This window comes from Halorubrum rarum, assembly GCF_048380895.1.
GTDB lineage: Archaea > Halobacteriota > Halobacteria > Halobacteriales > Haloferacaceae > Halorubrum.
In genome coordinates this window covers 55306-110933 of sequence record NZ_JBLWMN010000008.1, presented here as the reverse complement: position 1 = coordinate 110933, position 55628 = coordinate 55306, and the positions used below count along the sequence as shown (strand labels likewise).

The 55628-nt window shown below is 67.3% G+C and carries 55 protein-coding genes and 3 tRNA genes (2 of these 58 only partly in view); 34 read left to right on the top strand and 24 right to left on the bottom strand.

What is annotated here, in order from left to right; genetic code table 11:
* A protein-coding gene (locus ACNSN7_RS08520) for a DUF1931 family protein (protein ID WP_004267503.1) crosses the window boundary here: on the top strand, positions 1-141 show its 3' portion. 27 nt of this gene lie to the left of the window's left edge; the window shows 141 of its 168 coding nt (coding positions 28-168); the start codon falls outside the window, past its left edge; it ends in the stop codon at positions 139-141.
* Positions 142-200: 59 nt separating this feature from the next.
* Here the strand turns inward: ACNSN7_RS08520 and rpiA are convergent, their stop codons facing one another.
* The 3 genes from rpiA to ACNSN7_RS08505 form a co-directional block, all read right to left on the bottom strand.
* On the bottom strand, positions 201-935 hold the full coding sequence (rpiA, locus tag ACNSN7_RS08515) for a ribose-5-phosphate isomerase RpiA (RefSeq protein WP_418281853.1): 735 nt from the start codon (positions 933-935) through the stop codon (positions 201-203).
* A 94-nt stretch (positions 936-1029) separates the two neighbouring features.
* The gene (locus ACNSN7_RS08510) at positions 1030-2157 is read right to left on the bottom strand and encodes an ORC1-type DNA replication protein (RefSeq protein WP_418281852.1); all 1128 of its coding nucleotides are present in this window, start codon (positions 2155-2157) and stop codon (positions 1030-1032) included.
* 169 nt (positions 2158-2326) lie between these two features.
* Complete coding sequence (locus tag ACNSN7_RS08505) at positions 2327-3370, bottom strand: TIGR01177 family methyltransferase (protein ID WP_418281851.1); 1044 nt, start codon at positions 3368-3370, stop codon at positions 2327-2329.
* 147 nt (positions 3371-3517) lie between these two features.
* Here ACNSN7_RS08505 and ACNSN7_RS08500 point away from each other — a divergent pair, with 147 nt between their 5' ends.
* The 3 genes from ACNSN7_RS08500 to ACNSN7_RS08490 all read left to right on the top strand — a co-directional run bounded on the left by ACNSN7_RS08500 (position 3518) and on the right by ACNSN7_RS08490 (position 5604).
* Positions 3518-4078, top strand: a complete 561-nt coding sequence (locus ACNSN7_RS08500) for a TATA-box-binding protein (protein WP_418281850.1) — start codon at positions 3518-3520, stop codon at positions 4076-4078.
* A gap of 90 nt (positions 4079-4168) precedes the next feature.
* Positions 4169-4528, top strand: coding sequence for a DUF7473 family protein (locus ACNSN7_RS08495; protein WP_418281849.1), 360 nt, complete (start codon positions 4169-4171; stop codon positions 4526-4528).
* 80 nt (positions 4529-4608) lie between these two features.
* Complete coding sequence (locus ACNSN7_RS08490; protein WP_418281848.1) at positions 4609-5604, top strand: CPBP family intramembrane glutamic endopeptidase; 996 nt, start codon at positions 4609-4611, stop codon at positions 5602-5604.
* A gap of 9 nt (positions 5605-5613) precedes the next feature.
* Here the strand turns inward: ACNSN7_RS08490 and ACNSN7_RS08485 are convergent, their stop codons facing one another.
* The 3 genes from ACNSN7_RS08485 to thiD form a co-directional block, all read right to left on the bottom strand.
* Entirely contained in the window at positions 5614-7803 is a 2190-nt protein-coding gene (locus ACNSN7_RS08485) for an ATP-dependent DNA helicase (protein WP_418281847.1), read from the bottom strand.
* A gap of 110 nt (positions 7804-7913) precedes the next feature.
* Positions 7914-10628 (bottom strand): DNA mismatch repair protein MutS, encoded by a 2715-nt coding sequence (gene mutS, locus ACNSN7_RS08480; protein ID WP_418281846.1) that lies wholly within the window; start codon positions 10626-10628, stop codon positions 7914-7916.
* Positions 10629-10899: 271 nt separating this feature from the next.
* Entirely contained in the window at positions 10900-11835 is a 936-nt protein-coding gene (thiD, locus tag ACNSN7_RS08475) for a bifunctional hydroxymethylpyrimidine kinase/phosphomethylpyrimidine kinase (protein WP_418281845.1), read from the bottom strand.
* 85 nt (positions 11836-11920) lie between these two features.
* Here thiD and ACNSN7_RS08470 point away from each other — a divergent pair, with 85 nt between their 5' ends.
* Positions 11921-12553, top strand: a complete 633-nt coding sequence (locus ACNSN7_RS08470) for a DsbA family oxidoreductase (protein ID WP_418281844.1) — start codon at positions 11921-11923, stop codon at positions 12551-12553.
* 92 nt (positions 12554-12645) lie between these two features.
* Here ACNSN7_RS08470 and thpR read toward each other — a convergent pair whose 3' ends face one another.
* Both thpR and ACNSN7_RS08460 read right to left on the bottom strand, forming a co-directional pair.
* On the bottom strand, positions 12646-13215 hold the full coding sequence (gene thpR / locus ACNSN7_RS08465; protein WP_418281843.1) for an RNA 2',3'-cyclic phosphodiesterase: 570 nt from the start codon (positions 13213-13215) through the stop codon (positions 12646-12648).
* A 137-nt stretch (positions 13216-13352) separates the two neighbouring features.
* On the bottom strand, positions 13353-13628 hold the full coding sequence (locus tag ACNSN7_RS08460; RefSeq protein WP_418281842.1) for a hypothetical protein: 276 nt from the start codon (positions 13626-13628) through the stop codon (positions 13353-13355).
* Positions 13629-13729: 101 nt separating this feature from the next.
* On the opposite strand from ACNSN7_RS08460, the gene ACNSN7_RS08455 reads away from it, so the two are divergent.
* From ACNSN7_RS08455 to argF, 11 genes are all read left to right on the top strand, one after another.
* Positions 13730-14611 carry a tetratricopeptide repeat protein gene (locus ACNSN7_RS08455; RefSeq protein ID WP_418281841.1) on the top strand — a complete coding sequence of 294 codons (882 nt, stop codon included), beginning with the start codon at positions 13730-13732 and terminating at the stop codon, positions 14609-14611.
* On the top strand, positions 14612-14911 hold the full coding sequence (locus ACNSN7_RS08450) for a DUF424 domain-containing protein (protein WP_418281840.1): 300 nt from the start codon (positions 14612-14614) through the stop codon (positions 14909-14911).
* A gap of 333 nt (positions 14912-15244) precedes the next feature.
* On the top strand, positions 15245-16489 hold the full coding sequence (locus tag ACNSN7_RS08445; RefSeq protein ID WP_418281839.1) for an argininosuccinate synthase: 1245 nt from the start codon (positions 15245-15247) through the stop codon (positions 16487-16489).
* Between the two features lie 4 nt (positions 16490-16493).
* Positions 16494-18038 carry an argininosuccinate lyase gene (argH, locus tag ACNSN7_RS08440; RefSeq protein WP_418281838.1) on the top strand — a complete coding sequence of 515 codons (1545 nt, stop codon included), beginning with the start codon at positions 16494-16496 and terminating at the stop codon, positions 18036-18038.
* A gap of 245 nt (positions 18039-18283) precedes the next feature.
* Entirely contained in the window at positions 18284-18454 is a 171-nt protein-coding gene (gene lysW, locus ACNSN7_RS08435; protein WP_159483198.1) for a lysine biosynthesis protein LysW, read from the top strand.
* A 1-nt stretch (position 18455) separates the two neighbouring features.
* On the top strand, positions 18456-19367 hold the full coding sequence (gene lysX, locus ACNSN7_RS08430; protein ID WP_418281837.1) for a lysine biosynthesis protein LysX: 912 nt from the start codon (positions 18456-18458) through the stop codon (positions 19365-19367).
* On the top strand, positions 19364-20452 hold the full coding sequence (gene argC / locus ACNSN7_RS08425; RefSeq protein ID WP_418281836.1) for an N-acetyl-gamma-glutamyl-phosphate reductase: 1089 nt from the start codon (positions 19364-19366) through the stop codon (positions 20450-20452). Before lysX ends, argC begins: the two co-directional genes overlap by 4 nt.
* Positions 20449-21480 (top strand): acetylglutamate/acetylaminoadipate kinase, encoded by a 1032-nt coding sequence (locus ACNSN7_RS08420; protein ID WP_418281835.1) that lies wholly within the window; start codon positions 20449-20451, stop codon positions 21478-21480. The genes argC and ACNSN7_RS08420 overlap by 4 nt, the downstream gene beginning before the upstream one ends.
* Positions 21477-22613, top strand: coding sequence for an aspartate aminotransferase family protein (locus ACNSN7_RS08415; RefSeq protein WP_418281834.1), 1137 nt, complete (start codon positions 21477-21479; stop codon positions 22611-22613). Before ACNSN7_RS08420 ends, ACNSN7_RS08415 begins: the two co-directional genes overlap by 4 nt.
* Positions 22613-23818: a [LysW]-lysine hydrolase gene (locus ACNSN7_RS08410; protein WP_418281833.1), complete on the top strand. Its 1206-nt coding sequence runs from the start codon at positions 22613-22615 to the stop codon at positions 23816-23818. Before ACNSN7_RS08415 ends, ACNSN7_RS08410 begins: the two co-directional genes overlap by 1 nt.
* A 123-nt stretch (positions 23819-23941) precedes the next feature.
* The gene (argF, locus tag ACNSN7_RS08405) at positions 23942-24859 is read left to right on the top strand and encodes an ornithine carbamoyltransferase (RefSeq protein ID WP_418281832.1); all 918 of its coding nucleotides are present in this window, start codon (positions 23942-23944) and stop codon (positions 24857-24859) included.
* A gap of 69 nt (positions 24860-24928) precedes the next feature.
* On the opposite strand, the gene ACNSN7_RS08400 is transcribed toward argF, so the two are convergent.
* Positions 24929-25297 (bottom strand): rhodanese-like domain-containing protein, encoded by a 369-nt coding sequence (locus ACNSN7_RS08400; protein ID WP_418281831.1) that lies wholly within the window; start codon positions 25295-25297, stop codon positions 24929-24931.
* 81 nt (positions 25298-25378) lie between these two features.
* Positions 25379-25912 (bottom strand): NADPH-dependent FMN reductase, encoded by a 534-nt coding sequence (locus tag ACNSN7_RS08395; protein WP_418281830.1) that lies wholly within the window; start codon positions 25910-25912, stop codon positions 25379-25381.
* 154 nt (positions 25913-26066) lie between these two features.
* Here ACNSN7_RS08395 and ACNSN7_RS08390 point away from each other — a divergent pair, with 154 nt between their 5' ends.
* The gene (locus tag ACNSN7_RS08390) at positions 26067-27440 is read left to right on the top strand and encodes a phosphoglucomutase/phosphomannomutase family protein (protein ID WP_418281829.1); all 1374 of its coding nucleotides are present in this window, start codon (positions 26067-26069) and stop codon (positions 27438-27440) included.
* 410 nt (positions 27441-27850) lie between these two features.
* Here ACNSN7_RS08390 and ACNSN7_RS08385 read toward each other — a convergent pair whose 3' ends face one another.
* From ACNSN7_RS08385 to ACNSN7_RS08360, 6 genes are all read right to left on the bottom strand, one after another.
* Positions 27851-28462, bottom strand: coding sequence for a DUF7500 family protein (locus ACNSN7_RS08385; protein ID WP_418281828.1), 612 nt, complete (start codon positions 28460-28462; stop codon positions 27851-27853).
* 82 nt (positions 28463-28544) lie between these two features.
* Complete coding sequence (locus ACNSN7_RS08380; RefSeq protein WP_418281827.1) at positions 28545-29207, bottom strand: flagellin; 663 nt, start codon at positions 29205-29207, stop codon at positions 28545-28547.
* Between the two features lie 2 nt (positions 29208-29209).
* A complete protein-coding gene (locus ACNSN7_RS08375) occupies positions 29210-29782 on the bottom strand; it encodes a flagellin (RefSeq protein ID WP_418281826.1) in 573 nt (190 codons plus the stop codon).
* Between the two features lie 174 nt (positions 29783-29956).
* Complete coding sequence (locus tag ACNSN7_RS08370; RefSeq protein WP_418281825.1) at positions 29957-30631, bottom strand: flagellin; 675 nt, start codon at positions 30629-30631, stop codon at positions 29957-29959.
* A gap of 2 nt (positions 30632-30633) precedes the next feature.
* A complete protein-coding gene (locus ACNSN7_RS08365) occupies positions 30634-31221 on the bottom strand; it encodes a flagellin (protein ID WP_418281824.1) in 588 nt (195 codons plus the stop codon).
* A gap of 182 nt (positions 31222-31403) precedes the next feature.
* Positions 31404-31739: a hypothetical protein gene (locus ACNSN7_RS08360; RefSeq protein ID WP_418281823.1), complete on the bottom strand. Its 336-nt coding sequence runs from the start codon at positions 31737-31739 to the stop codon at positions 31404-31406.
* 191 nt (positions 31740-31930) lie between these two features.
* Between ACNSN7_RS08360 and ACNSN7_RS08355 the strand changes: the two genes are divergently transcribed.
* Positions 31931-32269, top strand: a complete 339-nt coding sequence (locus ACNSN7_RS08355) for a helix-turn-helix domain-containing protein (protein WP_418281822.1) — start codon at positions 31931-31933, stop codon at positions 32267-32269.
* Positions 32270-32281: 12 nt separating this feature from the next.
* Here the strand turns inward: ACNSN7_RS08355 and ACNSN7_RS08350 are convergent, their stop codons facing one another.
* Positions 32282-33010, bottom strand: a complete 729-nt coding sequence (locus tag ACNSN7_RS08350; protein ID WP_418281821.1) for an RAD55 family ATPase — start codon at positions 33008-33010, stop codon at positions 32282-32284.
* Positions 33011-33152: 142 nt separating this feature from the next.
* Here ACNSN7_RS08350 and ACNSN7_RS08345 point away from each other — a divergent pair, with 142 nt between their 5' ends.
* The gene (locus tag ACNSN7_RS08345; RefSeq protein WP_418281820.1) at positions 33153-33716 is read left to right on the top strand and encodes a HalX domain-containing protein; all 564 of its coding nucleotides are present in this window, start codon (positions 33153-33155) and stop codon (positions 33714-33716) included.
* A gap of 18 nt (positions 33717-33734) precedes the next feature.
* Here ACNSN7_RS08345 and recJ read toward each other — a convergent pair whose 3' ends face one another.
* The 3 genes from recJ to ACNSN7_RS08330 all read right to left on the bottom strand — a co-directional run bounded on the left by recJ (position 33735) and on the right by ACNSN7_RS08330 (position 35511).
* Entirely contained in the window at positions 33735-35180 is a 1446-nt protein-coding gene (gene recJ, locus ACNSN7_RS08340; protein ID WP_418281819.1) for a RecJ family nuclease, read from the bottom strand.
* A gap of 153 nt (positions 35181-35333) precedes the next feature.
* Positions 35334-35406 (bottom strand) — tRNA-Asp (locus ACNSN7_RS08335).
* 32 nt (positions 35407-35438) lie between these two features.
* Positions 35439-35511 (bottom strand) — tRNA-Asp (locus tag ACNSN7_RS08330).
* Between the two features lie 235 nt (positions 35512-35746).
* Here ACNSN7_RS08330 and ACNSN7_RS08325 point away from each other — a divergent pair.
* The 10 genes from ACNSN7_RS08325 to ACNSN7_RS08280 all read left to right on the top strand — a co-directional run bounded on the left by ACNSN7_RS08325 (position 35747) and on the right by ACNSN7_RS08280 (position 47577).
* Positions 35747-35977, top strand: coding sequence for a DNA-directed RNA polymerase subunit H (locus tag ACNSN7_RS08325; protein WP_418281818.1), 231 nt, complete (start codon positions 35747-35749; stop codon positions 35975-35977).
* Positions 35974-37539, top strand: coding sequence for a DNA-directed RNA polymerase subunit B'' (locus ACNSN7_RS08320; RefSeq protein WP_418281817.1), 1566 nt, complete (start codon positions 35974-35976; stop codon positions 37537-37539). Before ACNSN7_RS08325 ends, ACNSN7_RS08320 begins: the two co-directional genes overlap by 4 nt.
* A gap of 1 nt (position 37540) precedes the next feature.
* Complete coding sequence (gene rpoB, locus ACNSN7_RS08315; RefSeq protein ID WP_418281816.1) at positions 37541-39370, top strand: DNA-directed RNA polymerase subunit B; 1830 nt, start codon at positions 37541-37543, stop codon at positions 39368-39370.
* Positions 39371-39376: 6 nt separating this feature from the next.
* Positions 39377-42304 carry a DNA-directed RNA polymerase subunit A' gene (locus ACNSN7_RS08310; protein ID WP_418281815.1) on the top strand — a complete coding sequence of 976 codons (2928 nt, stop codon included), beginning with the start codon at positions 39377-39379 and terminating at the stop codon, positions 42302-42304.
* Entirely contained in the window at positions 42297-43538 is a 1242-nt protein-coding gene (gene rpoA2, locus ACNSN7_RS08305; protein WP_418281814.1) for a DNA-directed RNA polymerase subunit A'', read from the top strand. The genes ACNSN7_RS08310 and rpoA2 overlap by 8 nt, the downstream gene beginning before the upstream one ends.
* Positions 43538-43957, top strand: coding sequence for a NusA-like transcription termination signal-binding factor (locus ACNSN7_RS08300; protein ID WP_418281813.1), 420 nt, complete (start codon positions 43538-43540; stop codon positions 43955-43957). The genes rpoA2 and ACNSN7_RS08300 overlap by 1 nt, the downstream gene beginning before the upstream one ends.
* Positions 43958-44010: 53 nt before the next feature.
* Positions 44011-44799: a DUF7537 family lipoprotein gene (locus ACNSN7_RS08295; RefSeq protein WP_418281812.1), complete on the top strand. Its 789-nt coding sequence runs from the start codon at positions 44011-44013 to the stop codon at positions 44797-44799.
* Positions 44800-45043: 244 nt separating this feature from the next.
* Positions 45044-45472, top strand: a complete 429-nt coding sequence (locus tag ACNSN7_RS08290; RefSeq protein ID WP_418281811.1) for a 30S ribosomal protein S12 — start codon at positions 45044-45046, stop codon at positions 45470-45472.
* A complete protein-coding gene (locus ACNSN7_RS08285) occupies positions 45469-46119 on the top strand; it encodes a 30S ribosomal protein S7 (RefSeq protein WP_418281810.1) in 651 nt (216 codons plus the stop codon). Before ACNSN7_RS08290 ends, ACNSN7_RS08285 begins: the two co-directional genes overlap by 4 nt.
* An 84-nt stretch (positions 46120-46203) precedes the next feature.
* Positions 46204-47577: a PQQ-dependent sugar dehydrogenase gene (locus ACNSN7_RS08280; RefSeq protein WP_418281809.1), complete on the top strand. Its 1374-nt coding sequence runs from the start codon at positions 46204-46206 to the stop codon at positions 47575-47577.
* A 440-nt stretch (positions 47578-48017) separates the two neighbouring features.
* Here the strand turns inward: ACNSN7_RS08280 and ACNSN7_RS08275 are convergent.
* A tRNA-Arg gene (locus tag ACNSN7_RS08275) sits at positions 48018-48090 on the bottom strand.
* Between the two features lie 140 nt (positions 48091-48230).
* On the opposite strand from ACNSN7_RS08275, the gene ACNSN7_RS08270 reads away from it, so the two are divergent.
* The 4 genes from ACNSN7_RS08270 to ACNSN7_RS08255 all read left to right on the top strand — a co-directional run bounded on the left by ACNSN7_RS08270 (position 48231) and on the right by ACNSN7_RS08255 (position 52739).
* Positions 48231-49241 (top strand): transcription initiation factor IIB, encoded by a 1011-nt coding sequence (locus tag ACNSN7_RS08270; protein WP_418281808.1) that lies wholly within the window; start codon positions 48231-48233, stop codon positions 49239-49241.
* Between the two features lie 145 nt (positions 49242-49386).
* Complete coding sequence (locus ACNSN7_RS08265) at positions 49387-51033, top strand: sensor histidine kinase (protein WP_418281807.1); 1647 nt, start codon at positions 49387-49389, stop codon at positions 51031-51033.
* A gap of 96 nt (positions 51034-51129) precedes the next feature.
* Positions 51130-52437 carry a DNA repair protein NreA gene (gene nreA / locus ACNSN7_RS08260; protein ID WP_418281806.1) on the top strand — a complete coding sequence of 436 codons (1308 nt, stop codon included), beginning with the start codon at positions 51130-51132 and terminating at the stop codon, positions 52435-52437.
* Positions 52438-52481: 44 nt separating this feature from the next.
* A complete protein-coding gene (locus ACNSN7_RS08255) occupies positions 52482-52739 on the top strand; it encodes a preprotein translocase subunit TatA (RefSeq protein ID WP_418281805.1) in 258 nt (85 codons plus the stop codon).
* Positions 52740-52751: 12 nt separating this feature from the next.
* Here the strand turns inward: ACNSN7_RS08255 and ACNSN7_RS08250 are convergent, their stop codons facing one another.
* Positions 52752-53048 carry a DUF7130 family rubredoxin-like protein gene (locus ACNSN7_RS08250; protein WP_418281804.1) on the bottom strand — a complete coding sequence of 99 codons (297 nt, stop codon included), beginning with the start codon at positions 53046-53048 and terminating at the stop codon, positions 52752-52754.
* 81 nt (positions 53049-53129) lie between these two features.
* Positions 53130-54143 carry a radical SAM protein gene (locus ACNSN7_RS08245; RefSeq protein WP_418281803.1) on the bottom strand — a complete coding sequence of 338 codons (1014 nt, stop codon included), beginning with the start codon at positions 54141-54143 and terminating at the stop codon, positions 53130-53132.
* 219 nt (positions 54144-54362) lie between these two features.
* On the opposite strand from ACNSN7_RS08245, the gene ACNSN7_RS08240 reads away from it, so the two are divergent.
* Positions 54363-55472 carry a DUF373 family protein gene (locus ACNSN7_RS08240; protein WP_418281802.1) on the top strand — a complete coding sequence of 370 codons (1110 nt, stop codon included), beginning with the start codon at positions 54363-54365 and terminating at the stop codon, positions 55470-55472.
* 25 nt (positions 55473-55497) lie between these two features.
* Here the strand turns inward: ACNSN7_RS08240 and ACNSN7_RS08235 are convergent, their stop codons facing one another.
* On the bottom strand, positions 55498-55628 hold the final stretch of the coding sequence (locus ACNSN7_RS08235; RefSeq protein ID WP_418281801.1) for a cell division protein CdpA domain-containing protein. It continues 853 nt past the right edge of the window; the window shows 131 of its 984 coding nt (coding positions 854-984); its start codon lies beyond the right edge, outside the window; its stop codon occupies positions 55498-55500.

Sequence of the window (55628 nt, the reverse complement as noted above, 5' to 3'; positions counted from 1 at the left end):
GTCAAGGAAGCGCTGGACGACAAGAACGTCGCTTCGGACTTCTACGACGCGCTGGACGAAGAAGTGGACGAGCTGCTCGAAGACGCTGCCCGCCGCGCCGAGGCCAACGACCGAAAGACGGTCCAGCCTCGCGACCTGTAAGCCGGCTGCGCTTTCATCCTTTTATTTCGACTCACGCGTGAGCGGCGGTACCGTCCCGATCAGTCACGCGACGGTCGAGCCACGCGAACGCCGTCCGCGGTCCCGACGTGTATCTCGTCCGCAACTCCCACGAACAGTCCGTGTTCGACCACGCCCGGCGTCGTCGACAGCGCCGTCGCGAGCGCGTCTGGATCGTCGATCGAACCGAACGCACAGTCGAGCACGAGGTTCCCGTTGTCGGTGACGACGGGCCCGTCCTTGCGTTTCGCCCGCCGGAGGGTCGCCTCGCCGCGAGCCGACGAGACGTCCCCGCCGCCGAGCGCCGAAACCGCCTCGCTCACGACGCGTCGTGCGCTCGGGAGGACCTCCACCGGCACCGGGCGATCGAGCGTCTCCGTCTCCTTCGAGGGGTCGGCGACGACGAGGAAGCGATCGGCCGCCGCGTCGACCAGTTTCTCCCGAGCGTGTGCCGCGCCACCCCCCTTTATGAGGTCGCCGTCCGCGATCCGGTCCGCGCCGTCGATCGCGAGATCGATCCCGTCGTCGTCGGGCCCCACGACGTCGTCCGGTTCGGCGAGCGGGATCCCGCAGGCTCGCGCGAGTTCCCGGCTCGCGAACGAGGTCGGAACGCCGCGGACGTCGAGGCCGCCGTCGACCGATCGACCGATCGCGCGGATCGCGTGTGCCGCCGTCGACCCGGTCCCCAACCCGACGACGTCGCCGTCGTCGACCGTCTCGGCCGCCGACTCGCCCGCCCGTCGTTTCGCCGCGTCGCTCCCGCCGCTCGTTTTCATGCGGTCGACTGCGGGTGGCGGGGTTGAAAAGGCGTCGGCCGGCGAGCGCGGAACGCCACGCACGACGCGATGCCGAACCGCGACCGACCACGGGTCACTCCAGCCGGTCGAGGATCGCGTCGGCGTCGTACGCGAGCGTGAGCTCCCGGGAACGCCCGCGCCCCTCCACGTCGGCGTACGCCGTCTCGATCACGCCGAGCTGGTCGAGCTTGTTGATGATCTCCGAGTAGCGGGTGTAGCCGAGATCCGTCTCGTCGTGGAACGCCTCGTACACGTCGCCGGCGCGCTCGCCGTCGTGTTCCGCGAGCACGCGAACCAGTGCCCGCTCGGAGTCGGACAGGCCACGGAGCGACCGCGAGAGGTGGACGTACTTCGATTTGTCGTAGGCGGACTCGACGTCCTCCGTCGCGATCGTTCGGGACGCGCGCATCTCGGCGTTGAGCCCCGCCCTGCGAAGCAGGTCGATCCCGACGCGGAGGTCCCCGCTCTCGGCGGTCCGCTCGGCGACGAGTTCCAGTTCGGCGTCGCCGATGACGTCGTTGTGGAAGCCGCGCGTCGCGCGTTCGCCGAGGATGTCGTATATCTCCGTTGCGTCGTACACCGGGAAGTACACCTCCTCCGGACGGAACACGGACTGGACGCGTCCGTCGAGATCGTCGATCACGTCGAGCGCGAGGTCAGAGGAGACGACGACGACACCGATCTTCGCGCCCGACTGTGCCTCGTGTGCGCGGAGCAGCGAGTACAGCGTGTCGGACGCCTCGTTCTCGTAGAACAGGTAGTTCACGTCGTCGAGCGCGACGACGAGCACGTCGTCCTCCTCGACGAGACGGTCGGTGATCTGCCCGAACAGCTTCTTGAAGGAGATCCCGGAGGAGGGCGGCTCGTACTCGAAGATACCCTCGAACAGTCGGGAGAAGACGGCGTATCTCGTCGAGTCGACCTGGCAGTTCACGTGAACCGTCCGGACGTCGGTGCGCGCGCGGAGCTCGGCGAACAGCTTCTGGACCGCGGTCGTCTTGCCGGTGCCGGGCGGACCGCGAACCATCGTGTTGAGCGGGCGGGAGCCGCGAACGGCGGGTCGAAGGGCGTACTTCAAGCTCTCCAGTTGACTCTCACGGTGGCGGAACGTCTCCGGGACGTGATCGATCTCGAACACCGACTCGTCGCGGAACACCGACTCGTCCCACGAGAGCATGTCGCCGTCGGCGTCCCCGGTCATGTGAACCACACCTCCCGCCGTCCACTTAACCGTTCCCCGGCGACGAAGTGAAAGTGAAATCCGACACGAGGACGGGTGGTCCGCGGGAGTTCGACACGTCGGTCTTCACTATCACGTCGGTCGACGAACCGGGGAGTCTCACCTGAAAGACGCCGTCGGAGGTCCACCACTACTCGCCGCGCTCCCGTTCCAACACCAGCACGTGTCGCGTCAGCGATCGGTGGACGCGTCGCTCGAACGTCGCCGTCACGGTCCAGCCGGCCTCGCGGGCCGGTCCTCGCCAGTCTCGATCGGCGACGAGCACGGCTCGAGGAGCGACGCGGGCGGCCGCCGCGAGCGCGCCGGCGACGAGGTCGGCGAGTTCGTGGCGGGCGATCTTCGACTGTCGGCCGTACGGCGCGTCGAACGCGACGCCGTCGACCGCGTCGTCGACGAGGGCGAGCCGGGTCGCGTCCCCGCGAGCGACGTGCCAGTCGGGGGCAGCGCGGCCGACGTCGGGGAGGTACTCGCGGAGGTTCTCCCGCGTCCCCCGAACCATCTTCTCCTGTGCGTCGCAGGCGACGACGTCGCTTTCGACGAGTCCAGCCTCCAGCGGCAGCCCGCCGGTCCCGCACATCGGGTCGAGCAGCGTCCGGCCGGGACCGGCCCCGGCGAGGTTGACGTACGCGCGGGCGTCGGCGGGAGCCATGCTTCCCGGCTGGAAGAAGGGGCGATCGGTCGGCTTCGGCGCGAACCCGCGGTCGGCCTCGCTGGCGACCCAGCCGAGCGCACAGATCGACGCCTCGCCGCCGTCGGCACCGGAGACGGCGTCGTGGGTCGTTCGCGCCCCCGATGCGAACAGCGCTCGGAGGACGTGGTCGGGGTCGTCCAGGTCGACGGTGAAGCCGCGGTCGACGAGGGCGCTCCCGAGTTCGCGCTCGGCGTCGCCCGTGGAGACGTCCGCGGTGTTTCGGACGTTGCGTGCGCGGACCGCGACGCTCCCGGTTCGGTCGATCGACGCCGCCGAACACAGCGCGACCGCGGCGGCGACGTCGGCGTCGGTCCGGCCGATCGCCTCGTGGGCCGCGCGGGTGTACGCCAGTCGGTCGACGCCGTCGCCGATCGCCCCGGCGCGAGCGACGCCCGGAGCGAGGAGCTCGACGGACGTCGCCGCGGTCGACGCCTCGAAGGCGGCGAACGCGTCCTCCTCGCCCGCGAGTTCGAGCCAGTACACGCCCGAGGCTCCGGCGGGCGATCCAAAGAGGGTAGCGGTTCTAGATCCCCATCCCACCTCCCTCGTCTCTCCCTATCCAATCGCCCCGTCCCGCCGCCGCGGTCCTACCAATCTTTTTAAAGCTTAAAAGACAGAGTACAGGTACTGATGGGCGATCCGAAGGACACGATATCGATCGAGAACGTCGTCGCCTCGACGGGGATCGGACAGGAGCTCGACCTCCAGAGCGTCGCGATGGACCTGGAGGGTGCCGACTACGATCCGGAACAGTTCCCCGGCCTCGTCTACCGAACCACGGATCCCAAGTCGGCAGCGCTGATCTTCCGGTCCGGAAAGATCGTCTGTACGGGTGCCAACTCCATCGACGCCGTCCACGAGAGTCTCGGGATCGTCTTCGAGAAGCTCCGCGCGCTCCGGATCCCCGTCGAGGACGACCCCGAGATAATCGTACAGAACATCGTGACCTCCGCGGATCTCGGCGAGAGCCTCAACCTCAACGCGATCGCGATCGGACTCGGCTTGGAGCACATCGAGTACGAGCCCGAGCAGTTCCCCGGTCTCGTCTACCGGCTCGACGACCTCGACGTCGTCGCGCTACTGTTCGGCAGCGGGAAGCTCGTCATCACCGGCGGGACGGACCCGAGCGATGCGGCGGCCGCCGTCGACCACATCGTCGAGAAGCTCGACGACCTCGGGCTGCTCGAGTAGCGCCGACACGCGATCGCTCGACGAACGCGACGCTGACGCCGACCGTACCCGTTCCGGGACGCCTTTCACGCCGTAGTCGCTAGCTCGAACATGCTCCTACAGACGGTCTCGCCCGTCTCGGTGCTCGGAACCACCGTCCTGTTCGCGCTGTTCCTCTCCGCGACGGCGCATCTGGCCGCCAGAAACGTCCTCGGTGACGTCGATCCGCGTCGCGCGCTGTACGTCGGACCGCTCCCGGCGGTCGTGGGCGTCGTGGGCGGCGCGTTCGCCCTGCCGGCTATCGTCCTGATCCCCGCCGCGCTACTGCTCGACGCCGCGATGTTCCGCTGGAGTTACGGGGTCGAGACGCGGATCGCCGCCGGAATCACGCTGATCCACGCCGTGGTGACTATCCTCCTCGGTATCGTCCTCGGCGGGATCGCCGCGCTGCTCGCGACGCGACCGACGTAGCCGCGTTCCAGCTCCGGGTCGAGACCGCGTTCCAGCCCCCGGTCGAGACGTTTTCGTACCCCCCACGAGACGGACGACGTATGGATCCCCGATCCGCGCTCCGACACGCGCTCGTCACCCCCTCGGAGCGCCGCCCGCGAACGCCGGTCAGACTGCTCGGCGGTGCCGTCCTCCTCGTGATCGCCGTCATAACTGCGCAGGTGCTCGTCGTCCTCGCGATCGGTCCGGAGTTCGATCCCGGAGCGCCGTTCGCCTTCGGTGTCACGACCGTTGCGACCGGGATCGCGGTCGTACTTGCGCTCGTTCCGATCGCCCGATTCGTCGATCGGCGGCGGCTCGCCGACTACGGTTTCCGGATCGATCGCGAGTGGTGGATCGACTGTGGCTTCGGACTCTGGCTCGGCGTCGCCCTCCAGGCCGCCGTCTTCGCGGTCGGCTGGGCGGCCGGCTGGTTCACCGTGGTCGACACGTTCCGAGCGCCCGGCTCGTTTCTCCTCGGGTTCGCGGGGGTGGTCGGACTGTTCCTCGTCGTCGGCGTGTACGAGGAGCTGCTCCTCAGAGGCTGGCTACTGACGAACCTCGCGGAGGGGTTCCGATTCGCCGGACGCGGGGTCGCCGTCCTGATCGCGCTCGTCGCCTCGTCCGTCCTCTTCGGGCTGCTTCACGCGGCCAATCCCGGTGCGACGCCGCTGTCGATCGCGGTCATCTCGCTCGCCGGCGTCCTGCTGGCGGCCGGCTACCTGCTCACGGGCGAGCTCGCGGTCCCGATCGGGCTCCACGTGACCTGGAACCTCGCGCAGGGCGGGCTGTTCGGGCACGGCGTCAGCGGACTCGGTGCGGAGGTCACGATCGTCGCCACGGAAACGACGGGACCCGCGGTGTGGACCGGCGGCGGGTTCGGTCCGGAGGGCGGGATCCTCGGACTGCTCGCCGTCCTCGTCGGCTGTGCCGCTATCGCCGCGTGGGTTCGGTTCCGGACGGGATCGCTCCGGATCCATCCCGCCGTCACGACGCCGATGCTGCGAGGAGGCCGGTCCCGTGCGGCGTGCGATGCCGACGACGACGACGGCCGATAACCCCGAACCCTACGGCTCCGGCGGGGATCCGTCATAGGCGTCGTGGTCGCCGTAGAAGTTCAGCATCGCGAACTTCAGCTTCCCGGGGGCGACGTCGAGCAGCTCCTCTCGCTCCTCGGGCGGGAACGCGCTCCGAACGGAGTACTTGCCCATGTCCGCGGTCGTGTAGCGACGGTCGGCGAGGATCCGGACGCCGAAGTCCTCCGGGCCGCGTATCACGCGACCGAGCGCCTGCCGCGTCTTCCGGATCGTCGGGATCTCGACCGCGTACGCCCAGCCCGGGTCGCGCGCGCGGTCGCGGTCGGAGAAGGACCGATCGTACGCCTCCTGTACCGCCTCCATCCGATCCGAGAGGTGCGGATACGGAACCCCGACGACGACGACGGTCCGGGCGTCGTCGGCGTCGAAGCTCACCCCCTCTCCAAGCGTGCCCCACAGCGAGGTGAACAGCGCGCCGTCGTCGCCCTCGACGAACCGCGTGCGGAGTCGCTCCTCGTCCGTTCCCGGACCGTCGAGGTAGAGGGTACCGAGATCCGCACCCACGAGACCGCGGTCGCCGCCGAGCCGCTCGTAGTACCGCTCCGCCTCGCCGTACGAGGGGAAGAAGGCGAGCGTGTTCCCGGGAGTGAACCGGATCGCGTCCCGGAGGAGCGTGTCGACCGTCTCCTGGGTCTCCGGGTCGTTCCGCTCGGAGGCGAAGAGCGGCGGCGTGTCCACGGCGTATGTCCGGCGGTTCGACTCGGGATACGCCATCCCGTACGCGAGGGTAGCGACGTCCGACAGGCCGAGGACGTCCCTCGTGACGTCGAAGGGGCGGAGCGTCGCGCTCATCAGCACCGACGCCGCGACCTCGTCGAACAGCTCCTCGGTGACGGTTCTGGGGATACAGGTGTACAGCTCCGCGCGACCGTACACGTCGTCGGTGCCGCCGTCGCGGCGCACGGAGACGACCGGATACTGTCCGAGCTCCGTCCCCTCGTCCATCCACGTCGAGACGAACCGGGCGGCCTGGAGGGTCTGACACTCCGTTCGGCTGGTGCTCTCGCCGTCGCGGTACCGACGCTCGTACTCCTCGTCGAGGGCCTTTCCGAGCTGGATCGCGAGCTCGGTCTCGACGTCGATCCCCGCGCCCTCGTACCGTCGCAGGAAGTTCAGCGTGAGGTCGTCGCGGCGGTCGTCGTTCGCGATCGACACGTCCTCCCAGTTCTCGTCGACGCCCTCGCGCGCGCCGTGCCCGAGCGCGCCGTCGTACGTCTCGACGAGCGCCCCGCGGAACGCGCCGATGACGTTCTCGGCCGCCTCCGCACGGGAGTCGTCGCTGTCGGCCAGCTCCTCGACGGCAGCGGCGAGGGTGTTCTCCGTGAGAGTCCGCGTCGCGTGGTCGCGGGCGGCGTCCTCGACGTTGTGCGCCTCGTCGAACACCGTGATTATCTCCGAGGGGTCCCGGTCGATCCACCGGAAGAACTGCTCTCGGATGTTCGGGTCCAGGAGGTGGTGGTAGTTACAGACGACCAGGTCGACGCCCTCCATCCCCTCCTTGAGGAGTTCGTAACCGCACAGGCCCCGGTCGTCGGCGTACTCGTACACGTCATCCGGCGTCCGGATGTCGTCGAACAGCCACGCGAAGAAGTCGTCGGTATCGCGAACGAGGTTGTTGTGGTACCGGTCACAGACGGTCGTCGTCTCGTAGGAGTCGAGTTCGTCCTCCAACTCGTCGAGTTCGTCCATCACCGCCTCGCGGGCCTCCGCCGCGCCCGCGTCGCCGTCGCGGCTCTCCGCCAACAGCTCGCGCTGGCGGGCCTCGAGCTCCGCGACGTCGCCTTCCGTCTCCACCAGCTCGCGGGTCGTGTCCCGCAGGGTCTGACACTCCTGGTAGTCGACGTCGATGTGACACATCGACGACTTCCCTTTGAAGACGACCGCCCGGATCGGCTCGGTGCGGGTGATCGCGCGGGCGTCCTCGACGAACTGGCGCATCTGCTGGTGGACGTTCGTCGTGATGACGACGGTCCGGTCGTGCTCGCGGGCGTGCTCCAGCGCCGGGACGAGTGCGGAGAGGGTCTTCCCGGTGCCGGGCGCGCCCTCGAACAGCACGTCCTGTCCGCGAGCCAGCGCGTTGGCGACCCTGTCCATGGCCTCGCGCTGGTTCGGGTACGGCTCCTCGTACGGGAAGAACCGCAGATGCGGCGACTCTGACACGGGTCCGAGTTCGGCGGCATCGGACAAAAGGAGTCGGATAGCTCGGTGGAAGTGAAACGACGGACCGAGCGTGGGTGTGCCCGTCGGTGTACTCGTCGAACCGTCCGCGTTCACTCCAGCCGGTCCTGCCAGCGCTGGACGCGGGTGAGGAGTTCGACCGGCGGCGTCTCGTTCACGTCGAGCGTCGTCAGCTCCTCGATCACGGCGGCCGTCTCCGGGTCGGGGGCGACGTCGCCGGCGGCGGTATCGCCGGCGGCCGTATCGCCTGCAGCGGCCGCGGTGTCACCGGCCGTCCGGCCGCGATCACCGCTCCGTTCGCCGTTTCCGTCCTCCGCCGCGCGCTTGAACGACCCCGCGGAGAGGTCGAAGACGGCCTGCGTCGTCGCCCCGTCGCCGGCGTCTCCGTCGCTCCCCTTCGCTTCGATCGCCTTCTCCTCGCGGAGTCGGTCGAGCACCTCGTCCGCACGGTCGACGACCGGGCTCGGAACGCCCGCGAGATCGGCGACGTGGACGCCGTACGATCGGTTCGTCGGTCCGTTCCTGACCGTCCGGAGGAAGGTGACGTCGCCGTCGCGTTCGTCGACGGCGACGTGGACGTTCGCGACTCGCGGGAGGTGGTCGGCCAGCGTCGTCAGCTCGTGGTAGTGGGTCGCAAAGAGCGTCCGCGCGCGGACCTCGTTGTGGAGGTACTCCGTCGCCGCCCACGCGATGGAGATGCCGTCGTAGGTGGCGGTACCGCGACCGACCTCGTCGAGGATAACGAGCGACTCCTCGGTCGCGGAGTGGAGGATGTTCGACAGCTCCTGCATCTCGACCATGAACGTCGAGCGCCCCTGTGCGAGCTCGTCGAGCGCGCCGACCCGGGTGTAGATGCCGTCGACGACCCCGACCTCGGCCGACCGTGCGGGGACGAAGGAGCCGACCTGCGCGAGCAGCTGGATCAGCGCCGCCTGCCGCATGTACGTCGACTTCCCGCTCATGTTCGGCCCGGTCACGATCAGGAAGCCGCGGTCCTCGTCGAGCACCAGATCGTTCGGCACGAAGTCGGTCGCCCGCTCGACGACCGGGTGTCGCCCCGCCTCGATGGACAGCGATCCGGGCTCGGTCAGCTCGGGGCGCGTCCAGTCGTTGCCGGCCGCGTGCGTCGCGAGCGAGGCGAGCGCGTCGAGCTCGGCGACGACGCGACCGACGTCCTGGAGGAGCGCCGCCGACGCCGCGACGTCCTCCCGGAGCGCCTCGAACAGCTCGTACTCCAGTTCGCCCCTCGCCTCCTCCAGTCGGAGGACCTCCCGTTCCCGCTCGGCCAACTCGTCGGTGACGAACCGCTTGGAGTTCTTCAGCGTCTTGATCTCCCGGTAGTGCTCCGGGACGTCGTCGGCGACCGACTTTCCCACCTGGATGTAGTAGCCGTCCGTCCTGTTCCGGTCGACCGTGACGTGACTGAGTCCGTGCTCCCGCTTCTCGCGATCGGCGAGCCCGTCGAGCCACCGTTCGACCGCCTCGTGGCGCTCGATCAGCTCGTCGAGCTCGGCGTCGTACCCCTTCCGGAGGAGTCCGCCCTGCGTCTTCGTCTTGGGCGGGTCCTCGGCGAGCGCCTCGGCGAGTTCGTCGTGGAGTTCCCGTACACGCTCGCGGTCGGGACGCGAGAGCACGTCCGCGACCGGCGAGTCGGCGAGCGGCGTCGACCCGACCGCGTCGTCGAGTTCGGGAACGAGTGCGAGGGTGTCGCGAACGGAGAGAAGCTCGTGTGCGCCGGCGCTCCCGCTCGTCGCCCGCGCGGCGAGGCGTTCGAGGTCGGACGCGCCGCCGAGCGTCTCGCGGAGTCGATCGCGGGCGAGCGCCGCGGACGCGAGCGCCGCGACCGCATCGAGCCGGCGATCGATCTCCGTGCGGTCGCGTTTCGGGCGCGTGAGCCACTCGCGGAGCAGCCGTCCGCCGGGAGCGGTGACGGTGTGGTCGACGACGTCGTAAAGCGACCCGTCGCCGTCGCCGGTCATCGTCTCCGTCAGTTCGAGGTTTCGCTGGGTGGTCGCGTCGAGGTCGACGTGATCGCGCGCACCGTAGGCGGTGAGTCGCGTCATCGCCGCAGCAACGCCCGCACCGGTTTCTTCGACGTATCCGAGGACGGCTCCCGCGGCCCGAGTCGCCAGCTCGGAGTCGAGACCGACGCTGTCGGCCGTCTCCCGTCCGAACTGATCGCGGACGGCGTGTCTCGCGCGTCCGGGCGCAAACGCCTCCGCGTCGAACAGCGACAGCGACCCCGACAGCTCCTCGCGAACCGCGCCCAGCAGAGCGTCGTCGGTGCGGACCCGCGGCCCCGGCAGCACCTCCGTCGGGTCGAACCGGTACAGCTCAGAGCGAAGCGCCCCCTCGTCTTCGAGCTCCGTCACCAGGAAGCGACCGGTCGTCACGTCCGCGAAGGCGACGCCGTACGGGCCGGACGGCTCGTCGTCCGGTCGGACGATCGCCGCGAGGTACCGCGCGTCCGCGTCCGTCGTTTCGAGGAGGGTCCCCGGCGTGACGACTCGCGTGATCTCTCGTGCGTGGCCGCCGTCGTCCGTCTCGTACTGGTCCGCGACCGCGACGCGGTAGCCGCGCTCGACGAGCGCCTTTAAGTACGGCGTGAGCTCGGTGAGCGGTACGCCCGCCATCGGGTACGAGGAGCCGTGCGAGGACTTCTGGGACACCTTCAAGTCGAGTTCGGCGGCGACGAGCTCGGCGTCGTCCGCGAAGAACTCGTAGAAGTCGCCGCACTGCATCGCGAGGACGTCGGCGTCGGTCCCCTCCTTCAGTTCGAGGAACTCCCCGACGATGCCCGTAGCCATACCCGTACTCCCGCCGTCGCCGGCTAAAACCCTGCGGGTCGGATCGACTGTCCGAGGCGACCACGTCCTTCGAACGCTCAGCCCTGCCGGTTCCGGTTCGCCGACGGTCGGTCCCGGCCGGTTCCGGTTCGCCGACGATGGGTGGTCGATCCCTGTTTTCCAGTCGGAGCGCCGCCGCTCACCGATCGAGCAGTCGCCGCGGGCGTCGCGACGGGCCCCTACCCGAGCGACGCGACGCCCGCGACGAGCGTCTCTCGCGGCCGCAGCGGTATCAGCGTTTCCGGTCGGACCGAGCCGTCCCCGTGAGCGCCCCCGAGTCGTCGTCCAACGCCGTCGGGTTCACGGCCCCCGGACCGCTCCCCACGTCGTAGCCGCGCGCGATCGTCGCACCCATGCCGTTGACCGCGGCGGTAACCGCGTCCCGGAGCGGTTCGCCCCTGGCCAGCCGTGCGGCGATCGCGCTCGACAGCGTGCAGCCTGACCCGTGCGTCGCGTCCGTGTCGACGCGCGGGTTCTCGATGCGGATCGTCTCGGTCGTCCCGCCGTGCTCCTCCCCCGTGTCGCTGTCGACGGCGAGCGTGTCGACCACGGTATCGACGACGAGCGTGTCCGTGTCGACGACGAGCGTGTCGACCACGGTGTCGCCGTCGGCGGCGAGGTGACCGCCCTTTATCAGTGCGGCCGACGCCCCGCGAGCGACGAGTGCTCGGCCGGCGGCCTCGGCGTCGTCCGCGGTCGTGATCGGATCGCCGACCAGCACCTCGGCCTCGTCGACGTTCGGCGTGACGAGCGTCGCCTCGGCGATCAGGTCGTCGTAGGCGACCTCCGCCTCGGGCGGGAGGAGTCGGTCGCCGGTCGCGGCCACCATCACCGGATCGACGACGACCGGGTTCGGGAACCCGGCGAGCCGCTCGGCGACCGTCTCGACGACGTCGGCGGTCGCGAGCATGCCCGTCTTGACCGCACCGACCGGGAAGTCGTCGACGACGGCGTCGTACTGGCTCGCCACGTGGCCGGCCGGGACGGGATGAACGTCGTGAACGCCGCGGGTGTTCTGGGCGGTCGTCGCCGTCACGACCGACGTCCCGAACACGCCGTGGACGGTCATCGTCTTCAGGTCCGCCTGGATCCCCGCCCCGCCGCCGCTGTCGCTGCCGGCGATCGTCAGCGCGACCGGCGGGGAGACGGGATCGTAGGGGGTCGCCATATCCGAGAGATATTCCCCGGTTGTTATAAGGGGTGGCGATCGCCGCCGTCGAACGGGCTTTGGGCGTGGACGCCCTCCCGACGATATGACCGAGCCAGCAGCCGACGCGATCACCGTCTACTCCGACTACGTCTGCCCGTTCTGTTACCTCGGGCGCGAGTCGCTATCGCTGTACCGGGCCGCCCGCGACGAACCGCTCGCGGTCGACTGGCACCCGTTCGACCTCCGCGCGGGCAAACGCGGCCCGGACGGGGAGATAGACCACGACGTCGACGACGGGAAGGACGACGACTACTACGCACAGGCCCGCGAGAACGTCCGACGGCTACAGGAGCGGTACGACGTCGAGATGGCCCAGGAGATCGCGGTCGAGGTCGACTCGCTACCCGCACAGCTCGTCTCACTGCGCGTGAAAGAGGAGTATCCCGACGCGTGGCCCACCTTCGACGACGCCGTGTTCGACGCGTTGTGGGTGGACGGTCGCGACATCGGCGACGCGGACGTGTTGATCGATCTCGCGGACGACGTGGAGGGGATAGACGAGGGAGTCGTCGAGGCCGCACTCGCGGACGACGACCTCCGGGAGCGGATCGATGAGCTGTTCGACGCGGCCCGGCAACAGGGCGTCACCGGCGTTCCGACGTTCGCGTACGACGGTCACGCCGCCCGCGGCGCGGTGCCGCCGGAGCAGCTCCGACGGCTCGTCGACGGGGAGTGAGTCGGGGGTAAGTAAGCCGGGAGTGAGTGAGTCGGAGGTGAGTCGGAGGTGAGTGAGCCGGGCGGTGAGACGGTGCGGAGCCCGTGTGCTGTTCACAGCGGGAACGTCTCGACCGTCTCGTACACCGGACCGTCCGGGGTCACCGTCGACGCCGTCAGTCGGAACTCGTCGACCTCGAACTGTCCGAGGACCGGGTCGCGTTCGCGGACCGCCGTTTGAACCAGTTCCTTCCCGCGTGCGTCGGTCATCCGGGCGAGCGTGACGTGCGGCGTGAACTCGTGGGTCTCCGGGTCGAACCCGATCGCGGTCGTCTCCGCCTCCAGCGCCTCGTGGAGTCGAGTCAGCGCCTCGCCGCCCTCGTCTACCCCGACCCAGACGACCGAGACGTATCCCAGCGAGGGAAACACCCCGAGTCCGGCGACGCGGCACGCGAACGGATCGACGGCGGCGCGCGCGACCGCCCGCTCGCCGGCTGCGAGCACGTCGTCGAGGTCGGTTGCGTCGGGTGCGCTGGCCGGCACGTCGCCGAGGAACTTCAGCGTGACGTGTGCCTGCTGCGGGTCGACGAAGTTCAGCCCGTCGGCCCCCTCGAGCGTGGCCTGCGCGTCGGCGAGCGGCCCCGCGAGGTCGTCGGGAAGGTCCACGGAGAAGAACGCGCGCATCGACGGTCGATAGGGTCCACGTTCACTTAACAGTCGGCCGCCGATCGGTCGTCGGATATGGGTCGTTACCGGTCGTACCGGTCGTTACCGGTCGTTACCGGTCGTACCGGTCGTTACCGGTCCTCGCGGGACACGACTCAGCCGCGTATCGTGAGCCATGCGCTCGCGACACCGGCGGCGACGACACAGCCCACGACGGCGACGAGTCCGACGAGGTACGCCGCCCCGAACACGCCGGCAGCCACCGAGATCCAGCCGGCGTACCGGCGGTTTCGGACGGCTATCGCTCCCGGGTCCCCGTCCATCCGGTTCAGGGGGCCGTCGAGGCGGAAGGAGAGTTCGGGTGCGGACGCACAGACGACGCCGTACGCGACGACCAGGGCGAACAGCGAGGACAGCAGCAACGGCTCCATACACACCGTGCGGCCGTCCGGGAGATAAGTCGTGTGGGGACGCGTCTCCCGGGCCTCGCGACGACGTAACCCTTACCCATCGTGGTCGCCAATCCGTCGGTATGACTGACGAGCGGGACGTCGACGACCACGAGTTCTCCGCCGGCCAGGGCGTCGACGCCGACTACGACGAGTTCACGCTCGATCCGCCGGAGCTGAAAGTCGACCCGACGAAGGTCGATCCCGTCGACTCGCGCGTGTTGACCGACGAACTGGACAGTCGGAACGTCGGGAGCGACGACGTCGACGTCGATCAACTGCTCGACGTTGGCCTGTCGTACATGTCGATCAACCGGTTCGAGGAGGCGACCGAGACGTTCGAACGCGCCGCCAGTTTCGCCGAGGACGACTCCCTCGACGAACAGGAGGCGTGGGTGAACAAGGGGGTCGCCCACGCGGAGTTAGGGGAGTTCGACCGCGCCATCGGTGCCTACGAGGAGGCGCTGCGGATCGACGACGACTCCGAGCACGCCGCGACCGCCGAGACCAACCTCGCGTACGCGCTCTGGGAGTTCGGTCGCCACGAGCAGGCGCTCGAACACGCCGAGCGCGCCGTCGAGATCGATCCCCGGTTCGCGCAGGCGTGGTACAACCGGGGCTTCTTCCTGATCGAGCGCGGACTCGCCGAGGACGCCGTACAGTGTTTCGACAACGCGATCCGTCTCGGCCACCGTGACGCCGACGTGCTAGCGGAGAAAGCGCGCGCGTTGGAGGAGGCGGGCGACCACGAGCAGGCAGAGGAGGTCGCCGAGCAGGCCGAAGAGCTCCGGCGCGACGTCGAAGAGCAGCTCGTTGAAGAGCAGAGCGGCGGCGGACCGATGGCCGGACAGGGCGGTCGCGGCGCGGGCGGGCAGCGTGGCGCGGGTGGGCAGGGCGGTCGCGACGCGGGCGGCGACCGCGAACCGGAACGCGAACTGCAGGGCGAGGGTCCCGAGGGGTTCTGAATGCTGCTTCGCGAGCGCGAGACGAAGGAGGGGCTGCTCGTCTCCGTCTGCGATACGGACTGCCTCGGCGAGACGTACGACAACGGGACGGCGACGATTACGGTCACCGAGTCCTTTTACGGCGGCCCGGACGCCGTCGAGGCGACCGCCGAGGAGGTCGTCGCCGCGCTGGGGCGCGCGCAGGTCGCCAACGTCGTCGGCACGGAGGCGGTCGGCGTCGCCGTCGACGCCGGACTCGTCGACGAGGAGACGGTGTTGGAGTTCGAGGAGACGCGGCACGCACAGCTGCTCTGGCTTTGAGCGACCCGTCGTCCCGCCGTCACGGAAGCTTTTTGTACCGGGGACTGACTACGCATTGCTAATGAGTGCGCTGGCTCGTCGCGTCTTCGCCCTTCTCCGAGACCGACGAGTCTCGCGACCGCGACGAGTCGTCCGACCGCGACCGGTCTCCGGCGCGGCGCGACGACCGGCCCCCCGTGGCCGATAACTTCACTTCCCTCGTCGCGTTCGCGCCGTTTCGTTCCGAAGAGTCCCGACTCCGCCGTTCTCGGGGTCGCGCAGTGTCGTCTCCGAGCATTTCTTACAAAATCTAAACCGCTGAATTTAAGGGGATGAGGCCGTTCTTCTCCGATAATGACGAAGGCAGCACTCGCGTTCAGTGGGGGACTCGACACGACCGTCTGCGTACCGCTTTTGAAAGAGGAGTACGGCTACGACGAGGTCATCGGCGTCAACGTCGACGTCGGACAGCCGACCGAGGAGTTCGACGAGGCCGAGGAGACCGCGGAGGCGCTCGGGCTCGACCTCCACGTGGTCGACGCGAAAGAGGAGTTCGCCGACCTGTGTTTCGACGCGGTGAAGGCGAACGCGACGTATCAGGGCTATCCGCTCGGCACCGCCCTCGCCCGGCCCGTCATCGCGGAGGCGATCCTCGAGGTCGCCGAGGCGGAGGACTGTGACGCGATCGCACACGGCTGTACGGGGAAGGGCAACGACCAGCTCCGGTTCGAGACGATCTGGCGCGGCTCCGATCTGGCGGTCATCGCGCCGGTCCGCGAGCTCGGACTCACCCGCGAGTGGGAGATCGAGTACGCCGCCGAGAAGGACCTGCCCGTCGAGGCCGGCGACGGCGGCGTCTGGTCGATCGACGAGAACATCTGGTCGCGCGCGGTCGAGGGCGGCGAGCTCGAGGAGCCGAACTACGAGCCGCCCGAGGACATCTACGAGTGGACCGCTCACCCCGAGGGCGAGACGACCATCGAGATCGAGTTCGAGGCGGGGGTTCCGGTCGCCGTCGACGGCGAGGAGATGGACCCGGTCCCGCTGATCCAGCACCTCAACGAGTACGCCGGCGGCTACGGCGTCGGGCGCACCGACGTGATGGAGGACCGCATGCTCGGACTGAAGGTGCGCGAGAACTACGAGCACCCGGCTGCAACCGTCCTGTTGACCGCTCACGGCGCGTTGGAGGACCTGGTCCTGACGAAAAACGAGCGCTCCTTTAAGAAGGGGATCGAGCAGGAGTGGTCAGAGAAGGCGTACCAAGGGCTCGTGTTCGCGCCCGTCGTCGACGCCCTCGACGCGTTCATCGACGAGACCCAGGACGTCGTGACGGGGTCGGCGACGGTGAAGGTGTCCGGCGGCAACTGTCGCGTCGTCGCCCGTGACTCCGAGTACGCCGTCTACTCCGAGGAGATGGCTTCGTTCAACACCGAGGACGTCGACGGCATCGCCCAGGAGGACGCGACGGGCGTCGCGAAGTACCACGGGCTCCAGGAGCGCCTCGCCAACGACGTGAAGGCGGGCGTCGAAAGGCCCGAGCTCGCCACTGACGGGAGCGGCGAGACCTCCGGCGACGGGATCGGCACCGACGAGTGAACGGATGACCGACGACGACCCCGACACGGAGAGGAACGCCGAGGCGGCGGCGGACGCCGACACGGCAGCGAACGCCGAAGGGGCGACGGACGCGGAAACCGCCGTCCGCCGCGACCGCTTCAGCGGCGGCCCCGCCCGCGAGTTCCTGTCGAGCCTCGCCGCCGACGAGGCGATCTTCGAGGCCGATCTCGCGGTCGACCGCGCACACACCGTGATGCTCGCGGAGCAAGGGATCGTCGACGACGCGGTCGCGGGCGAGGTCCTCGCGGCGCTCGACGACGTCGAGGCCGCCGGCCACGGCGCGCTTCCCGACGGCGAGGACGTCCACGAGGCGATCGAAACCGCCGTCATCGACCGCGTCGGCCCGGACGGCGGACGGATGCACACGGCGCGCTCGCGCAACGACGAGGTGGCGACGTGTATCCGGTACCGCCTGCGGGAGGACGTGCTGGCGGTCGTGGCATCGACACTGTCCCTCCGCGAGGCGCTCGTCGACGTGGCGGGCGAGCACGCGGAGACGGTGATGCCCGGCTACACCCATCTCCAGCCGGCCCAGCCGACGACGGTCGCCCACTACCTGCTGTCGTACGAGGGGGCGGTCGCGCGCGACACGGCTCGACTGCTCGACGCCTACGAGCGCGTGAACCGCTCACCGCTGGGCGCGGCGGCGTTCGCGGGGACGCCGTTCGACGTCGACCGCGACCGTACCGCGGCGCTGCTCGGCTTCGACGGAGTCGTTCGCAACTCGATGGACGCCGCCTCCTCGCGAGACTTCCTCGCGGAGGTCGCGAACGCCTGCGCGACGCTCGCGACCACGCTGTCCGGGCTCGCCGAGGACCTGATACTGTTCGCGAACAAGGGGTACGTCGACCTGTCGGACGACTACTCGTCGACGTCGTCGATCATGCCCCAGAAGAAGAACCCAGACACGCTGGAGTTGACCCGCGGGGTCGCGGGCGACGCGATCGGCGAGGCGACCGGGACGCTGAGCCTGTTGAAAGGGCTCCCCCGGGCGTACAACCGCGACCTCCAGCGCGCACACGCGGGCGTGTTCGAGATCGCGGACGACGTCCGAGAGGCGACGGGGATCGCCGCGGGCGCGGTCGCGACCGCCGACTGGAACGTGGACGCCCTCGCCGACGCGGCGGGCGACGGGTTCTCGACGGCGACGGGCGTCGCGGACCTGTTGGCGATGTCGGGACTCCCGTTCCGGACGGCCCACGAGATCGTCGCGGACGCCGCCGAGTCGATCGAGGACGGCGACACGCCCGAACTCGCGGCCGCAAGAGTTGACGAGGCCGCACGTGACGTAACCGGCGAGTCCCTCTTCGAGTACGTGAGCCGTGCGGACGTGGAACGCACGCTCGACCCGACGGCGAGCGTCGCGAGCCGCGACTCCGCGGGCGGACCCGCACCCGAGACGGTTCGTGCGGACCTGTCCGCCGCCGACCGTGACCTGTCCGAGGACCGGGAGGCGCTCGTGGCGGCACGCGAGGCGCTGGCGACCGCGGCCGAAACGCTCGACGAGGAGGTGGCGTCGTATGTCTGAGACGACGGCGAGACCGTGTGCGACCGACTCGACGCCCCGCAGTCCGGCGGATCGCTCGCGATCGACTGCGCCGAACGTGCCGCGACCCCCTTCGGGGGAACACACATAACTGATATCTTACAATCGATCTCGAACGGTGGCCGGAAAAGCCTGTAAACACGGATAGCTTGGTGTGCAGTTAGTGTAATTTCCCATATAGGTTCGGTAGATTTATAGGGGGAAGCATCGTATCGGGAGGTACGACAATGAGCCAAGCCGAATGCGTGGAGTGTGGGGCCGACGTCTCCCTGCACGACGACTTAGAGGCCGGAGAGATCATCGACTGTGCGACCTGTGGCGCGGAGCTGGAGGTCATCGACGTGTCCCCGCCGGTCCTCGATCGAGCCCCGGAGCTCGAAGAGGACTGGGGGGAGTGAGATGAAGATCGGCATCCTCTACTCCCGGATCCGCAAGGACGAGAAGCTCCTGTTGAGCGAGCTTCGCGAACGCGGCCACGAGGTCGAGAAGATCGACGTCCGCAAGGTGCAGTTCGGGCTCGAGGAGACGACCGCCGACGTGGCGGATCTGGACATCGTCGTCGACCGCTGTCTGGCGACGAGCCGCTCGCTGTACGCGACGGAGTTCCTCGACAGCTACGGCGTACCGGTCGTCAACACGCCGGACACGGCCGACGTCTGTGCCGACAAGGCGAAGAACTCCCTCAGGCTCGCGGAGGCCGGCGTTCCGACGCCGAACACGAAGGTCGCGTTCACGACCGACACGGCCCTCGAGATCATCGAGGAGTTCGGCTATCCCTGCGTGCTCAAACCCGTCGTGGGGTCGTGGGGCCGGCTGATGGCGAAGATCGACTCACGGAACGCCGCGGAGGCGATCTTAGAGCACAAAGCCACCCTCGGTCACTACGAGCACAAGGTGTTCTACGTCCAGGAGTTCGTCGACAAGCCGGGCCGCGACATCCGGGTGCTCGCCGTCGACGGCGAGCCGATCGCCGCGATGACGCGCACGTCGGACCACTGGCTCACCAACGCCGCGAAGGGCGGGAAGACGGCGGCGTTCGAGCTGGACGACGAGGCGTTGGAGCTCGTCGAGACGGCCTCCGACGCGGTGGGTGGCGGCCTGCTCGGCATCGACCTCATGGAGACCGGCGGTGACGGGCCGAACTACACCGTCCACGAGGTGAACCACACCGTGGAGTTCAAGGCGTTAAACGACACGACCGACGTCGACGTGCCCGCGGCAGTCGTCGACTGGCTGGAGGCGAAGGCGGAGGCTGCGTCGGGAAACTGCGACTCGGCGGGGAGCAAGCCTGAATCGGAGATCCTCGCATGAGCGGCGACGAGACCGACGCCGAGACGACCGACGCGCTCGGCGCGGATACCTACACCGCGTCGGTCGTCGGCGGCACCGGCTTCACGGGCGGAGAGCTGCTCCGTCTGCTCGCCGGGCATCCGAACGTCGAGGTCGTGCAGGCGACCTCCCGGTCGGCGAGTAACAAGACGGTGGGTCACGCCCATCCGAACCTGCGCGGGCTGGACCTGCGCTTCTCGGATCCGGACGACCTCGACTCCGTCGACGTCCTCTTCTCGGCGACGCCCCACGGCGTCTCGATGGGACAGGTCGACGAGTACTTCGAGGCCGCGGACACGGTCGTCGACCTGTCGGCGGACTTCCGGCTCCCCGACGCGGCGCTGTACGACGAGTGGTACGACGGCCACGTCTCGCCGGAGTACCTGGAGCGCGCGGAGTACGCGCTCCCGGAGCTCAACCGCGAGAACCTCCCGGGAGCGGACCTGATCGCGGGCGGCGGCTGCAACGCGACCGCGACGATACTCGGCCTCAAGCCGCTCGTCGACGAGGGGATCCTCGGTCCCGACACGGGCGACGTCGTCGTCGACGTGAAGGTCGGCTCCTCGGAGGGCGGCGCGGGCGGGGGCGCGGCCTCCTCGCACCCCGAGCGCTCGGGGGTCGTCCGTCCGTACGCGCCGACGGGCCACCGCCACGAGGCGGAGATCGAGGCGTACCTCGGCCTCTCCGTCTCCTTTACGGTCCACGCGGTCGACATGGTCCGCGGCGCGAGCGCGACGTGTCACGTGTTCCCCGACGGCCCCGTCTCGAAGGGCGACCTATGGGGCGCGTATCGCGGTGCCTACGAGGACGAGCCGTTCATGCGGCTGGTCTCCGGCGGGGGCGGCGTCTACCGCTACCCCGAGCCGAAGGCGGTCGCCGGCACCAACCACGGCGAGGTCGGCTTCGAGCTCGACCCGAGCAACGAGCGGATCGTCGCCTTCTCCGCGATCGACAACATGACCAAGGGCTCGGCCGGGCAGGCGGTTCACGCGGCGAACATCGCACTCGGACTGCCCGAGACGGCCGGACTCGAGTTCGAGGGGCTCCACCCCGTGGGCGCGCCATGACCGGATTCGACACCACGGGTGACGATGACACCGGAGCCGCGGCGAGCGCCGCCGCGGGAACGGTCGGCGGATCGAAGTCGGACGAGGACGCGGAGCCGCCGGTCGTCGTGAAGATCGGTGGCGCGAAGGCGGTCGATCCGGCCGGCGCGGTCGGCGACGTGGCACACCTCGTCGCCAACGGTCGGGCGGTCGTCGTCGTCCACGGCGGCTCGACGGTCGTCGACGAGACCATAGAGCGGCTCGGGATGGAGCCCGAGTACGTCGAGTCCGCCTCCGGCGTCACCGGACGCTTCACCGACACGGAGACGATGGAGGCGTTCACGATGGCGATGGCCGGCAAGCTCAACACGGAGCTGACGGCGCTGTTCCGCGGGTCCGGCGTCGACGCCGTCGGGCTCAGCGGCGTCGACGGCGGGCTCCTCTCGGGGCCCCGCAAGTCGGCGATCCGCGTCGTCGAGGACGGTAAAAAGAAGATCAAACGCGGCGAACACTCCGGACGGATCGAGTCGGTGAACGCCGACCTCCTCGCCGGCCTGCTCGCCGACGGCTACACGCCCGTCGTCTCACCGCCGATGGAAGGAACGGAGAGCGACGGCAGCATTACCCCCGTCAACACGGACGCGGACCGTGCGGCCGCGGCGGTCGCGGGCGCGCTCGATGCCGAGCTCGTGCTCTTAACGGACGTCGCGGGCGTGTATGCGGATCCCGACGATCCCGACACGCTGATCGAGTCGGCGTCGACCCCCGCGGAGCTGGACGCGGTCGAGGCGGCCGCGGAAGGGTTCATGGGCAAGAAGGTGATGGCGGCGACGGAGGCGCTCGACGGGGGATCGCCCCGCGTCGTCGTCGCCGACGCGAACGTCCGCGATCCGATCGTCGCCGCGCTCGGCGGTTCGGGAACGACCATCGAGCGCTCCGTGCTCGACAGCGATGACGAGGTCGACGAGGAGGACGACGCCCACGGGTCCGGCGGCGGGAACGGAGACGCCGACGGGTCCACATCCGACACGGAGGAGGAGACCGCATGAGCGGCTTCGTCTTCTCCGAGAAGCCGATCACGATCGAGTCGGGCGAGGGGCCGTACCTCCGCGACGAGAACGGGACCGAATATCTCGATTTCGGCGCGAGCTACGCCTGCACGCCGCTCGGACACTCGCATCCCGCGGTGACCGAGGCGGTACGGGAGCAGGCGGCGGAGCTGACCTACGTGCAGGCGTCATATCCGGTCGACGTCCGGACGGAGACGTACGAGACGCTGGCGACGGTCGCGCCCGACGGGCTCGACAACGTCTGGCTGTGTAACTCCGGCACGGAGGCCAACGAGGCCGCGATGAAGTTCGCGCGCTCGGCGACGGGGGCGGAGAAGATCGTCGCCACCAAGCGCGCGTTTCACGGCCGAACGATGGGCGCGCTCGCACTTACGTGGAAAAAGCAGTACAAGGCCCCGTTCGAGCCGCTAGCTGGCGGCGTCGAGTTCGTCGAGTACGGCGACGAGGCGGCGCTCGCGGCGGCGGTCGACGACGACACTGCGGCCGTCTTCCTCGAACCCGTCCAGGGCGAGGGCGGGATCCACCCCGCGGCGGTCGAGTATCTGGCGGCGGCGCGAGAGGTCACCGCGGAGGCGGGCGCGGCCCTGGTGTTCGACGAGATCCAGACCGGCGTCGGCCGGACGGGGTCGCTGTGGGCCTGCGAGCGTGCGGGCGTGGTGCCCGACGTCCTCACGACCGCGAAGGGAATCGCGAACGGGCTGCCGATGGGGGCGACGCTCGTCGCCGACTGGATCGCCGAGGATCCGGGCGACCACGGCTCGACGTTCTCCGGCGGCCCGGTCGTCTGTGCGGCGGCGAACGCCACGCTCGAGACGGTCATCGAGGAGAACCTGCCGGCTCACGCCGCCGAGATCGGCGACTACCTGCGTAGCGAGCTGGCGGCGGCCGCCGACGAGCACGATCTCCCCGTTCGGGAGGTTCGCGGCGAGGGGCTGATGATCGGCATCGAGGTGAAACGGGGCGCGAACCGCGTGCTCCGTGACCTCGCTATCGAGGAGAGGGTGTTGGCGCTGCCGGCGGGTCGGACCGTCGTTCGCCTGCTTCCACCCCTGACGATCGACGAGGAGCACGCCGACCGGTTCGTCGACGCGTTCGTCGAGGTGCTGGGCTGATGGCGGGAGTCGACGGGACCGAGCGTCCCGACGCGAACGAGGACGGAAGCGACGACGCCGACGGGACCACCGACGAGTCGTCCGCGGCCGGGACCGACGTCGTCGCAGGGGGCGGCTACCCCGAGGCCTGCGACACGCCGGCCCGCAAGCTGCTGTACGATATGGTCTCGATCCCGTCGCCGTCGGGCGAGGAGGCGGCGGCCGCCGAGCGCCTCCAGGACTTCTTCGAAGCGAACGGTCGCGAGGCGTGGATCGACGAGGTCGGCAACGTCCGCGCGCCGGCCGACGACTCCGTGCTTCTCACCTCGCACATCGACACGGTTCCCGGCAACATTCCTGTCGAGGTGCGCCCGGCACCCGCCGACGATCCGCCGGGCGCGTCGAACGTCCGCGTCGGCGAGCCCGGCGAGCCCGTCCTGTGGGGTCGCGGGTCGGTCGACGCGACGGGACCGCTCGTCGCGATGGCGGTCGCGGCGGTGAAGACCGGCGTCTCGTTCGCCGGCGTCGTCCGCGAGGAGGTGGACTCGGGCGGGGCGCGCCACCTCGTCTCCGACCGCGACGCGCCGGAGGCGGTCGTCAACGGCGAGCCGTCCGGCTGGGACGGGGTGACGCTCGGATATCGCGGGCTTCTCGAGGGGACGTACGTGAACACGAGCGAGTCGGGCCACTCCTCGCGACCGGAGCCGAACGCGATCCAACACGCGATCGGCTGGTGGCACGGCGTCGAGGAACGGTTCACGCCCGAGGATCCGGAAACCGCCGTCTTCGATCAGGTGACGACGAAACCCATCTCGATCGACGGCGGGCTGAGCGATGACGGCCTCGCCGTGGAGGCGACGATGGACGTCCAGTTGCGGGTGCCACCCTCCCGACCCGTCGACGAGATCCACGAGCTCGCGGAGGGGGAGCTGACGACCGGGTCGGTCCACTGGGGGGAGCCGATGCCGCCCGTGATGGAGAGCCCTCGCACGGACCTCGCGCGTGCGTTCCGCGTCGCGATCCGCCGCGCGGGCGGCGACGTGCGCCTGCTCCGAAAGACCGGGACCAGCGACATGAACCTCTTCGCGGCCGCGTGGGACTGCCCGATGGTCACGTACGGCCCCGGCAACTCCGAGCTCGACCACACACCTGACGAACGGCTCCCGCTCTCGGAGCTCGACCGCGCAACCGCCGTGTTGAGCGACGTATGCCGGGATCGACGATAGCCGTCGGGAACGCATCGAATCGACGACCACTTCTCGAACGAACCACATCGAAACCGACCGACAACGAGAGGATCCGACGACGCCAGCCGATCGATACCGAACACGACACACCACACGAACCACATGTCACTCGATACAGACGACACCCTCGACACGGACGACTTCCTCGACATCGACGACGTCACGCCCGCGGAGCTGGATCGCCTGCTCGACCGTGCCGCCGCGATGAAGGCGGGCGCGGTCGATCCGCGACTCGTCGACGACACGCTCGGGATGATCTTCGAGAAACCGTCGACGCGCACTCGCGTCTCCTTCGAGACGGGGATGACCCGGCTCGGCGGCCACGCGATGTTCCTCGGTCCGGACGACATCCAGCTCGGCCACGGCGAGCCCTTAAAAGACACCGCACGCGTGCTCGGCCGCTACGTCGACGGCGTGATGGCGAGACTGTTCGACCACGAGGACGTCGAGACGCTCGCCGAGTACGCCGACTGTCCCGTGATCAACGGACTCACCGACGAGGCGCATCCGTGTCAGACGCTCGCGGACCTGCTCACGATCCGTGAGCGGGTCGGGGAGAACGCACGCGTGGCGTGGATCGGCGACGGCAACAACGTCGGACAATCGTTCGTCGTCGGCGCGGCGATGGCCGGGATCGACGTCTCGGTCGCCACCCCCGCCGACTACGGGATGGACCCGGACGTCTTCGAGCGCGCGGCGGAGTTCGGCGCGGACGTCGAGCCGACGACGGACCCCCAAGCAGCGATCGCGGACGCCGACGTCGTGTACACCGACGTCTGGATCTCGATGGGACAAGAGGACCTCCGCGAGGAGAAACTGGCCGCGTTCGACGGCTTCCAGGTGAACGAGGAGCTGCTCGCGGGGACCGACGCCGACGTGATGCACTGTCTGCCCGCCCACCGCGGCGAGGAGATCACCGACGCCGTGATGGAGTCGGACCGCGCGCTCGTGTGGGACCAGGCGGAAAACCGGATGCACGCGCAGAACGCGCTGTTGGTCGAACTCCTCGGCGGGGAGTAGCGCTCGATCCAGCGTCGAGATCGGCGGTTCGGGAGCGCTGATCTCGACGGCCGTCCTCGGGGCGTACGGCTACCGGATCGACCACCACAGCGATCGGAGCTTGTACCCGAGCGACCCTTTTAAGAATCCGTTCCATCCGCTCATCCCGCCAGCGAGCGTGGCGGCGTCGTATCCCTCGGCATCGAGGAGTTTCGTCGCACGCTTGGCCACGATCCCCATCTTGCACACGACGACGACCTCCTCGTCGGTCGGGATCTCGTCGAGTCGGCTGCGGAGCGACGACTCGTCGCCGCGTCCGAGGTCCTCGTAGACGGGAACGTTGTGGCTCCCGTCGATCGCGTCCGACCGATAGTCCGACTCCGGCCGGATGTCCAGCAGGAACGGTTCGTCGGCGGTTCCGAGGCGCTCGTCCAGCTCGTCCGGCCGGATCCGTAACATGGTGTGTGTATGGACTATCTACACAAAACCGTAGTCATTCGCCGGGCGGTCGGCGTTGTCCACTTCTCTCTGTGTTCGCCGCTACTCCTGGAGCCGCTCGGCGTGCTCGACGACGATCCGTCCCAGTTTCTCGGTGCGATCGCGCAGGTCGTCGTCGCGGAACCGACCGTCCTCGTCGATCGCTCGTGACGCGCCGGAGATCCCCACCTCGTGAGGGACGACCCACGCGTGGACGTTTCGGAACGTCGATCGGAGGTGTTCGAGGGTTCCGCCGTACGACCCGCCGCCCGCGGTCGCAAGGAGGCCGACCGCGGTGTAGTCGTACTCCTCGGAGCCGCAGAAGTCGTGGAAGTTCTTGAACGTCGAGGAGTACGACCCCCGGTACACCGGCGAGCCGGCGATCACGCCGTCCGCCTCGCGGACGGTCCGAGTCAGCTCCTCGCTGTCACCCTGTACGTCCTCGTCGGGATGATATAAGGGGAGATCGACCGCACCGAGGTCGATGAGCTCCGTGTCGGCTCCGGCCTCCTCGGCGGCGGTGAGCGCGACTCTGAGCGCCGACCTCGTCGTGCTGCCCGCCCGTCGGCTCCCGGATATCGCGACGATCCTCGTCATACCGTCGATCGGTGGCGTGTCGCCAAAAGCCCGGCGAGTCGGTCCCCGTGAGGGAACACGACCCTCCGCCGAGGGCGCGACCCTCGACGCGAACCCGTTCCAGATATCGACGCCGACACCCCACGTTATGGTCGTGGATATTGACATGGCACGTATGGACGCAATCTCTTTCGGCACGGACGGCTGGCGTGCGACGCTCGACACGTTCACCGACGACCGACTCCGGATCGTCGGACAGGCGGTCGCGGACCACCTCCAAGCTGCCGGCCACGACGCGCCGGTCGCGGTCGGCTACGACGCCCGCGAGACGAGCGAGGGGTTCGCAGAGAGCCTCGCAGCGGTGCTCGCCGGCAACGGCTTCGATGTCCTCCTTCCCGAACGCGACGTCCCCACGCCCCTCGTCGCGTACGCGATCGTCGACAACGACCTCGCGGGCGCGTGTATGGTGACTGCCTCCCACAACCCGCCGGAGTACAACGGTGTGAAGTTCATTCCCAGCGACGGCGCACCCGCTCTCCCGGACGTCACCGAGGACATCGTCGAACGGCTCGCCGAGCCGGATCTCCTCCCCGAGGACGAGCACGGCGAGATTAGCCGCCACGATTTCGTGACTCCGCACGCCGAGGCGGCCCGTGAACTCGTCGACGACGACCTCGACGGGCTCACCGTCGCGTACGATGCGATGCACGGGAGCGGCAGGGGAATCACGGACGCGCTCCTCGAATCCGCTGGTGCGGAGGTGCAGCGACTGCGCTGTGATCGCGACCCCACCTTCGGTGGCGAGCCGCCGGAGCCGAACGCGGAGCACCTCGACGAGCTCGCCGACGTGGTCGTCAACGGCGATGTGGACCTGGGGATCGCCAACGACGGCGACTCCGACCGTATCGCCGTCTGCACGCCCGAGCGCGGCGTCCTCGACGCCAATCTGTTTTACGCCGCCTGCTACGACCGACTGCTGGCCGACGACTCCGGGCCGGCGGTCCGGACCGTGTCGACGACGTTCCTCGTCGACCGCATCGCGGAGGCACACGGCGAGGACGTGATCGAGACTCCCGTCGGCTTCAAGTGGGTCGCCGAGGCGATGAAAGAGCACGACGCGCTGTTCGGCGGCGAGGAGTCGGGCGGTTTCTCGATCCGCGGGCACGTCCGCGAGAAGGACGGCGTCCTGATGGCGCTGTTAGCCGGGGCCGCCGAGAGCGACGAGCCGTTCGACGATCGAGTCGACCGGCTGATCGACGAGCACGGTCGGATCGCGGCGGGCAAGATATCGATCGGCTGTCCCGACGACCGCAAGGCCGGTGTCCTCGGCGAGTTAGAGGACCACATCCCCGAATCGGTCGTCGGTCACGAGGTGGCGAAGGTGGTGACGCTCGACGGGTTCAAACTCCTCTTAGAGAACGGCTCGTGGCTGCTCGTCCGGCCGTCCGGAACCGAACCCGTGTTACGGGTGTACGCCGAGGCGGACTCCGAGGACGCTGTCAACGAGCTGCTCGCGGAGGGGGAAGAGATCGTCGCGCCGCTGGTGTAGGTCCGGACGCGATCCCGAGAGATCGCTACCGGCGTTCGATTAGGGCTAACAGGCGGTGCGTGTGGCCGTCGTCTCGGTGCCGGTATCGCTCCGTTTTGCGACCGTTGACGACGGCGACGATCCGCGCGGGACCGCACCACACACCCGCGTTCCCCCGCACGGTGGGTCATCGGAACACGGGTCGTCTGGCCGCGCCACCATATATAAACGTTCGCGGGGCGGGTCGCTCGATCCGATAGTTGCGGGCGTCCGCGGGCGACGCGCATCGAGCGGCGCGAGTTCTCTCGGCAGGGCTTTGGAGGTGGTCGCAGTCGATCCGCCAAGGTCCACTCATCGGTCGACCACAAAGATCGAAGCCGATTCCCGACACATCACCGGACTCACCGACTCCCCACGAATCCGTTTGAATCTCACTCGATCCGGAAACCGCCCTCCTCTTCAGCGGCGCGGACCAGGTCACCGATGGAGTCGGTCGCGGAGAGCCCGTGGCTCGCGGCGAACCGCTTGATCGCGACGGGCGGGAGGTCGACGGGCGTGTCGGCGGCCATGAGAAGGAGACCGAGCGCCTCCGACGGCGGAGCGTCGGTACCGGCGTTGCTCGCGAACCACGAGACCAATGTGTCGAAGGTTGCGGTGACGTCGTTCGACACCATTCGGTGCCGGGCCGTGTCGCCCTCGGCGTGGAGGGTGGCGTCGAAGCCGTACGCGAAGCCGTCGTCGTCGAACGACCCCGCGAGCCAGCGGCTCACCGCCTGGCGATCGACGTCGGGACTGCCCGCGCCGTCGCCGCTCGCGTCGCCCGTGGCGGTGGGCTCGCGTTCGGCGGCGCGCTGCGGCTCCGCCGGGGTTTCGAACCCGGAGTCGTCCGCCGGCTCCGAGTCGGGCTCCGATCCCGAGGGTCGGACGTTCGGCCGGCCGTCGGTACCGACGACGTAGCGGCCCTCGTCGATCTCCGCGACGCGCTCGTCGTCGGTGAAGTCGAGGTCGTCGGGATCGGCCGGCGATACCTCCTTGTCACTCATGGGGACATCGTGTTCGCGCGAGAAAATAGGTGTTCCGGGCGGGGATCCACCGGAACGTCGGAACCGAGGCGTGTGTGGCTCGTTAGAGCCTGACCGCTTCGTCGTCAGTGCTGTACAGATCGGGCGAGCGGAGTTCGACCTGCGTCGTCGCCGAGGACGGCGAGACGATGTCGAGCGTCGCCTCCTGGCTCTCGCCGAAGGCCTCGCCTGCGCCCGTCCCGAAGGGGTTCGTCTCGGGGTTGATCACGATAGTGAAGCTGTCGTCGTCGTTGAGGACCGCCTCGCTGTCGCCGACGAACGCGCCGGAGCTGTTCTGGACGGCGAAGGCTCCCTGCTGGACGTCACGGGCGTCCGGATCGGACAGCGTCGACAGCTCGTCACCGCTCGAGTTCGTCGCGTTGAACACGAGGTTCTCCTGTCCTTCCGGTCCGACGGCCTGGATGGTCGTGTCGCTCAAGTCGATCTGGTCTGCACCGGGCGCGCCGGCGACGCCGACACGGATCTCTTTGAGCGTTCCCTCGTCGGAGCTGTTCACGATGCCGACGGTGCTCGTCACGTCGATCCGCTCGGAGACGAGATCGGTGCTCTCCTGACCGGTCGCCTCCGCCTGCGACTGCAGGAACCCAGCCGTGTTGATCAGCACGCCGGCGGCGATCGCCGCCACCAGCACCATCGCGATGAACACGATGAGCGTGCCGATACCCACCTGACCGCGGTCCTCGTCGTTGTTGATGAACTCGAACATCGTTACAGCCTCACCGAGCTCTGGTCCTCGGTCAGCGTGGTCGGGACGCGGATCTCCGTCGTCGTCGACGCGCCGGACGCCGTCGTGAACGTCACGGCGAGCCGGTCACCGGCCTGAAGCACGTCGTACTCGATGTCGCTGTCGAGAACGATGTTCAGCTCCGCACGGTCGCTGGTGTCTATCAGCACGGAGTCGCTCGACCCGGAGAACATGTCGATCGTCGCGTTCCCCTCGTCGCCGACGCTGAACGTCTCCTGCCCGCCGTCGCCGATGAGTTCCACGGTCGTGTCGTTCAGGTTGATGTTCCCCGCGCCCGGAGCCTTCGCGAGCACGATGTCGAGCTCGTCGACCGCCTGACTATCGGTGACGTTACCGGCCTGACTCACGACCTGAAGACGGTCGCTGACCTGACTCGTACTCTCTTCGCCCGTTGCCTCCGCTTGCGTCTGGAGGAAGCCAGCCGTGTTGATCAGCACGCCGGCGGCGATCGCCGCCACCAACACCATCGCGATGAACACGATGAGCGTGCCGATACCCACCTGACCCCTGTCGTCGTCTGTTGCGAATTCGAACATGTGTGCGTGCGCCCGTCGTCCGTTCGCGGGCTCTATCGGAGGGAGTGGAAGGGTAGTAATAAGGGAACGGCTCAAATTATTCGATATGATACGACTGAGATCGGGAGACTGTGTCGCCACTGGGATACATTGAATAAATGAAAGAACGCGGTCAGGGATCGGCTCGTGCCGACGTTACAGTCGGACCGCTTCGCCGTCACTCTGGTAGAGGTCTGGCGAGCGCAGGTCGACGGCCGTCGTCGCCGAGGACGGCGAGACGATCTCGAGCGACGAGCTCTCGCTCTCGCCGAACGCGTCACCGGCCTCGCCGAACGGCGACGTCTCGGGGTTCAACACGATGGTGAACTGATCCTCGTCGTTCAACACCGCGTCATCGGCCGAGACGAACACTCCGGTGGAGTTCTGAACCGCGAACCCGTTCTCGGGGATCAGGCTCGCGTCCTCACCACCGACGAGGTCCTCGTCCTCGCCGCCGGCTTCGGTTTCGTTGGCGGTGAACACGAGGTTCTCTTGTCCGTTCGGTCCGACCGCCTGGATGGTCGTTTCACTCAAGTCGATCTGGTCGGCACCGGGCGCGCCGGTGACGCCGAGGCGGATCTCGCTCAGGTTACCGTCGTCTGCACCGCCGGGATCGGCAACGATGCCGACGGTGCTCGTCACGTCGATCCGCTCGGAGACGAGATCGGTACTCTCCTGACCGGTCGCCTCCGCCTGCGACTGCAGGAACCCTGCCGTGTTGATCAGCACGCCGGCGGCGATCGCCGCCACCAGCACCATCGCGATGAACACGATGAGCGTTCCGATACCCACCTGACCGCGGTCCTCGTCGTTGTTGATGAACTCGAACATTGTTACAGCCTCACCGAATCCTGGTCCTCGGTCAGCGTGGTCGGGACGCGGATCTCCGTCGTCGTCGTCGCCCCGGCCGCCGTCGTGAACGTGATCGTCGCGTCGTCACCGGCGTTCAGGACGTCGTACTCGACGGAGTCGCCTTCGGTGGTGCCGAGCTCGATCCGGATCTCGGCGCGATCGCTGTTATCGACTAAGACGACGTCGTCTTCGCCGCCGGTGAACATGTCGATGGTGGCGTTGTCCTCGTCACCGATGGTGAACGATTCCTGTCCGTTGTCGCCGATTATCTCCACGCTCACCTCCTCGAGATCGATGTTGCTCGCGCCGGGTGCCTGTGCAACGACGATGTCGAGATCAGTGACGTTCTGGTCGGTCACGTTGCCGGACTGGCTCACCACCTGCAGGCGGTCGCTGACCTGGCTCGTACTCTCTTCGCCCGTTGCCTCTGCCTGTGTCTGGAGGAAGCCGGCAGTGTTGATCAGAACGCCGGCGGCGATCGCCGCCACCAACACCATCGCGATGAACACGATGAGCGTTCCGATACCCACCTGACCGCGCTCTTCCTCGTCGAATACTCGTTCGAACATGTGTCGTTGATCTGCCTCGGCCCGCGGTCTCTCCGGCGGGCGTTGTAACTCCCAAGCAAGAGTCAACTATTAAAGACTTGGAGCAAAGAATCAGTACTGATAAACAGCTGCAGTCATGCGTTTTTCGTGTTTATTACATAAAATATAAATTGAATAGATTGTCCCGGATCGTTCTTTGGTTATCATTCCTGAAACTCAGTGAGATCCGCGTCCGAGATCACGAACTCCCGCGTTCCGGGCTCGTAGACGGCGAGACTCCCCGCGACGAGCACGGTCGACGCCGCGTACAGACCGGTGTTCACCAACAGCAGCGCCTCCGGATTCGCGAACTCCGTCCGAAACGCCGCAAGAGGGGTTACCACCGCGGCGATGACGAGCAGTCCGAACCCGACCCCGAGCCACGCCATCGACGTCCGGCCTGACTCGCGGTACGCGGAGGCCGCGAACCCGAACAGCGTCAGCCCGGCACCCGCCAGCACGGTCGTTGTCACGAGATACAACGCCTCGATCAGCTCCATACGACCCCTCTCCGTAGGGCACGCATAAAGATCCGGTATCGAGTATCAACAGCGATAAGAGCCGAATATTGGACGGTTTTTATCTACCTCAATTATCACGTAATATGTAACAGAGAGCCGTTTTCGACCGCCTACACTCTGGAAGCTCACCGATATACTTTTAGGAGTAACAATCAAACTCGATAACGAGAATGGTGGGAGAGAACTTGATCACGGTGTTAGGAAACAAGTACAACACGGATATCTTAAGCGCGACGGGCGACGCGAAGTCCGCACAGGACCTCAGCGACGAGCTCGACGTCCCCATCGCGACGTGTTACCGCCGGATCAACGAGTTGGAGGAGGCCGATCTCCTCGAGCTCCACGATCGCCCGCTCTCCGACGAGCATCGACGAGTGAAGGTGTATCGCCGCAAGGTCGACGGGATCGAGGTCGACTTCCGCGAGGATCTCACCATCGAAGTCGAGGAGCGGTCCGCAGTGAAAAACCGGCTCGACGACGTGTGGCGGAACCTCTCGTCCAGCCAGTAGTCCGTTCCGTGGTCAAAACGACGGCTCGCCCGCACGACCCATCATCGAGAACCCGCCGGCACGCTCGTGGACCGTGATCCCGCCCTCCCCGATCTCCATCGGGAAGATGTCGGTGTCGATCTCCTGTTTCCGCATCTTCGCCACCCAGACGTACCGGTTGACGCCGGAGTCCGTGGGCGTCTGGATGAAGTAGATGTTGCCGTCGGTGAGGAAGTTCTCCAACCCCACCTCCGTGTCCGGAAACACCGCGCCCTGCTCGTTGATGAGCAGCGAGGTGAGCCCGTTCGCCTTGAGGATGTCCGAGAACTTCAACAGGTACGTCCGCTTCTCCTGTTCGTCCTCGAAGAAGAGCTGGAACATCGACAGCGAATCGAGCACGAGCCGGTCGAAATCGCCGTTCTCGACCGTTTCGAGGAGCCGATCGACCGCCGTCGAGAAGTCGGCCTCCCGGAGCATCTCCCGTTTGTCCAGGATCGCGATCTTCCCCTCATCGACGAACTGATCGAAGTCGTCGAATCCGATCGACGCCGCGGCCTCGCGGATGTCCGCCTCGTCCTCCTCGAAGGAGACGTACACTCCTCGTTCGTCGTACTCGGTGACCCCTGTGTACAGGTACTGGATCCCGAAGATGCTCTTTCCGGTTCCCGGATTCCCCGAGACGAGCACCGTCGACTGCGCCGTGATACCGCCGGAGAGGATCGAGTCGAGACCGTCGACCCCCGTAGAGACGAGCGCTGACATTCGTTCGAAGTATGACGGCGACAGTATATAAAAGACCAGTCGTGCGATCGGGGCGCGACGGCGACAGCTTTATTCGTCAACACGTCGGTTTCATCCGTATGTGCGGTCAAGCGGCTCCCCGTCGAACGAACGGTGATCGGCGGTGAGCGAGCCGACCGTACTCGTGGTCGAGGACGAACCCGACATCGCGGCGCTGTACGCGGGCTTCCTCGAGGAGCAGTACGACGTCACCGTGGCCGAGACGGCCGCGGAGGCGATCGACCGCATCGACGAGACGATCGACGTCATTCTCCTCGATCGTCGGCTCCCGGACGGGAGCGGCGACGACGTGCTCGAGCACACCCGTGAACGCGGGTACGACTGTCGGATCGCGATGGTGACCGCGGTCGAGCCCGAGTTCGACATCATCGACATGGGGTTCGATCTGTACCTGACGAAGCCTGTCAGCCGATCGAACCTCCTGGCCGCACTCGAAACCCTTCTCACGCGGACCGAATACGACGAGCTCCTCCAACAGGCCGCCGCGCTCGCAAGCAAGCGAGCTGTCCTCGAGGCGGAGAAACCGACCGTCCAACTGAAGAAAAACGAGTCGTACGACGATCTGTTGGCGCGGCTCGACGACCTGGACGCGGACATCGACGACCTCGGCGAGTCGTTCTCGACGGACGACTACCGCGCGATGTTCCGAGACATCGGCGACGCGTAGCTCGACGTCCGCACCGAGTCAGGGCAGCTGCTCGCCGATCAGCTCGTCGGCCGCCGCGAGGAACGCGTCCCGCGCGTCGGCCGGAATCGTCGCGCCGGCCGCGACGTCGTGTCCCCCGCCGTCGCCGCCGACCGACCGGCTCGCTTCACCCATCACGACCGACAAGTCGAGTCCCTGACGGACGAGTCGGTGCGAGCCCCGCGAGGACACTTTCAGCTCCGTGGCGCTCTCCTCGGCGAACGCGATCACCGGTTTCGAGCGGTCGACCGCGGGCGATCCCACGGCCATTCCGGCGACGATGCCGACGATCGTCTCGCGGATCCGCGACCCCGCGTCGAACCACTGGAGGTTGTCCTCGTGGGTGACGCCCTCGGTTTTGACCCACTGGAGCCCTTCCGAGAGGTTCCGACGGTGGTTCCGGAGGAGGCTCCGCGCCTCCGTGAGCGCCTCGTCGCGGTCGCCGAGACACACCGCGAGCCCAACGTCCGCACGCTCGTAACGGGCGGTGGCGTTCAGCAGGGTGGAGAACTCGCTGACGTCCCGGAGCTCGGTGCCGGGCTCCTCGGCGACGAGCGTGTAGGACGTCCCGACGAGCGCCTCGATCCGGGCGGCCGGGACGCCGGAGGCGACCGCGCGCTGTATCAGCGCGGAGACGAGCGTCCGTCGTTCGTCGGCGTCGAGATCGACCCAGCGACGCCACTCGCCCCCGGACTTCAACTCGAGCTCCAGCTCCGACAGGAACGAGATCGCGCCCGCCTCGTCGTTGGAGATACCGGGGATCCGTACGTCGGACGCGTACTCGAGCAGTTTCGGAAGCGGACGGGTCTGTCGACCGTACAGGTCGAGATCCGTTCGCGTTTCGAGCACCTCGACGGCGACCCCGTCCGCGACGATCGCCTCGTTCGCGCCGACGAGTCCGTCGCCGGAGTCCTGCATGTCGCCGACCGCACCGATGACCGCGAGACCGGCCAGGTCGCGGTTGTCGCCGTCGGATCCGGCGGATCCGTCGCCGCCTGAGCCCTCCAGTGCGCGTGCGAGGACGTAGCTCGCTCCCGCACCGGACAGCTCGTTCGCCCCGTTTATCCCCTCCAGGAGGGGGTTGAGGTGGAACGTCGTGTCGGCGTCGGCCGGCTGGTGGTGGTCCGCGATGACGGGAGTGAACTCGCCGGCGGCCTCGTAGTCGGCGATGACGTCCAGCTGTCCGGAGCCGAAGTCGGTGAAAAGCACCGTGTCGTACTCGCGGGCGGCGATCCCCGCGATCGACTCCGCGTCGAGCTGTTTCTCGAAGACGACCTCGTGATCGATCCCCGCCCGCGCGAGCGCCGTCGAGGCGACCGCGGCGCTGGTGAGCCCGTCGGCGTCGATGTGTGAGACCAACAGCACGCTGTCGGCATCGCGGAGTCGATCGGCGCAGGCGCGAGCGCGGTCGGCGAGTTCGGGGACCGGTGGATCGGCGACGACCATCACCCGAACGTGGCGCGCCTTCGTGGATAAACCCACGCTTCGGGACGGCGATCGGAGCGGTGGCGGGTCGGCTGAACGACGTGTGATCCCTCGGAGTGAACCGTTCGGGCGGGACGCACACGACACTCGCCAGTCGTCGTCGGAGAACGGAAACGCCCGGAGCGGGATTTGAACCCGCGTCACGACCGTGACAGGGTCGTATGATGGGCCACTACACCATCCGGGCAGACACGCAGTCTCGGCCCCGAAATCGGGGGACGCCCGGAGCGGGATTTGAACCCGCGTCACGACCGTGACAGGGTCGTATGATGGGCCACTACACCATCCGGGCAGACTGCAACCCATCGTACCCCTGTCTGGCAGATAAGGCTTGTCATCGTGGACGAGGATGGGTGGCGTTCACAGTCCCGATAGCCTTTTGAATCACGATATCGTGTGTTTCGGTGACGCACGCCCCGCCGTCTCCGACAGCCGTGCACGGCGGACGCGCTTGGTAAGCCTTATTTGAGTGGCGTATCTAACTTACTGTAGTATCTCGTGATAGCTTCTTTCAATCACCACCACCCATGGTAGACGTAAGCCAACACGAACTCGTCCCGGACCACGTCCTGCTCGACGATCCCGAGGAGGTCGAGGAGGTTCTGGCGGAGTACAACGTGACGAAAACGAACCTGCCGAAGATCAAACGTACGGACCCCGCCGTCCCCGACGAGGCCGAAGTCGGCGACGTCGTGAAGATCGTACGAAACTCCCGAACGACCGATCAAGCGGTCGTGTTCCGACTCGTCGTCTCATGAACAGGCAAGACCGACGCGTGGTTTCACGCGAGTACTTCTCGGATGACCGGCTCGCCGAACATCACTTCCGCTCGTTCAACAACTTCCTGGATCGCGGCATGCAGGAAGTCGTCGACGAAAAGGAGACGATCGACACCGACATCGGCGATAAGGAGGGTCAAGAACCCGTCTACGTCGAGCTCGGAGACGTGCGGATGGTCACCCCGCGCGTCCGCGAGGCCGACGGCTCCGAGGAGCTGCTGTATCCCCAGGAGGCCCGCCTGCGAAACATCACCTACTCCGCGCCCGTGTTCATGGAGATGTCCATCGTGCGCGGCGGCGAGGACGAGCCCGAACAGGTCGTCGACACCACGGAGACGAAGGTCGGCCGGATGCCGATCATGGTCGGCTCGAACAAGTGTAACATGGCCGGCTTCTCCGACGAGGAGCTGATCGACATCGGCGAGGACCCGGTCGACCCCGGCGGCTACTTCATCGTCAACGGCTCCGAGCGCGTGCTGATGACGAGCGAGGACCTCGCGCCGAACAAGATCCTCGCGGAGTACGACTCGAAATACGGCGACGAGATCCAGGTCGCGAAGACGTTCTCCCAGCGCCGCGGGTACCGTGCGCTCGTGCTGTGTGAGCGCAACCGCGAGGGACTGCTCGAAGTGTCGTTCCCCTCCGTGTCCGGGTCGATCGACTTCGTGACGCTGGTCCGCGCGCTTGGGCTCGAATCCGACGAGGAGATCGTCCACCGCGTGAGCGACGATCCCGAGATCGTGAAGTTCATGCTGGAGAACTTAGAGGAGGCGTCGGTGCAGACCACCGAGGAGGCGATCGAGACCCTCGGGGAGCGCGTCGCCTCCGGTCAGGGGAAGAACTACCAGCTGAAGCGGGCGAACTACGTCATCGACCGGTACCTCCTTCCGCACCTCCACGAGGAGGGCGTCGACGAGGAGGACGTCCGCATCAACAAGGCGTACTACCTCTGCCGGATGGCCGAGGCGTGCTTCGAACTCGCCTTGAATCGCCGCGAGTCGGACGACAAGGACCACTACGCCAACAAGCGCCTGAAGGTGTCCGGCGACCTCATGCGTGACCTGTTCCGGACCGCCCTGAACAAGCTGGCACGCGACGTGAAGTATCAGCTCGAGCGCGCGAACATGCGTAACCGACAGCTCACCGTCAACACGGTCGTTCGCTCCGACGTGTTGACCGAGCGGCTCGAACACCCGATCGCGACGGGCAACTGGGTCGGCGGGCGTTCCGGCGTCTCCCAGCTGGTCGATCGCACGGACTACATGGGCGTTCTCAGTCACCTTCGTCGCCTGCGCTCGCCGCTGTCGCGCTCGCAGCCGCATTTCGAGGCGCGGGACCTCCACGCGACCCAGTGGGGTCGCATCTGCCCCTCCGAGACCCCGGAGGGACCGAACTGTGGACTCGTGAAGAACTTCGCACAGGCGATGGAGCTGTCACAGAACATCGAGGACGAACAGGGGCTGAAACGAGAACTGGCGTCGATGGGTGTCGAGGGGATCCCCGGCATCGAGGGCGTCGAACGACAGACGGCGGACGACTAACATGGCTCAGGCAGAACGCGAAGCAAAAGTGTACGTCAACGGGAGCCTCGTCGGGACCCATCCGGACCCGAACGGGCTCGCTGAACAGATCCGGGAAGCGCGCCGTCGTGGCGACGTCTCCGAGATGGTGAACGTCTCGGTGAAAGAACGGACCCAGGAAGTGATCGTCAACGCGGACGCGGGACGCGCCCGCCGACCGCTCATCGTCGTCGAGAACGGCGAACCCCTCCTCGGCGACGAGGAGATCGCGGCGGTCGAGCGCGGCGACGTCGATTTCGAGGACCTCGTCGAGCGCGGCTACGTCGAGTTCATCGACGCGGAAGAGGAGGAGGACATCTACGTCGCGGTCGACGAGAGCGACGTCGGAGACGATCACACGCACCTCGAGATCGATCCGCAGCTCGTGTTCGGTATCGGTGCGGGGATGATCCCGTATCCCGAGCACAACGCCAGCCCCCGCATTACGATGGGCGCGGGGATGATGAAACAGTCGCTCGGCCTCCCGTCCGCGAACTACCGGATCCGGCCCGACACGCGCCAGCACCTCCTGCACTATCCGCAGTTGGCGATGGTGAAGACTCAGACGTCCGACCAGATAAACTTCGACAAGCGGCCGGCCGCACAGAACTTCGTGGTCGCCGTGATGTCCTACGAGGGGTTCAACATCGAGGACGCCCTCGTGATGAACCAGGGGTCGGTCGACCGCGCACTGATGCGCTCGCACTTCTTCCGGACCTACGAGGGCGAGGAACGTCGCTACCCTGGCGGTCAGGAGGACCGCTTCGAGATGCCCTCTCAGGACGTTCGAGGCGCACGCGGTGAGGACGCGTACACCCACCTCGACGAGGACGGGCTCGTGAACCCGGAGACGAAGGTCGACGAGTCCTCCGTCCTGCTCGGCAAGACGAGCCCGCCGCGCTTCCTCGAGGAGCCCGACGACATGGGCGGACTCTCCCCGCAGAAGCGACGCGAGACCTCGGTGACGATGCGCTCGGGCGAGTCGGGCGTCGTCGACACCGTCACGCTGATGGAGGGCGAGGACGGCTCGAAGCTCTCGAAGGTGAAGGTCCGCGACCAGCGCGTCCCCGAGCTGGGCGACAAGTTCGCGTCCCGACACGGACAGAAAGGCGTCGTCGGCCACCTCGCACCGCAGGAGGACATGCCGTTCACTGAGGAAGGGGTCGTCCCCGACTTGGTGTTGAACCCCCACGCACTACCATCCCGGATGACGGTGGGCCACGTCCTGGAGATGCTGGGCGGGAAGGTCGGCTCGCTGCGCGGCTCCCGCGTCGACGGCACGCCGTTCCAGGGTGAAGACGAGGAGGAGCTTCGCGGCGGCTTGGAGGACCACGGGTTCAAGTCCTCCGGCAAGGAAGTCATGTACTCCGGCGTCACCGGCGAGCGGATCGACGCGGAGATCTTCGTCGGGACGATCTTCTATCACAAGCTGTACCACATGGTGTCGAACAAGCTCCACGCCCGGTCGCGCGGACCGGTGCAGGTGCTCACGCGCCAGCCCACCGAGGGGCGCGCCCGCGAGGGCGGGCTGCGTGTCGGGGAGATGGAACGCGACACGATCATCGGCCACGGCGCGTCGATGGTGCTCAACGAGCGGCTGCTGGAGTCGTCCGACGCCGAGACGGTCCACGTCTCCGCGAAGACGGGACTCGTCGCCGTCGAGGACCGCGAGCAGCGCCGTGTGTACGACCCCGTCACGGGCGACGAGGACGACATCCACGAACTCGAGGTGAGCTACGCGTTCAAGCTCCTTCTCGACGAGATGATCGCCTTGGGCATCCGACCGAAGCTCGAACTGGAGGACGCGATTTAAATGTCAATGCAAACACCGAAAGTGCTCGGCGGCATCGACTTCGGCCTCATGGACCCGGAGACGTACCGGGACATGTCGGCGACGAAGGTGATCACGGCCGACACGTACGACGACGACGGCTATCCGATCGACATGGGGTTGATGGACCCGCGGCTCGGCGTCATCGACCCCGGTCTGGAGTGTCGAACCTGCGGGTCCCACTCCGGATCGTGTAACGGCCACTTCGGCCACATCGAGCTCGCCGCGCCCGTCATCCACGTCGGGTTCACGAAGCTCATCCGCCGGCTGCTCCGCTCGACGTGCCGCGACTGCGGCCGGCTCGCCTTGGACGACGAGCAGCGCGAGGAGTTCAGCGAGCGCTACGAGCGCGCCAAGGAGCTCGGCGACGACCCCCACGACGTGCTGAAGGCGGCCGTCCGACAGGCCCGAAAGGCGAAGACGTGCCCGTTCTGTGGCGAGCCGCAGGCGGACATCAAACACGAGAAGCCGACGACGTACTACGAGGTCCAGGACGTGCTCTCCGGGGAGTACTCCGAGCGCATCGCGGCCGCGATGCAGCCCGACGAGGAGGAGGACGATCCCGGAACGTCCCCCGGGGAGTTGGCGGACAAGACGGATATCGCTCTCGATCGGATCAACGACATCATGGCCGGCGAGTTCCGTCCCCGCAAGGAGGACCGCCGCGCCATCGAGAAGGCGTTATCCGTCGATCTAACCGAAGAGGACATGAACAAGCTGATGCCCTCGGATATCCGCGACTGGTTCGAGGACATCCCCGACGAGGACCTCGAGGTGCTCGGAATCGACTCTCAGGACTCCCGACCGGAGTGGATGATCATGACGGTGCTCCCGGTGCCGCCGGTGACGACGCGTCCCTCCATCACGCTGGACAACGGCCAGCGCTCGGAGGACGACCTCACCCACAAGCTCGTCGACATCATCCGGATCAACCAGCGGTTCATGGAGAACCGCGAGGCGGGTGCCCCGCAGCTCATCATCGAGGACCTCTGGGAGCTGCTCCAGTACCACGTCACCACGTTCGTCGACAACGAGATCAGCGGGACGCCGCCGGCCCGACACCGCTCCGGACGACCCCTCAAGACGCTCTCTCAGCGGCTGAAAGGGAAGGAGGGCCGCTTCCGCGGCTCGCTGTCCGGCAAACGCGTCAACTTCTCGGCGCGGACGGTCATCTCGCCGGACCCGACGCTCTCGTTGAACGAGGTCGGCGTCCCCGACCGCGTCGCCACGGAGATGACCCAGACGCTCAACGTCACCGAGCGCAACGTCGAGGAGGCGCGCCAGTACGTCCGAAACGGCCCCGAGACGCATCCGGGTGCGAACTACGTGCGTCGCCCCGACGGTCGTCGCCTCAAGGTGACCGAGAAGAACTGCGAGGAGCTCGCCGAGAAGGTCGACTCCGACTGGGAGGTGAACCGACACCTCGTCGACGGCGACATCGTGATCTTCAACCGGCAGCCGTCGCTCCACCGGATGTCGATCATGGCCCACGAGGTCGTGGTGATGCCGTACAAGACGTTCCGGCTCAACACGGTCGTCTGTCCGCCGTACAACGCCGACTTCGACGGCGACGAGATGAACATGCACGCGCTCCAGAACGAGGAGGCGCGCGCCGAGGCGCGCGTGCTCATGCGCGTCCAAGAGCAGATCCTCTCGCCGCGATTCGGCGGGAACATCATCGGCGCGATCCAGGACCACATCTCCGGGACCTACCTGCTCACCCACTCGAACCCCGAGTTCACGGAGACGCAGGCGCTGGACCTGCTGCGTGCGACCCGCGTCGACGAGCTCCCTCAGGCGGACGGCGTCGACGACGCCGGAAACGAGTTCTGGACCGGCCGGACGCTGTTCTCGGAACTGCTCCCCGACGACCTCTCTTTGGAGTTCACCTCCTCGACCGGGGACACCGTCCGCATCGTGGACGGCCAGCTGATCGAGGGGACGATCGACGAGGACGCCGTCGGCGCGTTCGGCGGCGAGGTCGTCGACACGCTCACCAAGGTGTACGGGGAGACGCGCGCCCGCGTGTTCATCAACGAGATCGCGTCGCTAGCGATGCGCGCGATCATGCACTTCGGCTTCTCGATCGGGATCGACGACGAGTCGATCCCGCCGGAGGCCGAACGACAGGTCGACGAGGCGATCGGAAGCGCCTACGACCGTGTACAGGAACTGATCGATACGTACCACGCGGGCGAACTCGAGTCGCTGCCGGGACGCAGCGTCGACGAGACCCTGGAGATGAAGATCATGCAAACGCTCGGGAAGGCCCGCGACTCCGCGGGAGAGATCGCCGACCAGCACTTCGGCGACGACAACCCGGCGGTCGTGATGGCCCGCTCCGGCGCGCGTGGGTCGATGCTGAACCTCACGCAGATGGCCGGCTCCGTCGGTCAGCAGGCGGTTCGCGGCGAGCGGATCAACCGCGGTTACGAGGACCGGACGCTCAGCCACTACCAGCCGAACGACCTCTCGGCGGAGGCGCACGGCTTCGTGGAGAACTCCTACCGCGGCGGGCTCACGCCGGAGGAGTTCTTCTTCCACGCGATGGGTGGCCGCGAGGGGCTGGTCGACACCGCGGTCCGGACGTCGAAGTCCGGCTACCTGCAGCGTCGGCTCATCAACGCGCTCTCGGAGCTCGAAGCGCAGTACGACGGGACGGTGCGGGACACCTCCGGCACCATCGTCCAGTTCGAGTTCGGCGAGGACGGCACCTCGCCGGTGAAGGTGTCCTCCGGCGAGGGCGACGGCATCGACATCGACGGCATCGCCGATCGCGTCATACAGGCGGAGTTCGGCTCCGCGGAGGAGAAGGAACGGTTCCTCGGCGAGAAGGCACCGCCGACGAACCTCTCGGAGCACGCCGGACCGGGCCTGAACAAGGCCGGCGGTCTGGGGGTGGAATCAGATGACTGAGTACGACAACGTTACCGACGACATGGAGGCAGTGGTGGAGGCGACCGAGCTTCCGTCCCGGCTGAAGACGAACGTCTACGAGACGATAGCGGAGAAGGCCGAGGAACACGGCGAGGTCACGATCGAACAGGTGACCGACATCGCGACCGGCGTCGAGAACCGATACATCGAGACGCGCGTGGATCCCCTCGACCCGGTCGGAACGGTTTCCGCACAATCGATCGGTGAGCCCGGAACGCAGATGACGATGAACACCTTCCACTACGCTGGCGTTGCGGAGATCGACGTCACGCAGGGGCTCCCCCGGCTCATCGAGCTGGTGGACGCCCGGAAGACGCCGGACACGCCGATGATGACGGTCCATCTGGACGGCGAGTACGCGACCGACCGCGAGAAGGCCCACGAGGTCGTCTGGTCGATCGAGTCGACGCGCATCCTCGCGCTCGGCGACGTGTCGACGAACGTCGCGGACATGCTGGTTCGGATCGACCTCAACGACGACACGCTGTTGGAGCGGTGGCCGACCCACTCGAACCCCTCGGAGGTCGCCGCGATCGTCGCCGAGACGATCGAGGACGCGCTCGGCGTGAACGCGCGCCAGTCGGGAACCGTGATCGAGTTCGGCCCCAACGAGCCGAGCTACCGCGAGCTGCTCCAGCTCGTCGAGCGGCTCCGCGAGATCGTGTTCAAAGGGATCGAGGAGGTCGAGCGAGTCGTCATTCGGAAAGAGGAGATCGACGGCACCGAGGAGTTCGTCCTCTACACCGAAGGCTCCGCCTTCGGCGACGCGCTCGACATCGAGGGCGTCGACGCCTCGCGAACGACGTGTAACAACATCCACGAGATCTACCGGAACCTCGGCGTCGAGGCGGCCCGCGAGACGATAATCAACGAGACGAAGAACACGCTCGAAGAGCAAGGGCTCGACGACGTGAACGTTCGGCACCTCATGCTCGTGGCCGACATCATGACGAACAACGGCGAGATCGACTCGATCGGTCGGCACGGCATCTCCGGGTCGAAGGACTCGGTGCTCGCGCGTGCGGCGTTCGAGGTGACGGTGAACCACCTGCTCGACGCCGCCATCCACGGCGAGTACGACGAGCTCGACGGCGTCATCGAGAACGTCATCGCCGGCAAACCGATCGCGCTCGGTACCGGCGACGTCGACCTCCGGATGGGGTCGCGAGTCATCGGCGACGGCGGTCGCTCGGTCGACGAACGGACCGACTGATGCGGGTCGAGCTCTCCGACGAGGCACGGCGATACATCGGTCGGTTCGACGAGCTGACCGGCGTCTCGCCGAGGGACTGTCTCGTGGAGGGCGACCGGATCGTCTTTCTCGTTCCGGCGGGCGAGATGGCCGCGGCGATAGGACAGGACGGCCAGACGGTGCAAGCGGTCGAGCGGGAACTCGATGCCTCGATCGAGCTGGTCGCGGACGCCGAGACGCCCGAGGAGTTCGTGGCGAGCGCACTCGCGCCCGCCGCGGTCAACGCCGTGACCGTCTCCGAGCAGAACGACCGGATCGCGTACGTCGAGGTCGCGGACGCGGATCGAGGGGTCGCCATCGGCGGAGACGGCCGGAACATCGAAACCGCTCGAACGCTGGCGAAGCGTCACCACGACATCGACGACATCCAGCTGACCTGACGCGGCACTGCGGGCCCGCGGTCCTTTTCACTCGCCAGTACCTCCCGGTTCTCATGCAACGACGACGGTTTCTCACGGGCATCGCCGGCGGCGTCACCGTCGGAACGGCGGGCTGTAGCGCGCCACTGGGCGGCGGCGACACGGCGATCACGGACGTCGAGTGGCTCGATGGGGACGGCCTCGACGCCGACCTGCTCGCGGAGCGTCACTCGGACGCGCTCGTCGAGGCCGGAAGCTTCGAGCTGTTCTCGACGGCCGAGACGACCCACGACGGCGACGAGGAGCCGAGCCGCTGGCTCCCCTCACAGGAGTACGAGGCTCGCTTCGAGACGGAGCGCGATCGACAGTACCTCCGGCAGGAACTGACCGACGCCGAGGAACCCGACGTCTTCGAGCTGTACGTCGCGGACGACGAGGCGTTCGGCAGGGAGACCGCCGGCGACGAGGTGGTTTCGAACCGACGGTCGATCGACCGGTCGAGCGAGGCGTTCCGCGAGGCCATGCGCGAGGAGTCGCGCGCCGGGGTCGCCGGGGTCGGCGGGTGGAACATGACCGTCGAGGACCGTATGGCCGAGTTCGACGGCGAACGGACCGTCATGCTGGTCGCCGACGAGTTCACTGGCGACGCCGGCGTTCCGGAAGCGGTCGCGACGGCCGAGGCGACGATGCACGTCACGGCCGACGGGGTCGTGCCGAGCCTCGATCAGTGGTGGGAGGGAACCCAACGCGGTCAGGGAGCGTCCGTCGAGGTCGACATCGCGTTCCGCGACGTCGGCGAGACGACCGTCGACGAGCCCGACTGGGTGGCCGATGTCCGCGAGAGCGACGACGGCGGCACGTAGGCCGATGGGTGGCCGATGTCCGCGAGAGCGACGACGGCGGCACGTAGGCCGATGGGTGGCCGGAATCCCGAGCGGAAACGACGGCCTCTCGACGCGGCTTACCGGCTCAACGGTCGTGAGCAGTCGCGGTTGGATGACGAAACACCCTCAGATCACTTAATGGGTACCTCTCGAGGGATCTGAGGCCGTTTCACGGGATCGAAAGAGGGACGCTTAAGTATCTCCGTCGGGAAGAACGGATACGATGGCGAACGGCAAATATGCCGCCCGTAAGCTCAACAAGGACCGGCAGAAGCGACGCTGGTCCGACTCCGAGTACGCTCGGAGAGAGCGCGGGCTCAAAAAGAAGTCAGACCCCCTCGAAGGCGCGCCGCAGGCGCGCGGTATCGTCCTCGAGAAGGTCGGGATCGAGGCAAAGCAGCCGAACTCGGCGATCCGAAAGTGTGTCCGCGTTCAGCTCATCAAGAACGGGAAGCAGGTCACCGCGTTCTGTCCCGGTGACGGTGCGATCTCGTTCATCGACGAGCACGACGAGGTCACCATCGCCGGAATCGGCGGCGCGAAGGGTCGTGCGATGGGCGACCTCTCCGGCGTCAACTACAAAGTCGAGAAGGTCAACGGCGTCTCGATGATCGAACTGGTTCGCGGAAACGCGGAGAAACCGGTCCGATGAGCGGAGAAGAAGCCGACGCCGAGGTCGACGCCGAGACCGCAGCGGACGAGCCCGAGCCGGACGCGCCCGCGGCGAGCGAGACCGCCAACGCGAACGCGCAGCTGTTCGGCGTCTGGGACGTCACGGAGATCGCCTACGAGGACCCCTCGACGAAACGCTACATGACCGTGACCCCCATCGCGCACACGATGGGCCGTCACGCGTCCAAGCAGTTCAAGAAAAGCGAGATATCGATCGTCGAGCGGCTCATCAACCGGCTGATGCAGACGGACGAGAACACGGGGAAGAAACAGCAGGCGACCCGAATCGTCCGTGACGCGTTCGACATCATCCACGAGCGCACGGAGGAGAATCCGGCACAGATCCTCGTTACGGCCGTCGAGAACGCCGCGCCGCGCGAGGAGACCGTCCGCCTGAAGTACGGCGGGATCTCCGTCCCGAAGGCCGTCGACGTCGCACCCCAGCGCCGCGTCGACCAGGCGCTGCTGTTCATCTCCGACGGCGTCGCGAACGCGACGTACAAGTCGACCACCTCCGCCGCGGAGGCGCTCGCACAGGAGCTGATCGCGGCCGCCGACTACGACGTGCAGACGTACTCCATCTCGCAGAAGGAAGAGCGCGAACGCGTCGCCGCCGCCGCCCGCTAACGCGGGAGCCGTTTTCGGTTCTCCCCCGCTTTTCGTTCGTCGCCGAGAGCATCACTTTTAGCCGCGGCTCCCCGAACCGTGGCCATGAACCGCGACCGACGCCGCTTCCTCGCCGCCGGACTCACGGGCGTCGCCGGACTCGCCGGCTGTCTCGGCGACGATTCGGGTACCGGCGTCACGAACGGCGATACGACGCCGACGGCGACCCCCGTCGAGGACACCGACTACGACCTCTCCGTCGACCACGACGTCGAGTCGTGGAACGGGTACGATCCCGACTGGGAGCCGGCCATCGACCCGCCGGCGCTCGACGCGGAGGTGGAGACGGTGATCGAGGGATTGGAGGTCCCGTGGGACCTCGCGTTCGCCCCGGACGGCGATCTGTTCGTCTCCGAGCGGGTGGGGCGGATCACTCGGTACGACGGCGACGAGCTGACGGAGCTCGCAGCTCCCGACGTCATCGATCGCGCCGACTCGGTCGATCCGGACGCCGAGGAGACGAGCTGGTGGGACGGCGGCGGCGAGGGCGGGCTGATGGGGCTCGCGGTCCATCCGAACTACCCCGACGTCCCGCTGGTGTACGCGGTGTACACGTACGAGGCGGGGCCCGACGACTATCGGAACCGCGTGGTCTACTACGACGCCGACGCCGAGGATCCGGGCGAGACGGAGACGGTCGTGATCGAACCGATCCCCGGTCACGAGATCATCCACAACGGCTCGCGGATCGCGTTCGGGCCCGCGAACTACCTCTGGGTGACGACGGGCGACGCCGACGACCTGTCCGCACCGTCGGATCCGACATCGTTGGCCGGGAAGGTGCTCAGAGTGGAGCCAGACGGGAGTGCCCCCGCGGACAACCCGGACCTGGGCGGCGACGACCGCGTGTTCTCGACCGGGCACCGCAACCCGCAAGGGATCTCCTTTCTCCCCGACGGAACGCCGATCGTCACCGAGCACGGGCCGGCGTCTCGCGACGAGATCCAGATCCTTCGTCCGGGCGATGATCACGGATGGGGTCCCGAGGGGGGACGGGCGCGCGACGGCGACACCTATCCCGGCACTGAGTTCGACCGCCCGGTCGTCAATACGGGGACGTCGGAGACGTGGGCCCCCTCCGGCTGCGTCTTCTACACGGGCGAGGGGGCCGAGTCGTGGCGGAATCGACTGCTCGTCGGTGGACTCGCCTCTCAGCGGATCAACGTCGTGACGCCGTACCGGCGCGAGGGCGAGCCCGCGGACGACACCGGCGGCGTCCGCCACGACGCCGACTGGATGGACGGAGAGTACGACGCGGTTTCACACGGATTGCTCGAGGACGAGCTCGGCCGGATCCGCCACGTCGAGCAGGGACCCGACGGCGCGGTGTACGCGATAACGTCCAATCGGGACGGTCGTGCCCGCGGATCGTTCCCTCGCGGAGACGACGACCGGCTCGTTCGACTCACGCCGCGGTGACGCTGCCGACGAGTGGATGACTCGAACGGTGAGAAGGGCGAACAGGCGGTGCGTGTGGCCGTCCCCGCGACGTGAACGGTGCGTCAGTACTCACGTCAACGGCGACGGAGATACCGCACGGGACCACACCGCACACCCGCGTTCTCCCGTGTGGCGGTCGAACGGAGCACGGAGCGTCTGGCCGCGGTATGAGTTATAAGTGGTGGGTGGATCCGAATCCGGTGGATCGGATCCGTCCAGAGAGATATTGAGTTCGAGACGGGCGAGCGGACTCGACGTCACGCCCGGAACGTTCATCGCGTGTTCGGTGGCGTTCCCATCGAAGCAGCACCGTGAGCGTCCTGACGGAGGTCAACGCGAGCGAACGCGAGCGTGAGTCACGCCCAGGATCGAACGACGAAGCGGGTGCTGCGCAACGCGAAGCACTCGCAAGAAGTGAGCGTCCTGACGGAGATTTGAACTCCGGTCCCTGGCTCCGCAAGCCAAGAGGATAGTCCACTACCCTACCAGGACTCATCTCTACGTACCGGGGAGATACTTAAGACGGTTACGGTCCGGTGGTCCCGTGCCGAGCGGTCGCACGGGCGATCCGAGATCTCGACCCGTCCGCCAAGAACATTTAAGTTAATCGACTAAATTAGTATATAAATGCGATGACACGGCCAACCCGGCAGCGGGATCACGACCGGCAGCGCACGCGGGGGGACGAAGAGGGGGGACGGGAGGTCGGTGACGACGTCGACATCGACGTCGACGAACTGGATCCGGAGGATCTGGACCCGGAGGATCTGGACTCGGAGGACCTCACTCGGACGGCCGATGGCGAACTGATACACGAGGAGACGGGACTGATTCTCGAAGAGGATCAGATCGATCCCGGCCCGGAGTGGCGCGCGTTCAACCACTCGGAGCGCCAGTCGAAGTCCCGCGTCGGCGCGCCGACGACGAAAACGATGCACGACAAGGGGTTGACGACGACGATCGACTGGAAGGACAAGGACGCGTACGGACGGTCGCTGTCCTCGGAGAAGCGCTCCCAGATGCACCGGCTCCGCAAGTGGCAGGAGCGCATTCGGACGAAGGACGCGGGCGAGCGCAACCTCCAGTTCGCGCTCTCGGAGATCGACCGCATGGCGTCGGCGCTGGGCGTCCCGCGGTCGGTCCGTGAGGTCGCCTCCGTCATCTACCGGCGGGCCTTAAAGGAGGACCTCATCCGCGGACGATCGATCGAGGGCGTCTCCACGGCCGCGCTGTACGCCGCCTGTCGCAAGGAAGGGATCCCCCGATCGCTCGAGGAGATATCCGACGTCTCCCGAGTCGAGCGCAAGGAGATCGGTCGGACGTATCGGTACATCTCCCAGGAGCTCGGCTTGGAGATGCGTCCCGTCGACCCCAAGAAGTACGTCCCCCGCTTCTCCTCGGAGCTCGAGCTGAGCGAGGAGGTCCAGTCGAAGGCCAACGAGATCATCGAGACGACCGCGGAGAAGGGACTGCTCTCGGGGAAATCCCCGACCGGCTATGCCGCAGCCGCCATCTACGCCGCCTCCCTGCTGTGTAACGAGAAGAAGACCCAGCGCGAGGTCGCCGACGTCGCACAGGTGACCGAGGTCACCATCCGCAACCGGTATCAAGAACAGATCGAAGCGATGGGTATCCACGGCTGAGGGCGCGCTCCGCTCGATCGCGGACTCCCGTCTCGACCCGGTCGTCGACGGCACCTATCGTCTCCGCATTTACGGTCAAGTACCTGACACCTCTCCGACGATGACGCCCCACAGTTTTTAACACCGAGTGCTCGAAGGGGGAATCATGACGGTATCCCAGTTACCGGGCAACGTCGTTCTCGTGGGGTACCTCTTCGTGTTCGGAATCGCCGCCGTCGTCTCGTTCGCGAGCATACGGCAAACCCAGTACATCGAAGACGTCGACACGCGACGTGGGTTAATGGCGCTGTTGGCGACGAGCGGGTTGTGGGCAGTGTTACATATCGGATACCTCGCCGCACCGTCGGTGCGGCTCCAGTACGGTTTCTACATCGCCGGGCTGGTCGTTGGGCTGGCGACCGTCGGTCCGTGGCTCTATTTCTGTTCCGCATACACCGGACGTTCCTATCACAACAACCGGACGGTCCGCCGGCTCGCAGTCGGCAGCTACCTCACGATCGTCGCGGTGAAAGTGACGAACCCGATCCATCAGCAGTACTTCACCGCCGAAGTCGCCACCACACCGTTCACCTATCTGGTGATCCATCACGAGCCGCTTCACTGGATCGTGATGGGGCTCGCGTACTCGCTGGCGTTCGTCGGCATCTTCATGCTGTTCGAGCTGTTCGTCCAGGTCGACTTCGACACGAAGCCGCTGATCGCGGTCGTCTCGCTCACCGGACTGCCGGTCCTGCTCGACGTCGTCGGGGCAGCAACGCCGTTGCTCCTCGACGTCACCTACTCCGCGCTCGGTGTGGCCGCCTTCGCCGTCGGCGTTCTCTACGTGTACTTCGACCGGTTCCAAACCGTGCAGCTGGCCGGTGAGGTCGACGATCCGATCATCGTTCTTGACGGAGAGGGACACGTACAGGACTTCAATCGGAGCGCGAGAGCGTTGTTTCCCGCGCTCGCGGACGCGATCGGCACGCCGTTTGACGACGTGTTGCCGTCGATCGCCAGCGCCGTCGACACCGACGGCGACGACGTCCGGACGTTCCAGATCGACGGAGACACCCGGTACTACAGCGTCTCTGAGAACCCGTTTACTGCCGTCGGCGAACGGCTCGGACGGTCGATCATCCTCACCGACGTGACCGAGCGGGAGCGGTACCGTCGCGAGCTGGAACGCCAGAACGATCGATTGGACCGGTTCGCGAGCATCGTCTCCCACGACCTGCGGAACCCGTTGAACATCGCGCAGGGGCGGATCGACCTCGCGCTGGAGACGGACGGGGACGACGAGGGGTTGGCCGCGGCGAAGCGGGCGCTCGACCGAATGGAGGCGCTCATCGAGGATGTCCTGCGGTTGGCCCGACTCGGCCAACCGATCGATGAGACGGAGCGCGTGACGGTCGGAGACGTCGCCACCGACGCGTGGGAGATGGTGGAGACGGAGGCGGCCTCGCTGGTCGTCGAGGGAGACGGTGACTGCTCGATCGAGGCGGATCCGCTCCGGCTCCAGCAGCTGTTCGAGAACCTGTTCCGGAACTCGCTGGAACACGGGGGAAGCGACGTGATCGTCACGCTCGGCCCGTTAGACGACGCGTCGGGCTTCTTCGTCGCCGACGACGGAGCGGGGATCCCCGAGGACGTCCGCGATCGGCTGTTCGAGTTCGGGTTCACGACCTCCGAGAGCGGCACGGGGTTCGGCCTCGCGATAGTCGAGGAGGTCGTGAACGCGCACGGCTGGTCGATCCGTGCGACCGACGCCGAGGGCGGTGGGGCCCGGTTCGAGATACGGACGAAGCGCTGAGCCCCTGCGCTCCGACCCCGCCTCCGGCGTCGTGACGGGTTACCGCCGGCACGGTACGAGCAACGTTCAAGCCGCCGGACCACCAACGTCCGATGAATGCGGCTCGACGAATTCCTCGAGTTCGAGACGAACGAGCGGGCCGAGCGACGGCGGCTGGCCCGCGAGAAGGACTACGCGATCGTCGACCATCTCGAGTCCTTCGAGCGGCGCTTCGAGGAGCACGTCTCCGACGACGCGATCGTCGGGAGCGTCTCTCCGTCCATCTTCGTCGGACGGTCGAACTACCCGAACGTCTCGACCGGGCTGCTCTCCCCGGTCGGTCGCGAGGAACGGGCGGAACGGTTCGAGACGTCCGCGGCGTGGTACGAGGAGCACGTGTCGATCACGGACGTGTTCGACCGTCGGACCAGCCTGCTCAACGCCAATCGGATCACGGACGTCGGCAGCGTCGGCTCCGGTGGAAGCGTCGGCTCCGGCGACGGAACCGTCCACGACGCGTGGGACGGGTGGCTCGGCGTCCAACGCGAGGTCGCGATCGCGGACCGCCCGGTCGACGTCGAGATCGGACTGGACGGGACGCCCGAGATCGATCTCGACGTCGGCGTCGAGGACGTGAAGACGCCGACCGGGCCGCGAGCGACCGCGAATCGGGCCGAGCTCGGCGAGAACCCGCACGTTCCCCGACCGGTGAAAAAGACCTTGGAGGACGACGACTGGACGGCGGCCGGGGCGATGACGTATCTGTATCGTCGCGGGTTCGACGTGTACGAGATCAACACGATCCTCTCGGCGGGCGCGCTCGGTCGCGGCGAGAACCGTCGGCTCGTCCCGACGCGGTGGTCGATCACCGCCGTCGACGACACGGTCGGGCGATACCTCCGCGGAACGGTTCGCGACGCGCCCACGGTCGACGAGATCGAGGTCCACCGAAACGAGTACCTCGGCAACGCCTTCTGGGTGATCCTCGTGCCGGGCCGGTGGGAGTACGAACTCGTCGAGCTGAAGGCACCCGGCTCGATCTGGAACCCGGATCCGGCGGCCGGAACGTACCTCGCGGCCGCAAGCGAGGGTCGCGAGGGACGGACGGGATACGTCGACGAGACGGCCGGCGCGTACTACGCGGCCAGACTCGGCGTGCTCGATCACCTCCACGAGCGTGGCCGACAGGCGAAGGTCTTGGTCTGCCGGCACGTCTCCGACGACTACTGGGGACCAGTCGGCGTCTGGCAGGTCCGGGAGGCGGTTCGGAACGCCTTCGAGGGCGAACACGGCACCGCGGAGACGTTCGGCGAGGCGGTCCGGGGCGTCGCCGACCACCTCCCGGTCCCGCTCGCTCGCCTCCGACGCAAGTCGACGATGGTCGCCGGGCTCCAGGCGAACCTAGCCGATTTCGTCGACACCTGACCCCGTCCCGTACCTTTTCATATCGTCGCCGAGACGCTTCGGCCATGGTCCCGACAGTCCCCGCCATGGGCGGTATCCCGGCCGGTCCGGAACTGCTGATCGTCATGATCCTGTTCGCGTTCCTCCTCCTCCCGCTGATCGCGGTCGTGGTCGTCGTGCTCCTGTTGCGGACGCGGTCCGACGGCGACAACGACGGCGAACGGATCGCCGAACTGGAAGCGGAGGTCGAGCGGCTCCGCGAGAAGGTCGAAGCGGGAGAGAAGCGCGAGGTAGCGGGAGAGAAGCGCGAGGAAGCGGAGTGAAGCGCCGCGCGGTCAGTCCTCCGCCCAGTAGTACAGGTCCTCTCGCGGCGCGTCACAGTTCGGACAGTTCGCGGGGAGCTGATCGCCGATCTCACCCATCTCGCCGCACTCCCAGCACCGCCACATCACGTAGGCGGTCCCGAACACGTCTCGGGCGTCGGTGAGGGCCAGCGACCCCGACCCCGCGGGCGACGACACGTAGAAGCCGTCGTCGTCGACGCCGCGAACGGAGCCGAGTCGTTCCCCGTCCTCGTCGTACACCGATTGACCGATGCTCACGTCGGCAAATTCCGGTTCGTCGGTAGCCATACGTGTCGATACGGCCCGATCTCTCTTAAGCGTGACACACGTGAACACAGTGAATGAGCGACATGCGACGCGATCGGCCCGCTACGCGGCGGGCGTGCGCTCGACGGGCGTACGCTCGACGACCGTGCCGTTCACGGTCGGGTACTGCTCGACGATCTCGCCGTCGTCGATGTCGCCGTCGGAGACCATCTCCTCGAGGAGCCACCAGGCGACTTCGACGTGGTTCGACTTGACGCTGTAGAACTCCTCGGGGACGCCCAGCGCCTCGAAGCGGTCGACGTCGGTGTACGTCTTGCCGTACACGATCGTGCCGTCGTCGGTCACCTCGTCGAACTCGCGACGGACGTTCCTCGCCATCCGCTTCAGGCGGTTGCGGTGCTGGGCGGCGTCTTTGAACACCGACGTACAGAAGTACACCTTCTCGTGGGAGGCCATCTCCGCGACGATCGCGCCGTCCTTCGATCCCTCGACGGCGGACATGTGGCCCTCCTGAAGCTCGAACCCCTCCGCTTGCATCCGTCGGTAGTTCCCGTCGCTCATCTCGAACTCGTTGACGTTACAGAACTCCGCCGCGCCCTCGTCGAGGAACTCGAGGAACTCCGGCTCCGCGCGGATGCCGGGGATCTCGAAGGCGGGCGTGAGACCCTCCTCGCGGGCGATGTACAGGATCTCCTCCCACTCGGTTCCGTGCATGTCGCCCCACAGCTCCAAGGGCGGGTGAAAGCGGATCTCGTCGAGCCCGGCCTCGCTCAGGCGGCGCATGTTCTCGCGGCCGCCCGGGATCCCCGTGTACAGGTGGGTGTGGTGGTCCTCGCCGAACTCGTCTTTGAGCAGTTCGAGGTACCGGCACGTCTTCGCCATCGCCTCCTGCGGCTCGCCGCCGGTGATCGAGGTACCGAGCGCGCTCATGCGTTTCGCCTCCGCGATCACGTCCTCGTCGGACTCCACCTTCCGTTCGTTGGCGTACACGTCGGTGACGTTCTTCCGGTTCTCTCCGAGGGGACAGTAGAAACAGTCCCGCTGGTCACAGTAGCCGTAGACGAAAAGCACCATCTTGCCGCCCTTGGCGCACTGTTCACAGCCCTTGGAGATCATCTACACCCATCTACCGGCTCAGGCCTCAAAAAGCGTCCGAAGCGCCGATATCGAGCGCCACGAGTTGACACACGGGACACACGGCGGGTCTCCACAGGTCGCGCCCCGTCGGTACGTGATGAACGAGATCGTACATGAATCGAGTGACCGCGACTGGGGCCCGACCGCACTCCCGTGAGGGCCGAAAGCATATGCCGACCCCACTCGTACTGAGCGCAGATGCTGCTCGTCCTCTGTGTCGACCTCGACGACGACCTCGGCCGAAAGACGGGAGCCGAGACGCCCGTCATCGGCCGCGACGCCGTCGAGGCGGCCGCCGTCGCGCTCGCGACGGTCGATCCGGAGGACTCCGACACGAACGTCCTCTTTCAGGGGATCAACACCCACGACGAGTTGGCGGCGACGGGCGAGGCCGTCGAGGTCGCCGCCGTCACCGGTGTCGAGGGTTCGGACGTGAAGGCGAACCGCGCCGTGGGCGCGGAGATCGATCGGGTCCTCGCTGAGCTGTCGACCGGCGAGGAGGTGTCGGCGATCGTCATCACCGACGGCGCACAGGACGAGTCCGTCCTCCCCGTGATCCGCTCGCGAATGCCGATCGACGGCGTTCGCCGTGTCGTCGTCCGGCAGGCACAGGACCTCGAATCGCTGTACTACACGATGAAACAGGTGCTCGCCGACCCGGAGACCCGCGGGACGATCCTCGTCCCACTCGGGATCCTGCTCCTCATCTATCCGCTGGTCGTCGTCGCCAACCTCTTCGACGTCGCCGGCGCGGCGGTGTTGGGGATCATCTCCGGACTCGTCGGCCTGTACTCGCTGTTCCGCGGACTCGGGTTAGAGGAGAGCGTCGACGGCGCGGCCGACACGGTCCGGAACGTCCTCTACGCGGGGCGGGTGACGCTCATCACCTACGTCGTCGCGCTCGCGTTGATCGTCGTCGGCGGCGTACAGGGAACCGAGACGGTCGCGGCGGTCCGTGAGGTACACGACGGCGTGCTCCCGGTCGCCATCGCCGTCGCCGCGTTCGTCCACGGGGTCGTCCAGTGGCTCGCGGTGGCGGGCGTCACGTCCAGTCTCGGACAGATCACCGACGAGTACCTCGCCGGCCGGTTCCGGTGGCGGTACCTCAACGCGCCGTTCTACGTCGTCGCGATCGGACTGGTGTTGTACGCGGTGTCCGGGTTCTTCCTCCCGCCGGCACCCGGCGTCACACCGTTGGAGCTCGGCGAGCTCGCGCTTGCGCTCGCGGCCGGCACGCTCGTCGGCGTGTTGAGCACGCTGGCGTTCGCGATTGCCGAGTCACAGCTTCCGTCCGCGGAGCCGACCTAGCCGTCCGCAGGAGTTGGCCGACACCCTACCTCGGCGTCCACTCCTCGCAGGCGTCCATGTCGTCCATGAGTTCGTCGTAGTGGCCACAGTACGGCTGCATCCCCTCGTCCGTGCGGACGTAATCGAATCTCGTACAGTTGCCACAGTACGTGTCAC

Coding starts and splice junctions, on each gene's coding strand:
- rpiA (WP_418281853.1), bottom strand. CDS start 935: ATGAAAACGAGCGGCGGGAGCGACGCGGCGAAACGACGGGCGGGCGAG.
- ACNSN7_RS08510 (WP_418281852.1), bottom strand. CDS start 2,157: ATGACCGGGGACGCCGACGGCGACATGCTCTCGTGGGACGAGTCGGTG.
- ACNSN7_RS08500 (WP_418281850.1), top strand. CDS start 3,518: ATGGGCGATCCGAAGGACACGATATCGATCGAGAACGTCGTCGCCTCG.
- ACNSN7_RS08495 (WP_418281849.1), top strand. CDS start 4,169: ATGCTCCTACAGACGGTCTCGCCCGTCTCGGTGCTCGGAACCACCGTC.
- ACNSN7_RS08490 (WP_418281848.1), top strand. CDS start 4,609: ATGGATCCCCGATCCGCGCTCCGACACGCGCTCGTCACCCCCTCGGAG.
- mutS (WP_418281846.1), bottom strand. CDS start 10,628: ATGGCTACGGGCATCGTCGGGGAGTTCCTCGAACTGAAGGAGGGGACC.
- thiD (WP_418281845.1), bottom strand. CDS start 11,835: ATGGCGACCCCCTACGATCCCGTCTCCCCGCCGGTCGCGCTGACGATC.
- ACNSN7_RS08470 (WP_418281844.1), top strand. CDS start 11,921: ATGACCGAGCCAGCAGCCGACGCGATCACCGTCTACTCCGACTACGTC.
- thpR (WP_418281843.1), bottom strand. CDS start 13,215: ATGCGCGCGTTCTTCTCCGTGGACCTTCCCGACGACCTCGCGGGGCCG.
- ACNSN7_RS08460 (WP_418281842.1), bottom strand. CDS start 13,628: ATGGAGCCGTTGCTGCTGTCCTCGCTGTTCGCCCTGGTCGTCGCGTAC.
- ACNSN7_RS08455 (WP_418281841.1), top strand. CDS start 13,730: ATGACTGACGAGCGGGACGTCGACGACCACGAGTTCTCCGCCGGCCAG.
- ACNSN7_RS08450 (WP_418281840.1), top strand. CDS start 14,612: ATGCTGCTTCGCGAGCGCGAGACGAAGGAGGGGCTGCTCGTCTCCGTC.
- ACNSN7_RS08445 (WP_418281839.1), top strand. CDS start 15,245: ATGACGAAGGCAGCACTCGCGTTCAGTGGGGGACTCGACACGACCGTC.
- argH (WP_418281838.1), top strand. CDS start 16,494: ATGACCGACGACGACCCCGACACGGAGAGGAACGCCGAGGCGGCGGCG.
- lysW (WP_159483198.1), top strand. CDS start 18,284: ATGAGCCAAGCCGAATGCGTGGAGTGTGGGGCCGACGTCTCCCTGCAC.
- lysX (WP_418281837.1), top strand. CDS start 18,456: ATGAAGATCGGCATCCTCTACTCCCGGATCCGCAAGGACGAGAAGCTC.
- argC (WP_418281836.1), top strand. CDS start 19,364: ATGAGCGGCGACGAGACCGACGCCGAGACGACCGACGCGCTCGGCGCG.
- ACNSN7_RS08420 (WP_418281835.1), top strand. CDS start 20,449: ATGACCGGATTCGACACCACGGGTGACGATGACACCGGAGCCGCGGCG.
- ACNSN7_RS08415 (WP_418281834.1), top strand. CDS start 21,477: ATGAGCGGCTTCGTCTTCTCCGAGAAGCCGATCACGATCGAGTCGGGC.
- ACNSN7_RS08410 (WP_418281833.1), top strand. CDS start 22,613: ATGGCGGGAGTCGACGGGACCGAGCGTCCCGACGCGAACGAGGACGGA.
- argF (WP_418281832.1), top strand. CDS start 23,942: ATGTCACTCGATACAGACGACACCCTCGACACGGACGACTTCCTCGAC.
- ACNSN7_RS08400 (WP_418281831.1), bottom strand. CDS start 25,297: ATGTTACGGATCCGGCCGGACGAGCTGGACGAGCGCCTCGGAACCGCC.
- ACNSN7_RS08395 (WP_418281830.1), bottom strand. CDS start 25,912: ATGACGAGGATCGTCGCGATATCCGGGAGCCGACGGGCGGGCAGCACG.
- ACNSN7_RS08390 (WP_418281829.1), top strand. CDS start 26,067: ATGGACGCAATCTCTTTCGGCACGGACGGCTGGCGTGCGACGCTCGAC.
- ACNSN7_RS08385 (WP_418281828.1), bottom strand. CDS start 28,462: ATGAGTGACAAGGAGGTATCGCCGGCCGATCCCGACGACCTCGACTTC.
- ACNSN7_RS08380 (WP_418281827.1), bottom strand. CDS start 29,207: ATGTTCGAGTTCATCAACAACGACGAGGACCGCGGTCAGGTGGGTATC.
- ACNSN7_RS08375 (WP_418281826.1), bottom strand. CDS start 29,782: ATGTTCGAATTCGCAACAGACGACGACAGGGGTCAGGTGGGTATCGGC.
- ACNSN7_RS08370 (WP_418281825.1), bottom strand. CDS start 30,631: ATGTTCGAGTTCATCAACAACGACGAGGACCGCGGTCAGGTGGGTATC.
- ACNSN7_RS08365 (WP_418281824.1), bottom strand. CDS start 31,221: ATGTTCGAACGAGTATTCGACGAGGAAGAGCGCGGTCAGGTGGGTATC.
- ACNSN7_RS08360 (WP_418281823.1), bottom strand. CDS start 31,739: ATGGAGCTGATCGAGGCGTTGTATCTCGTGACAACGACCGTGCTGGCG.
- ACNSN7_RS08355 (WP_418281822.1), top strand. CDS start 31,931: ATGGTGGGAGAGAACTTGATCACGGTGTTAGGAAACAAGTACAACACG.
- ACNSN7_RS08350 (WP_418281821.1), bottom strand. CDS start 33,010: ATGTCAGCGCTCGTCTCTACGGGGGTCGACGGTCTCGACTCGATCCTC.
- recJ (WP_418281819.1), bottom strand. CDS start 35,180: ATGGTCGTCGCCGATCCACCGGTCCCCGAACTCGCCGACCGCGCTCGC.
- ACNSN7_RS08325 (WP_418281818.1), top strand. CDS start 35,747: ATGGTAGACGTAAGCCAACACGAACTCGTCCCGGACCACGTCCTGCTC.
- ACNSN7_RS08320 (WP_418281817.1), top strand. CDS start 35,974: ATGAACAGGCAAGACCGACGCGTGGTTTCACGCGAGTACTTCTCGGAT.
- rpoB (WP_418281816.1), top strand. CDS start 37,541: ATGGCTCAGGCAGAACGCGAAGCAAAAGTGTACGTCAACGGGAGCCTC.
- ACNSN7_RS08310 (WP_418281815.1), top strand. CDS start 39,377: ATGCAAACACCGAAAGTGCTCGGCGGCATCGACTTCGGCCTCATGGAC.
- rpoA2 (WP_418281814.1), top strand. CDS start 42,297: ATGACTGAGTACGACAACGTTACCGACGACATGGAGGCAGTGGTGGAG.
- ACNSN7_RS08300 (WP_418281813.1), top strand. CDS start 43,538: ATGCGGGTCGAGCTCTCCGACGAGGCACGGCGATACATCGGTCGGTTC.
- ACNSN7_RS08295 (WP_418281812.1), top strand. CDS start 44,011: ATGCAACGACGACGGTTTCTCACGGGCATCGCCGGCGGCGTCACCGTC.
- ACNSN7_RS08290 (WP_418281811.1), top strand. CDS start 45,044: ATGGCGAACGGCAAATATGCCGCCCGTAAGCTCAACAAGGACCGGCAG.
- ACNSN7_RS08285 (WP_418281810.1), top strand. CDS start 45,469: ATGAGCGGAGAAGAAGCCGACGCCGAGGTCGACGCCGAGACCGCAGCG.
- ACNSN7_RS08280 (WP_418281809.1), top strand. CDS start 46,204: ATGAACCGCGACCGACGCCGCTTCCTCGCCGCCGGACTCACGGGCGTC.
- ACNSN7_RS08270 (WP_418281808.1), top strand. CDS start 48,231: ATGACACGGCCAACCCGGCAGCGGGATCACGACCGGCAGCGCACGCGG.
- ACNSN7_RS08265 (WP_418281807.1), top strand. CDS start 49,387: ATGACGGTATCCCAGTTACCGGGCAACGTCGTTCTCGTGGGGTACCTC.
- nreA (WP_418281806.1), top strand. CDS start 51,130: ATGCGGCTCGACGAATTCCTCGAGTTCGAGACGAACGAGCGGGCCGAG.
- ACNSN7_RS08255 (WP_418281805.1), top strand. CDS start 52,482: ATGGTCCCGACAGTCCCCGCCATGGGCGGTATCCCGGCCGGTCCGGAA.
- ACNSN7_RS08250 (WP_418281804.1), bottom strand. CDS start 53,048: ATGGCTACCGACGAACCGGAATTTGCCGACGTGAGCATCGGTCAATCG.
- ACNSN7_RS08245 (WP_418281803.1), bottom strand. CDS start 54,143: ATGATCTCCAAGGGCTGTGAACAGTGCGCCAAGGGCGGCAAGATGGTG.
- ACNSN7_RS08240 (WP_418281802.1), top strand. CDS start 54,363: ATGCTGCTCGTCCTCTGTGTCGACCTCGACGACGACCTCGGCCGAAAG.